47 protein-coding genes and 2 pseudogenes (2 of these 49 running past the window's edge) are annotated in these 57,671 nt (G+C 73.9%); 25 read left to right on the forward strand and 24 right to left on the reverse strand.

The window, feature by feature from the left end:
- Together IH44_RS0103425 and proC are read right to left on the reverse strand one after the other, a co-directional pair.
- Positions 1 to 541: the 5' portion of an HAD family phosphatase gene (locus IH44_RS0103425; protein ID WP_030457867.1), read on the reverse strand. It extends 125 nt beyond the left edge of the window; only the first 541 of its 666 coding nucleotides appear in the window; the start codon lies at positions 539 to 541; its stop codon lies off the left edge, out of view.
- 11 nt (positions 542 to 552) lie between these two features.
- Positions 553 to 1,380: a pyrroline-5-carboxylate reductase gene (proC, locus tag IH44_RS0103430; RefSeq protein WP_030457868.1), complete on the reverse strand. Its 828-nt coding sequence runs from the start codon at positions 1,378 to 1,380 to the stop codon at positions 553 to 555.
- Positions 1,381 to 1,565: 185 nt separating this feature from the next.
- Between proC and IH44_RS40530 the strand changes: the two genes are divergently transcribed.
- Together IH44_RS40530 and IH44_RS0103440 are read left to right on the forward strand one after the other, a co-directional pair.
- Positions 1,566 to 2,009, forward strand: coding sequence for a hypothetical protein (locus IH44_RS40530; RefSeq protein WP_157852069.1), 444 nt, complete (start codon positions 1,566 to 1,568; stop codon positions 2,007 to 2,009).
- A gap of 60 nt (positions 2,010 to 2,069) precedes the next feature.
- Entirely contained in the window at positions 2,070 to 3,302 is a 1,233-nt protein-coding gene (locus IH44_RS0103440) for a hypothetical protein (protein WP_157852071.1), read from the forward strand.
- 7 nt (positions 3,303 to 3,309) lie between these two features.
- On the opposite strand, the gene IH44_RS0103445 is transcribed toward IH44_RS0103440, so the two are convergent.
- The 11 genes from IH44_RS0103445 to IH44_RS42350 all read right to left on the reverse strand — a co-directional run bounded on the left by IH44_RS0103445 (position 3,310) and on the right by IH44_RS42350 (position 17,797).
- Positions 3,310 to 3,831 (reverse strand): hypothetical protein, encoded by a 522-nt coding sequence (locus IH44_RS0103445; RefSeq protein WP_030457871.1) that lies wholly within the window; start codon positions 3,829 to 3,831, stop codon positions 3,310 to 3,312.
- 76 nt (positions 3,832 to 3,907) lie between these two features.
- Positions 3,908 to 5,752, reverse strand: a complete 1,845-nt coding sequence (ilvD, locus tag IH44_RS0103450; RefSeq protein ID WP_030457872.1) for a dihydroxy-acid dehydratase — start codon at positions 5,750 to 5,752, stop codon at positions 3,908 to 3,910.
- Between the two features lie 151 nt (positions 5,753 to 5,903).
- A complete protein-coding gene (locus tag IH44_RS0103455; RefSeq protein ID WP_232794800.1) occupies positions 5,904 to 6,686 on the reverse strand; it encodes a class I SAM-dependent methyltransferase in 783 nt (260 codons plus the stop codon).
- 10 nt (positions 6,687 to 6,696) lie between these two features.
- Complete coding sequence (locus IH44_RS0103460; protein ID WP_030457874.1) at positions 6,697 to 7,095, reverse strand: VOC family protein; 399 nt, start codon at positions 7,093 to 7,095, stop codon at positions 6,697 to 6,699.
- Positions 7,092 to 7,562: a cupin domain-containing protein gene (locus IH44_RS0103465; protein ID WP_030457875.1), complete on the reverse strand. Its 471-nt coding sequence runs from the start codon at positions 7,560 to 7,562 to the stop codon at positions 7,092 to 7,094. Before IH44_RS0103465 ends, IH44_RS0103460 begins: the two co-directional genes overlap by 4 nt.
- A 59-nt stretch (positions 7,563 to 7,621) precedes the next feature.
- Complete coding sequence (locus tag IH44_RS0103470) at positions 7,622 to 8,449, reverse strand: sugar phosphate isomerase/epimerase (RefSeq protein ID WP_030457876.1); 828 nt, start codon at positions 8,447 to 8,449, stop codon at positions 7,622 to 7,624.
- A gap of 199 nt (positions 8,450 to 8,648) precedes the next feature.
- Positions 8,649 to 11,741: a hypothetical protein gene (locus tag IH44_RS49305; protein WP_232794801.1), complete on the reverse strand. Its 3,093-nt coding sequence runs from the start codon at positions 11,739 to 11,741 to the stop codon at positions 8,649 to 8,651.
- 144 nt (positions 11,742 to 11,885) lie between these two features.
- Positions 11,886 to 12,839: an exopolyphosphatase gene (locus IH44_RS0103485; RefSeq protein WP_030457878.1), complete on the reverse strand. Its 954-nt coding sequence runs from the start codon at positions 12,837 to 12,839 to the stop codon at positions 11,886 to 11,888.
- Positions 12,840 to 12,888: 49 nt separating this feature from the next.
- On the reverse strand, positions 12,889 to 14,166 hold the full coding sequence (locus IH44_RS0103490) for an SUKH-4 family immunity protein (protein WP_030457879.1): 1,278 nt from the start codon (positions 14,164 to 14,166) through the stop codon (positions 12,889 to 12,891).
- Complete coding sequence (locus IH44_RS49310; protein ID WP_030457880.1) at positions 14,163 to 17,387, reverse strand: toxin glutamine deamidase domain-containing protein; 3,225 nt, start codon at positions 17,385 to 17,387, stop codon at positions 14,163 to 14,165. Before IH44_RS49310 ends, IH44_RS0103490 begins: the two co-directional genes overlap by 4 nt.
- Before the next feature lie 65 nt (positions 17,388 to 17,452).
- Positions 17,453 to 17,797, reverse strand: coding sequence for a WXG100 family type VII secretion target (locus IH44_RS42350; protein ID WP_051816504.1), 345 nt, complete (start codon positions 17,795 to 17,797; stop codon positions 17,453 to 17,455).
- Between the two features lie 220 nt (positions 17,798 to 18,017).
- On the opposite strand from IH44_RS42350, the gene IH44_RS0103505 reads away from it, so the two are divergent.
- Positions 18,018 to 18,884: a hypothetical protein gene (locus IH44_RS0103505; RefSeq protein WP_030457882.1), complete on the forward strand. Its 867-nt coding sequence runs from the start codon at positions 18,018 to 18,020 to the stop codon at positions 18,882 to 18,884.
- Positions 18,885 to 18,894: 10 nt separating this feature from the next.
- Here the strand turns inward: IH44_RS0103505 and IH44_RS0103510 are convergent, their stop codons facing one another.
- Entirely contained in the window at positions 18,895 to 20,058 is a 1,164-nt protein-coding gene (locus IH44_RS0103510; protein WP_030457883.1) for an NADH-quinone oxidoreductase subunit D, read from the reverse strand.
- A gap of 15 nt (positions 20,059 to 20,073) precedes the next feature.
- Positions 20,074 to 21,078 carry an SAM-dependent methyltransferase gene (locus tag IH44_RS0103515; protein ID WP_030457884.1) on the reverse strand — a complete coding sequence of 335 codons (1,005 nt, stop codon included), beginning with the start codon at positions 21,076 to 21,078 and terminating at the stop codon, positions 20,074 to 20,076.
- Positions 21,079 to 21,183: 105 nt separating this feature from the next.
- Here IH44_RS0103515 and IH44_RS0103520 point away from each other — a divergent pair, with 105 nt between their 5' ends.
- The 15 genes and pseudogenes from IH44_RS0103520 (at position 21,184) to IH44_RS0103595 (ending at position 35,537) form a co-directional block, all read left to right on the forward strand.
- Complete coding sequence (locus IH44_RS0103520; RefSeq protein ID WP_030457885.1) at positions 21,184 to 22,395, forward strand: sensor histidine kinase; 1,212 nt, start codon at positions 21,184 to 21,186, stop codon at positions 22,393 to 22,395.
- A gap of 14 nt (positions 22,396 to 22,409) precedes the next feature.
- Positions 22,410 to 23,099, forward strand: coding sequence for a response regulator transcription factor (locus IH44_RS0103525; RefSeq protein ID WP_030457886.1), 690 nt, complete (start codon positions 22,410 to 22,412; stop codon positions 23,097 to 23,099).
- Positions 23,100 to 23,284: 185 nt separating this feature from the next.
- Positions 23,285 to 24,260, forward strand: a pseudogene (locus IH44_RS0103530) (Rossmann-like and DUF2520 domain-containing protein); the annotation flags it as partial.
- A complete protein-coding gene (gene panC / locus IH44_RS0103535; protein WP_030457888.1) occupies positions 24,196 to 25,101 on the forward strand; it encodes a pantoate--beta-alanine ligase in 906 nt (301 codons plus the stop codon). The pseudogene IH44_RS0103530 and the gene panC, both read left to right, overlap by 65 nt.
- Before the next feature lie 88 nt (positions 25,102 to 25,189).
- Entirely contained in the window at positions 25,190 to 25,639 is a 450-nt protein-coding gene (gene panD / locus IH44_RS0103540; RefSeq protein WP_030457889.1) for an aspartate 1-decarboxylase, read from the forward strand.
- Positions 25,640 to 25,655: 16 nt separating this feature from the next.
- A complete protein-coding gene (locus IH44_RS0103545; protein ID WP_030457890.1) occupies positions 25,656 to 27,269 on the forward strand; it encodes an L-aspartate oxidase in 1,614 nt (537 codons plus the stop codon).
- 51 nt (positions 27,270 to 27,320) lie between these two features.
- On the forward strand, positions 27,321 to 28,292 hold the full coding sequence (gene nadC / locus IH44_RS0103550) for a carboxylating nicotinate-nucleotide diphosphorylase (protein ID WP_030457891.1): 972 nt from the start codon (positions 27,321 to 27,323) through the stop codon (positions 28,290 to 28,292).
- Between the two features lie 23 nt (positions 28,293 to 28,315).
- A complete protein-coding gene (locus tag IH44_RS0103555) occupies positions 28,316 to 29,113 on the forward strand; it encodes a type III pantothenate kinase (protein WP_014136518.1) in 798 nt (265 codons plus the stop codon).
- Positions 29,114 to 29,274: 161 nt separating this feature from the next.
- Positions 29,275 to 29,976, forward strand: a complete 702-nt coding sequence (locus IH44_RS0103560; RefSeq protein ID WP_030457892.1) for a hypothetical protein — start codon at positions 29,275 to 29,277, stop codon at positions 29,974 to 29,976.
- Positions 29,977 to 30,437: 461 nt separating this feature from the next.
- Positions 30,438 to 32,165, forward strand: coding sequence for an LPXTG cell wall anchor domain-containing protein (locus IH44_RS0103570; protein WP_030457893.1), 1,728 nt, complete (start codon positions 30,438 to 30,440; stop codon positions 32,163 to 32,165).
- Between the two features lie 133 nt (positions 32,166 to 32,298).
- Positions 32,299 to 33,885: pseudogene (lysX, locus tag IH44_RS0103575) on the forward strand (bifunctional lysylphosphatidylglycerol synthetase/lysine--tRNA ligase LysX); the annotation flags it as partial.
- 2 nt (positions 33,886 to 33,887) lie between these two features.
- The gene (locus tag IH44_RS47120) at positions 33,888 to 34,040 is read left to right on the forward strand and encodes a hypothetical protein (protein WP_030457895.1); all 153 of its coding nucleotides are present in this window, start codon (positions 33,888 to 33,890) and stop codon (positions 34,038 to 34,040) included.
- Between the two features lie 104 nt (positions 34,041 to 34,144).
- Positions 34,145 to 34,537, forward strand: coding sequence for a BlaI/MecI/CopY family transcriptional regulator (locus IH44_RS0103585; RefSeq protein WP_030457896.1), 393 nt, complete (start codon positions 34,145 to 34,147; stop codon positions 34,535 to 34,537).
- 11 nt (positions 34,538 to 34,548) lie between these two features.
- Entirely contained in the window at positions 34,549 to 35,076 is a 528-nt protein-coding gene (locus IH44_RS0103590) for an amino-acid N-acetyltransferase (protein ID WP_030457897.1), read from the forward strand.
- 104 nt (positions 35,077 to 35,180) lie between these two features.
- Complete coding sequence (locus IH44_RS0103595) at positions 35,181 to 35,537, forward strand: Lsr2 family protein (RefSeq protein ID WP_030457898.1); 357 nt, start codon at positions 35,181 to 35,183, stop codon at positions 35,535 to 35,537.
- A gap of 22 nt (positions 35,538 to 35,559) precedes the next feature.
- Here the strand turns inward: IH44_RS0103595 and IH44_RS0103600 are convergent, their stop codons facing one another.
- Positions 35,560 to 35,991: a hypothetical protein gene (locus IH44_RS0103600; RefSeq protein WP_051816506.1), complete on the reverse strand. Its 432-nt coding sequence runs from the start codon at positions 35,989 to 35,991 to the stop codon at positions 35,560 to 35,562.
- Positions 35,992 to 36,457: 466 nt separating this feature from the next.
- On the opposite strand from IH44_RS0103600, the gene IH44_RS0103605 reads away from it, so the two are divergent.
- A complete protein-coding gene (locus IH44_RS0103605; protein ID WP_030457900.1) occupies positions 36,458 to 38,977 on the forward strand; it encodes an ATP-dependent Clp protease ATP-binding subunit in 2,520 nt (839 codons plus the stop codon).
- Between the two features lie 439 nt (positions 38,978 to 39,416).
- Positions 39,417 to 41,690, forward strand: a complete 2,274-nt coding sequence (locus IH44_RS0103610) for an immune inhibitor A domain-containing protein (protein WP_232794808.1) — start codon at positions 39,417 to 39,419, stop codon at positions 41,688 to 41,690.
- Positions 41,691 to 41,761: 71 nt separating this feature from the next.
- On the opposite strand, the gene IH44_RS0103615 is transcribed toward IH44_RS0103610, so the two are convergent.
- Positions 41,762 to 42,868 (reverse strand): low specificity L-threonine aldolase, encoded by a 1,107-nt coding sequence (locus IH44_RS0103615; RefSeq protein WP_030457902.1) that lies wholly within the window; start codon positions 42,866 to 42,868, stop codon positions 41,762 to 41,764.
- Positions 42,869 to 43,232: 364 nt separating this feature from the next.
- Between IH44_RS0103615 and IH44_RS42355 the strand changes: the two genes are divergently transcribed.
- Positions 43,233 to 44,246 carry a M23 family metallopeptidase gene (locus tag IH44_RS42355; RefSeq protein WP_051816508.1) on the forward strand — a complete coding sequence of 338 codons (1,014 nt, stop codon included), beginning with the start codon at positions 43,233 to 43,235 and terminating at the stop codon, positions 44,244 to 44,246.
- Between the two features lie 52 nt (positions 44,247 to 44,298).
- On the opposite strand, the gene IH44_RS49315 is transcribed toward IH44_RS42355, so the two are convergent.
- Positions 44,299 to 44,895: a TetR/AcrR family transcriptional regulator gene (locus IH44_RS49315; protein WP_030457904.1), complete on the reverse strand. Its 597-nt coding sequence runs from the start codon at positions 44,893 to 44,895 to the stop codon at positions 44,299 to 44,301.
- Between the two features lie 210 nt (positions 44,896 to 45,105).
- Here IH44_RS49315 and IH44_RS0103630 point away from each other — a divergent pair, with 210 nt between their 5' ends.
- Positions 45,106 to 46,698 carry an MDR family MFS transporter gene (locus IH44_RS0103630; RefSeq protein WP_030457905.1) on the forward strand — a complete coding sequence of 531 codons (1,593 nt, stop codon included), beginning with the start codon at positions 45,106 to 45,108 and terminating at the stop codon, positions 46,696 to 46,698.
- Positions 46,699 to 46,774: 76 nt separating this feature from the next.
- On the opposite strand, the gene IH44_RS0103635 is transcribed toward IH44_RS0103630, so the two are convergent.
- Both IH44_RS0103635 and IH44_RS0103640 read right to left on the reverse strand, forming a co-directional pair.
- Entirely contained in the window at positions 46,775 to 47,680 is a 906-nt protein-coding gene (locus IH44_RS0103635) for an A/G-specific adenine glycosylase (RefSeq protein ID WP_030457906.1), read from the reverse strand.
- 35 nt (positions 47,681 to 47,715) lie between these two features.
- A complete protein-coding gene (locus IH44_RS0103640; protein WP_030457907.1) occupies positions 47,716 to 48,495 on the reverse strand; it encodes a rhomboid family intramembrane serine protease in 780 nt (259 codons plus the stop codon).
- A 133-nt stretch (positions 48,496 to 48,628) separates the two neighbouring features.
- Here IH44_RS0103640 and IH44_RS0103645 point away from each other — a divergent pair, with 133 nt between their 5' ends.
- Entirely contained in the window at positions 48,629 to 49,489 is an 861-nt protein-coding gene (locus IH44_RS0103645) for a hypothetical protein (RefSeq protein ID WP_030457908.1), read from the forward strand.
- Positions 49,490 to 49,661: 172 nt separating this feature from the next.
- Here IH44_RS0103645 and IH44_RS0103650 read toward each other — a convergent pair whose 3' ends face one another.
- Positions 49,662 to 50,912: an MFS transporter gene (locus IH44_RS0103650; protein WP_030457909.1), complete on the reverse strand. Its 1,251-nt coding sequence runs from the start codon at positions 50,910 to 50,912 to the stop codon at positions 49,662 to 49,664.
- Positions 50,913 to 51,045: 133 nt separating this feature from the next.
- On the opposite strand from IH44_RS0103650, the gene IH44_RS42360 reads away from it, so the two are divergent.
- On the forward strand, positions 51,046 to 51,633 hold the full coding sequence (locus tag IH44_RS42360) for a helix-turn-helix domain-containing protein (RefSeq protein ID WP_051816511.1): 588 nt from the start codon (positions 51,046 to 51,048) through the stop codon (positions 51,631 to 51,633).
- On the opposite strand, the gene disA is transcribed toward IH44_RS42360, so the two are convergent.
- Together disA and radA are read right to left on the reverse strand one after the other, a co-directional pair.
- Positions 51,630 to 52,736: a DNA integrity scanning diadenylate cyclase DisA gene (gene disA, locus IH44_RS0103660; RefSeq protein WP_014136538.1), complete on the reverse strand. Its 1,107-nt coding sequence runs from the start codon at positions 52,734 to 52,736 to the stop codon at positions 51,630 to 51,632. The genes IH44_RS42360 and disA overlap by 4 nt on opposite strands.
- A gap of 121 nt (positions 52,737 to 52,857) precedes the next feature.
- Positions 52,858 to 54,378 (reverse strand): DNA repair protein RadA, encoded by a 1,521-nt coding sequence (gene radA, locus IH44_RS0103665; protein ID WP_030457912.1) that lies wholly within the window; start codon positions 54,376 to 54,378, stop codon positions 52,858 to 52,860.
- A 151-nt stretch (positions 54,379 to 54,529) separates the two neighbouring features.
- Between radA and IH44_RS0103670 the strand changes: the two genes are divergently transcribed.
- Complete coding sequence (locus IH44_RS0103670) at positions 54,530 to 56,281, forward strand: hypothetical protein (RefSeq protein WP_051816512.1); 1,752 nt, start codon at positions 54,530 to 54,532, stop codon at positions 56,279 to 56,281.
- A 7-nt stretch (positions 56,282 to 56,288) separates the two neighbouring features.
- Here the strand turns inward: IH44_RS0103670 and IH44_RS0103675 are convergent, their stop codons facing one another.
- On the reverse strand, positions 56,289 to 57,671 hold the 3' portion of the coding sequence (locus IH44_RS0103675; RefSeq protein WP_035953771.1) for a SulP family inorganic anion transporter. 306 nt of this gene lie beyond the right edge of the window; 1,383 of the gene's 1,689 nt are visible here — the last part of the coding sequence; its start codon lies beyond the right edge, outside the window; it ends in the stop codon at positions 56,289 to 56,291.

Raw genomic sequence — 57,671 nt, forward strand, 5'->3', positions numbered from 1 at the left:
CGGCCAGCACGCCGTTGCGGCTGTCCTCCAGGACCAGGCAGCGGGCCGGGTCGGCGCCCATGGTGCGGGCGGCGTGCAGGAACAGGTCGGGGGCGGGCTTGCCGACGCCGACGTCCTGGGCGGAGAACAGCAGTTCGTCGGTGAAGTGGCCGGACAGGCCGGTGAGGCGGTGCGCGGTGCGGATCCAGGAGTGGTGGGCGGAGGAGGCCACGCAGTAGCGGACGCCGTGCTCCTGGAGGTGGGTGAGCAGCTTCTCGGCGCCGGCCACCGGCCGCAGCTCGTGCTCGAAGGCGGCGAACACCCGCTCGTGGAACAGGTCGTCGAAGCCCGCCGGGAGCACCGCCCCGTACCGTTCGGCGACCACGTCGTGCACGGTGTGCGCGGCGGTGCCCATGAAGTCGCGGTAGGAGTCCTCGATCGTGGTGGGGAAGCCGAGTTCGGTCAGGTACTCGGCGAGCACCCGGTTCGAGATCGGCTCGCTGTCCACCAGCACGCCGTCGTTGTCCAGGATCAGCAGGTCGTAGCCCGTGTCGTCGCTCACGGGGCCCGAGCCTACTTGCCGCCGCCGGCCAGCTCCCGGGAGCGGTCCCGGGCGGCCTCCAGGGCGCCGAGCAGGGCGGCCCGGACGCCGTGGTTCTCCAGTTCGCGGATGGCGGCGATGGTGGTGCCGGCCGGGGAGGTGACGGCCTCGCGGAGCTTGACCGGGTGCTCGCCGGAGTCGCGGAGCATCACCGAGGCGCCGATCGCGGACTGCACGATCAGCTCGTGCGCGACCTGCCGGGGCAGGCCGAGCAGGATGCCCGCGTCGATCATCGCCTCGACCAGGAAGTAGAAGTAGGCGGGCCCGGAGCCGGAGAGCGCGGTGGCGGCGTCCTGCTGGTTCTCCGGGACGCGCAGCGCCTTGCCGACCGAGCGGAAGATCGCCTCGGCGCGGGCCAGGTGGGCCTCGGTGGCGTGCGAGCCGCCGGAGATGACGCTCATGCCCTCGTCGACCAGGACGGGGGTGTTGGGCATCACCCGGACCACGGGGGTGCCGGGGGCGAGGCGCTCCTCGAACCATGCGGTGGGGATGCCCGCGGCGGCCGAGACGACCAGCTTGTCGGCGGCCACGTGCTCGGCCAGTTCGTCCAGCAGGGCGCCCATGTCCTGCGGCTTGACCGCGAGGATCAGGGTGTCGGCGAGCTTGGCGGCCTCGGCGTTGGTGGCGGTGGTGACGCCGTAGCGGTCGGCGAGTTCGGTGGCGCGCTCGGGGCGGCGGGCGGTGACCAGCACGTCGGCGGGTGCGGTGCCGGCCCGGAGCAGTCCGGAGAGCAGGGCCTCGCCGATCTTGCCCGTCCCGAGGAAGGCGATCTTCTGCCCGGCGGTGGTGCGGTCGCTCATGGGACTCTCCGTGCGCTGCGGTTCCGGTTCCTGCCCGCCATCTTGCCCCGGGAGCGGCCCGCCCCGGCGCAGGTGTCCACCCTGCGGGCGGCCGGGCGGGCCGGGCCGGGCGGGCCGCTCCCGTAGGGGGAATCTCAGGGGCCCGGGCTCTGGATTCCGGCGCGGACCGGGGGCACCGTGGAGGCATGGGACACGGAGAGTTGTCAGGACGTGAGAACCGCCAGGTCGCCGTCGCCGCCGCGACGCTCGGACCGTGGCGGACGGCTGCGGCGGTGGGCACGGTGGTCGGCGGGGCCGCGCTCGCGGTGGACGTGGTCACCCTGCACTGGTCACTGGGCATCCTGTCCGGACCGGTGAGCCTGGGGTTGTTCTTCTTCTTCCTGGTCGGCACGGTCGGCGGGCGGCTGCGCGGCGGCGGTGACCGGCGGCTGCGCCGCTGGGCGGACGAGCACCCGTGGCAGTCGGCGCTGCCGGCCTCCGGGGCGCTGCTGGTGCTGAACACCCTGGCGCTGTGGCTGCTGGGCGACCACGGCCTGTTCGGGGCGCTGTTCACCTCGCTGCTGCCGGCCGGCGCCCTGCTGGCGGTGGCGGGCGTGGTCGGCGCGGTGAAGGCGGCCCGCAAGCGCTGACGCTCCGTCATTCCGCCCCCGGTGTCAGGCGTGCCGGGGGTGGTCGGCATACTTCCGGCCGTGCCGACGATAGACGAGCCGAGGCCGGACGAAGGCCCCGGCAGACCCGACGACCCCTTCGATGGATTGGTGCTGGACGAGGAGTTCGTCCGGTCCGCGACGAACAAGGAGGCGTCCGGGCGGGCCCGGATGCTGGCCGAGCGGTGGAAGAAGGACCCGCCGCCGGAGAGCGGGCCGTGGCGCCCGACGACGGAGGTCCGCCCCGTCACGGAGATCCGCCGCTCCCGGTGGCGCCGCCGGGCCCGCCCGGTGGCGCGCTACCCGCGGGCGCGGTGGCGGCCGGGCCTGGGCAGCGCGCTGGTGCTGCTGCTGGTGCCGGTGCTGGTGCTGATCGGGCTGGCGTCCCTCGGGGACGGCTCGACGCTCCCGCCGAAGTCCTCCGCGCTGCCCACCGTGGGTGCGGAGACCGCCCCGCCGAGCAGTGCGGCGCCCAGCGTGGACCCGGACGTGCCGACCCCGGAGCGCCCGTGGGCGGGTTCGCCCGCCGAGGCGTGGCCGAACGGCGTGGACGGCATCGGGATGCCCGACAGCATGCCCGCGACGGGCGTGTTCAGCGCGAAGCAGGTGGCCGCGAACGTGGAGGCGGTGAAGGCGTACCTGGTCGCCGGCAACCTCGACCCGCAGGTGCTGTCCGGCGGGAGCGTCCGGCCCGTCCTGGCCCTGATGGACGGGCCGGACGCCGAGGACCTGGCCGCGGCGCTGGAACACCCGAGCGCCGAGCACGACCCGACGACCTGGGTGAGCCGGTTCGACCCGGCCCGGGCGGTGCCGGTCACCGACCAGGTGAAGGTGCAGGGCCGGATCAGCTTCGAGGACGACGGCGCGCAGGGCATGCTGGTGCACACCGACGTGACCTACGTGTACGCGCTGCGCCCCGGCCCGGACGCCGGGAAGGCCACCCCGGGCACCGGTGGCACCGCGCTGCCGGCCTCCTGGGCCCAGGTGGACCGCAGCCGGGTGGTGGACCGGGAGATCGTCCGCCGGGTGCAGGACTTCCGGTTCTACGACCCGAAGCACTACAAGGTGACGCCCGGGAAGCCGAGGCTGGGCAAGGGCAGCAGCGACTTCGGCAACAACCGGTGCGACGCCTACTCCGGCTACCTGGAGCCCGAGTTCGAGTTCATGCGGGCGGCCGCGACCGGCCCGGCGCCGAGCGGCCCGGCCACCGACCCGTACGACCGGACCAAGCCGCTGCAGGACAGCGGGGAGTGCGGCACGCTGACCCGCAGCTGACGGGCGCTCAGGGGCGCCGCCGGGCCGCCTTGCGGGCCTCGCGTTCGGCGCGGGCGGCCCGGCGGCGGTGCCAGGTGGCGTTCTCCTGGTCGTAGGCGGCGCGCTGGAGGCCCTCGCCGGGGGCCTCGACCAGGCTGCGGGCGAAGTAGCTGGCCAGGGCGCCGGCGAAGCCGACCAGCCAGACTCCGGCCAGGGACTTCTCCTCGGCCATCCAGCCGGTCAGCGAGTCCTTGCCCTCGGTGAGGATCTTCCAGTTCCGCAGGCCGGCCAGGGCCGAGCAGACGCCGATGGCGAGCATCAGCAGCAGCGAGAGCGGGGCGGCCTCGGAGAGCCGGACGCCGGAGACGCCCAGCCGCAGCGCGAGCGCCCCGGCGGTGGTGGCCGCGAGGGCGCCGAGCGAGACCGCGGCGCGGCGCAGCCAGTAGCCGGTGCCGCGGTGGACCCAGGTGGTGCCGAAGTAGCGGATCGGCCGGGGGGCGGGTGCCCCGTCCGCGGTGCTGGTCGGTCCCGCCGTGCTCGTCGTCGTCACGGTCCGATTATCACCACGAGCGGGGGCCCGCCCCGGGAGCAACGCGCTCCGGAGCGGGCCCCGGGCCCGGAAGGGGTCAGCCGAGCTTGGAGACGTCCCGGACGGCGCCCTTGTCGGCGGAGGTGGCCATCGCCGCGTACGCCTTGAGCGCGGCCGAGACGTGCCGCTCGCGGGTCTTCGGGCGGTAGCCGCCCTCGGACTCCAGCTTGAGCCGGCGCTCGTGCAGTTCCTCGAAGGAGACGTCGAGGTTGATGGTGCGGGCCGGGATGTCGATGGTGATCGAGTCGCCGTCCTCGACCAGCGCGATGGCGCCGCCGGAGGCCGCCTCCGGGGAGATGTGGCCGATCGAGAGGCCGGAGGTGCCGCCGGAGAACCGGCCGTCGGTGATCAGCGCGCAGGCCTTGCCCAGGCCGCGGCCCTTGAGGAAGGAGGTCGGGTAGAGCATCTCCTGCATGCCGGGGCCGCCCTTGGGGCCCTCGTAGCGGATGACCACCACGTCGCCCTCGGTGATCTCCTTGCGGAGGATCTTGTCGACCGCCTCGTCCTGGGACTCGCAGACCACGGCCTTGCCCTGGAAGCGCCAGATCGACTCGTCCACGCCGGCGGTCTTCACCACGCAGCCGTCCTCGGCGATGTTGCCGTAGAGCACGGCGAGGCCGCCCTCGACCGAGTAGGCGTGCTCGACGCTGCGGATGCAGCCCCCGGCGGCGTCGGTGTCCAGGGTGTCCCAGCGCTCGGACTGGCTGAACGCCTCGGCGGAGCGGACGCAGCCGGGGGCCGCGTACCAGAGGTCGACGGCCTCGGCGGAGGCCGAACCGCCGCGGACGTCCCAGGTCTTCATCCACTCGGCGAGCGAGTCGGAGTGCACGGTGTGCACGTCCTCGTGCAGCAGGCCGCCGCGGTACAGCTCGCCGAGGATGGCGGGGATGCCGCCGGCCCGGTGCACGTCCTCCATGTAGTAGGCGCCGTTCGGGGCGACCTTGGACAGGCACGGCACCTTGCGGGAGATCCCGTCGATGACCCGCATGTCGAAGTCGACCCCGGCCTCCTGGGCGGCGGCCAGCAGGTGCAGGATCGTGTTGGTGGAGCCGCCCATCGCGATGTCCAGCGCCATCGCGTTCTCGAACGCGGCGCGGGTGGCGATGTTGCGCGGCAGCACCGACTCGTCGTCGCCGCCGTAGTAGCGGTTGGTGATCTCGACGACGGTGCGGCCGGCCTGCTCGTACAGGGCGCGGCGGCCGGTGTGGGTGGCCAGCAGCGAGCCGTTGCCGGGCAGCGAGAGGCCGATCGCCTCGGTCAGGCAGTTCATCGAGTTCGCGGTGAACATGCCGGAACAGGAGCCGCAGGTCGGGCAGGCGTTCTCCTCGATGATCGAGATGTCCGCGTCGGAGACGTTCTCGTTCACCGCCTGGGAGATCGCGTCGACCAGGTCGAGCTTGCGGACGGTGCCGTCGACCAGGGTGGCCTTGCCGGCCTCCATCGGGCCGCCGGAGACGAAGACCGTCGGGATGTTCAGGCGCAGCGCGGCCATCAGCATGCCGGGGGTGATCTTGTCGCAGTTGGAGATGCAGATCAGCGCGTCGGCGCAGTGCGCGTTGACCATGTACTCGACCGAGTCGGCGATCAGGTCGCGCGAGGGCAGCGAGTACAGCATGCCGTCGTGGCCCATGGCGATGCCGTCGTCGACCGCGATGGTGTTGAACTCGCGCGGGATGCCGCCCGCCTGCTTGATCGCCTCGGAGACGATCCGGCCGACCGGCTGCAGGTGGGTGTGGCCCGGGACGAACTCGGTGAAGGAGTTGGCGACCGCGATGATCGGCTTGCCGAAGTCCTCGCGGGCTACGCCCGCGGCGCGCAGAAGGGCGCGCGCGCCCGCCATGTTGCGACCCTGGGTGACCGTGTTGGACCTCAGCTGGGGCATCGTTGCCGCTCCTTCAGGAGACTTTCGGGATCCGTCGAGCCTACGCCCGCACCGGCCGCTCCCGGACCCGGTGTCCGCGATGCGGTCAGTGCGGGCGCGCCGTCGGACGCCCCGGCCGGACCGGACCACGGCTCCGGACCACGGCTTGGGACTACGGCTTGGGCAGCACGTACACGTCCAGCAGGTAGGGCTCGGTGACCTCGCCGTCCGGGAAGTCGGCGAGCAGCGCCGCCCGTTCCGCGGCCAGGACCGGGGCCCGCTGCTCCGGTTCCAGCACCGCGAAGTACGAGCGGGAGGTGAGGTCGTCGATCACCTGGTCCACCGGGACGCGCCGCTCCCAGCGCAGCCGCGCGGAGCGCACCTCCAGGCCCGAGGCCGTCAACTTCTCGGGCCTGGCGTTCACCCCTCCGTTGTGGTGGTACGTGTCCGGCAGGGCCGCCGTCAGCCGCTCCTGCTGGGCGGCCAGCCAGGGCACCTCGTAGTCCTTGACGTTCCACCACACCGCCAGTGCCCCGCCCGGGCGCAGCACCCGCACCGCCTCCGGGACCGAGCGCTCCGGCTCGGTCCAGTGGAACGCCTGGGCGTACGTCACCAGGTCCACCGAGGCGTCGTGGAACGGGAGTTCGTCGCCCACGGCCTTCACCACCGGGATCTGCGGGCTGACCTCGCGCAGCACCGCGGCCATCCCGGGGCTGGGCTCGACCGCGACCACCCGGGCGCCGCGCCCGGCCAGCAGCCGGGTGGCGATGCCGGTGCCCGCGCCGACGTCCAGCACGTCGGCGCCGGCCAGCGGGCGGCCGGCCAGCCGCTCCAGCTCGTCGAACAGCTCGTCCGGGTAGGACGGCCGGGCGGCCTGGTACTGCGCGGCCACCGGGCCGAAGGAGTTGGCGTGCGCCTTGGCGTCGTACACGAGTGGGTTCCCCTGTTCGGTCACGGTGTCCTCCTCAGGCCCAGCTGCGCGAGCAGAGCACCAGGTGGTAGCCGTCCGGGTCGCGCACGGTGACGCCGTGCTCGTCCCAGTACGGGTTGTGCGCGGCGACCCGGGTACCGCCGGCCTCGACCAGCCGCGCCACCAGCGCCTCGTCCACCGGGCCGCCGAGGTAGAGCACGAACAGGTCGTCGGCGGTCGGGGTGGGCTCCAGCGGGCGCTCCGGGTCGAGCGTCAGCTCGAAGTGCCAGCCGCCGCCCGGGAAGCCGACCATCACCAGGTCGTGCTCGCCGGGCACCCGCTCGGTGGTGCGCCACAGCACCGACAGGCCCAGGCCCTCGGTCCAGAAGCGTTCGGCGGCGGCCAGGTCCCGGGAGGGGCGGGCGTGCCGGACGTGGGTGGCGGGGCCGATCACGCGAGTTCCGCCTGCCACACCGGGCTGTCCACGTAGTGGTTGTCGTAGCGCTCCGCCGAGGCGCGGATCTCCGCCGGGTCGGCCTCGCCGCGCGTCACCCGGCCCAGCAGGCGCAGGTAGTCGAAGCGGCCCAGGCCCGGGGTGAAGGTGAACAGCACGTCCGCGGTGCGGCCCTTCGCGGCGGCGAAGGCGTGCGGGGTGCGCGGCGGCACCGCCAGGAAGTCGCCCTGCTCCAGCAGCACCACCCGGTCGTCGACCAGCACCCGCAGGGCGCCGTCCAGCACGAAGAACAGTTCGGTGGCGCGGGTGTGGAAGTGCGCGGGGGCGCCGACCGCGCCCTCGGCGAAGCTGGAGCGGTAGGTGGTGTGCTCGGCGTTCTCGCCCAGCAGCGCGATCACGCTGCTCGGGTCCGCGCAGGTCTCGGCCTCGTGGGCGCGCACCGGTTCGACCGGGGTTCCGTTGATCATGTGGCCGACCCTAGGCCGAACTCCCCCGCCGCGCACACGCTTTGTGAACAGAGGGCCCGTCAGCTCCCGGGCCGCGCGGTGGCCAGGTGCAGCCGGGTGAAGGCCAGCGCCTCGGCCAGGTCGGCCTCCCGCTCGGCGGGGCCGCCGGACTTGCGGGTGTTGACCTCCAGCACCACGTGCCCGTCGAAGCCGGTGCGGGCCAGCCGCTCCAGCAGTTCCGCGCACGGCTGCTTGCCGCGCCCCGGGATCAGGTGCTCGTCCTTGCCCGAGCCCGAGCCGTCCGCCAGGTGCACGTGCGCCAGCCGGTCGCCCATCCGGTCGACCAGTCCGAGCGCGTCGGTGCGGGAGGTCGCCGCGTGCGACAGGTCGACGGTGAAGTGCCGGTACGCCTCGTCCGTGACGTCCCAGCCCGGCGCGTACGCCAGCACCTCGCGGTCCCGGTAGCGCCACGGGTACATGTTCTCCACCGCGAACCGGACGTCGGTCTCCCCGGCCATCCGGTCCACCCCGGTCACGAAGTCCCGCGCGTACTGCCGCTGCCAGCGGAACGGCGGGTGCACCACCACGGTGTCCGCGCCGAGCCGCTCGGCCGCCCGCCGGGCCCGCACCAGCTTGGTCCACGGGTCGGTGGTCCACACCCGCTGGGTGATCAGCAGGCAGGGCGCGTGCACCGCCAGGATCGGCACCGCGTACCGGTCGGAGAGCCGGCGCAGCGCCTCCACGTCCTGGCTCACCGGGTCGTTCCAGACCATCACCTCGACGCCGTCGTACCCCAGCCGGGCGGCCAGCTCGAACGCCGTTTCGGTGGTCGACGGGTACACCGACGCGGTCGACAGCGCGACCTTGGTGTCCGGCACGTGCAGCGCCGGGTGCGGCGGCAGCACCAGCCGGTCCGTGGTGCGCAGCAGCGGCGCCCGCTCCAGCTTGCGCCGCGCCGCCCGGGCGGCCCGGGCCGCCTTCGACGGCAGAGGGCCGCGCCCCGTCCTCCGCCCGCCCGCTGAATCCGCCACGTCCACCAGGTTAAACGCACCGCACCGCACCGCCGGATATCCGGTGGTGCGGTGCGGGGTGCGGCGGTGCGGGCGGTCACTTCGCGGCGGCGGGCTCCAGGACGGTGAACGCCTTGGGGATGTAGCCGGGCGAGGGGACGCCGTACTCGTAGCCGGTGACGCCGTCGACCAGCAGGTCGTAGACGCCCGGGGAGACGCCCTCGGAGTCGATCCGGACCTTCAGGGTGGTGCCGTCCGGGCCGGCCGAGAGCGGGGTGATCCTGAGCGGGGTGACCCGCTCGCTGGGCATCAGGAAGTGGAAGCGGCTGCTCATGCTGAGCCCGGTGCCCTGGATGGTCACCTCGGTCTGCGTGTCCATCGGGGCCGAGTTCGGGGTCAGCGTCCGCGGGACGCCGGAGCGCTCGGTGCCCGTCCCGGCCCGGGTGCCGCCGATGGTGTAGGCCAGCGGGGTCCTGGCGGTGCCGGGGCCGAACAGCAGCACCGCGTGGCCGGTGCCCGCGCCGCTGTAGGCGCAGGTGTAGGACTCGACGCCGGAGGACACGCACTTGTAGGGGTTGGTCTGGTCGGACCAGTTCTCCCGGCCCGCCATGCCCAGCATCAGCTGGTCGTCCGGGTTGCCGGTGTCGGCGTGCAGGTCGATCTTCAGGTCCTGCCCGGCCTTCATGTCGAGCACCGCGCAGTAGACGGTGTCCGTGTCGGTGAGCGTCCCGGTCCGCTGCGGGAAGGCGTCGACGGAGACCGGGTGGGCGGCGCACTCCGGCGCCCAGCCGGCCGCGGTGGCCAGCTTCCAGATGTCCACCGTGGGCCTGGGCATCGCGCTGACCTGGCTGTACGGGGTCAGCACCACCAGGTGGCGGCCGGCGCCGGCGACCCGGCAGTCGGGGCCCCAGCCGTGGCAGAGCAGCCCGCCCGCGGCGTCCACCACGTTCACCATGGTGGCCTGGCCGCCGACGGCGTGCCGGGCCTCGACCTGGAACAGGTCGCCGGCGGCGGAGGTGAACGGGACGCAGTGCGCGTCGGTGGACGTCTCGAAGCCGACCTCGGTGGCCCGGCCACCGACCTGGCCGGACGGCTCGGCCAGGTCGCAGACCGCGGACGCGGTGGCGTCCCGGCGGGCGACCGTGAAGTCCGAGAAGTCCTGGTCGGAGAAGAGCACCGCGGTGTAGGCGCCGACCGGCGTGGTGCACACGCCCGCCGCGCCGGAGAAGATCCGGCAGGTCTCCCGGCCGGTGGCGTCGACCAGCCGCAGGCTGGAGTTCACCAGGCTGGTGCTCCCCAGCCGGTAGCCCACCAGCTCGCGGGCGGGGTGGTCGGCCGGGACGGTCAGGCAGGCCATCCGGCCCACCGCCGACACCGTGCCCGCCTGGCTCTTGCCGTTGCCGTAGGCCGAGGCGGCCCACGGGGCGCAGGTGGAGGTGTCGCCGAGCCGCTGGACCACCAGCCGGAAGTCGGCCGCCCGGTTGGAGACCATCACGACCCGGAACGGGCCGGTGCCGGACAGCCGGCACAGCTGGTCGGCGTAACTGGCCGCGCACTTCACCGCACCGGTGGCGTCCAGCACCGCGGGGGCGACGCTGGTGCCGTCCTCGGGCGTCCGGTTCATCAGGTAGACGGCCTCGCCGGCCGCGGTCGGCAGGGTCAGGCAGCGGTCCTGCCCGATCGCGCCGAAGGAGTCCACGGCCGAGCCGGAGGTCAGCTGGTCGTCCCGGACGGGGGTGCAGCCCCGGGTCTCGGTGGCCGAGCGGAGCACCACCCCGTTCGCCTGCTGGGGGATGTCCGGCCGCACCGTGTAGGTGTAGTCGCCGGCCGTCAGGTCGCAGTCCCCGGTCTTGCAGACCTCGGTGCCGTCGGCCGTGTACACGTGGCCGAACGCCACCCCGTTCGGGTAGAGCCCGCGGTAGGAGTAGTGGCCGTCGGCGGGGACCCGCAGGATCCGGCAGCGCGCGGTGTCGGCCAGCGCGACGTCCTCGCCGTAGGCCTGCGGCTGCACCACCGGGCAGCCCTGCGGCTGCGAGAGCCGGGACAGCGCCAGCTGGTAGGTGCCCTCCACGCCATCGCCGCGCTGGACGACCGCCCGGTACGGGCCGGTGCCGGTGAGCGCGCAGTCCAGGTAGGCGTTGCCGTCGGTGCGGCAGACCGCCTTGCCGGTGCCGTCGAACAGGGTCGCGTCGACGTAGCGGCCGTCGTCGGGGCGCAGCAGCCGGACCCGCTCGCCCGGGGCGAAGTCGGCGGCGTAGCAGTTGCCCGCCAGGCCGGCCGGCACGGCGCCGCTGTAGACGGTGGGGGCGCCCAGCGTGCGGTCGGCGGCGGTGACCGTCACGCAGTCGTCGCCGGAGAGCACCGCCAGGTAGGACAGCGAGATCTTGACCGGGTCCGCGCTGTGGCTGTTGATCCGCAGCGTGTAGTCACCGGCCGGGCCGCTGGTGCACCGGGCCGGGCCGCCGAACTCGTAGGTGCTCGGCGAGACGTCGCACGGCATCTGAGTGCCGTCCGGGGCGTACAGCCGGGGCGGCGTCCCGTACAGCGGGGTGACCAGCTGGACGATCACCAGGTCGTCGGCCTTCGGCAGCCGCAGCGTGAAGGAGGTGTCGGTGTTCGGGGCGATGCGGCAGGACACCACGGTGTGCGGCGCCAGCGCGGCCGGGCAGGCGCCCGAGGCGGACGGGCTCGGCGTCGGGGTCGGCGTCGTGGTGGGGGTGGGCGTCGGCGTCGGGCCCGGCGTCGGCGTCGGGGTCGGGGTCGGGGTCGGGGTCGGCGTGCTGCCGGAGTTGCCCGAGTTACCGGAGTCGCCCGAGTTGCCGATCTGGACGGCGCTGTTCCCCCCGCTGCGGCCACCGGACGGACCGGACGAACCGGTGGACCCGGTCCAGCCGGTCCACCCGGTCCAGCCGGTGCCGTCGTCGGAGCCCTCGTCCGTGCCGTCGTCGGCGCCGGTGGAGCCGGTGCCCGTGCCGTCGGTCGGGGTGGCCGTCGGCTCCGGCGTGGCGGGGGCGGTCGGGGACGGCGTGGCGGTCGCGGGCGGCAGGGCCGACGGCGACGCGCTCGCGGAGTCGGTGGCGGACGGGCTCGGCGCACCGGCCGCCGCGGTGGGCGAGGTGTCCTTCCCGGGAAGCAGGACGGCCAGCGCCACCAGGACGGCGAGCACCAGCGCCCCGGCGGTGCTCAGCACCACCGCTCTGTAGCGGCGGTCGGACGGCAGAACGGACAACGACATTCCCCCCACGAGCAAAACCCCGGCAAAACAAGCGGAGTGTAGCGATACGCGCCCGAACGAGGGGAGGGTTATTTCGTACTTGTTCGAACTGATACCCGGTCAGGCTTCGATCGCCACCCGGCCCTCGTGCCCGTCCATCGCGTCCAGCCGCCGCAGGATGATGCCCTCGCGCAGCGCCCACGGGCAGATGTCCAGCTCCTCCAGGCCGAACAGGTCCATCGCGGCGTCCGCGACCAGTGCCCCGGCCAGCAGTTGGCGGGCCCGGCCGAACGAGACGCCGGGGATCTGGGCGCGCTCGGCGGGCGTCATCGCGGCGAGCCGGGGCAGCCACGCGGAGAGGCCGGAGCGGGTGAGCCGGCGCGGGACGCGCACGCCCGCGCCCTCGGGGGCGGCGCCGGTCATCCGGGCCAGCTGCTTGAAGGTCTTGGAGGTGGCCACCGAGTGGTCCGGCGCCCCGAGCCGGGCGAAGTCGCCGACCGCGCCGGCGATCTCGGCCCGGATGTGCCGCCGCAGTTCGCGCAGGTCGCCCGGGTCGGCGATCTCGCCGGGCAGCCGGGAGGTGAGCCGGCCGGCGCCGAGCGGCAGCGAGGTGGCGACGTCGGGCTGCTCGTCGAGGCCGCAGGCGATCTCCAGCGAGCCGCCGCCGATGTCCAGGTTGAGCAGCCGGCCCGAGGACCAGCCGAACCAGCGGCGGACGGCCAGGAAGGTCAGCCGGGCCTCGTCCTGCCCGGACAGCACGGTGAGCGCGACGCCGGTCTCCTCCTCGACCCGGCGCAGCACCTCCTCGCCGTTGCTGGCCTCGCGGACCGCGGAGGTGGCGAACGGCAGCAGGTCCACGACGCCCTTGTCCTCGGCGACCCGGAGCGAGGAGGCGACCATCGAGACCAGCCGCTCGATCCCGGCCCCGCTGATCACCCCGTCGTCCTCCAGCAGCTCGGCGAGGCGCAGTTCGGCCTTGTGGGAGTAGGCGGGCAGCGGGGCCGCGCCGGGGTGGGCGTCCACCACGAGGAAGTGGACGGTGTTGGAGCCTACGTCGAGCACACCGAGTCGCATGACCGTCCAACCTAGCCCACCCCGGTGACCGCCGGGGATACGGACGGGGTCAGAGCATCCCGTCCCAGAGCTGCTCGACGATCACGGCCCACCAGTTCTCCGGGCCGCGCAGCGCGGTGCGGTCCAGCGCGGCCAGCGCCCACTGGAACTCGGCGACCGCCGGGCCGGCCTGCTCGGGCGGCAGGTCGCGCAGCCGGGGGCGGCGTTCGGCGAGCAGCGCCAGGCAGCGGAGGAAGGCGGTCAGGTCGGCGTTGCAGTAGCGGGCCTCGCAGGTGTCCGGGTCGACCGCCCGGACCCGGCCCTGCGCGGTGTCGACGGTGAGCAGCGCCCAGCCGTCGGTGCCGATCAGGCGCTGGCCGAGCAGCGCGGCCCGGGCGGCGGCGGTGGCCCGGCGGCCCCGGCCGAGCGCGGCCAGGTGCTCGGTGAGGTCGGGCAGCGGCGGGGCGGCCTGCTCGGCGATGCCGTCGGCCTCCGGCAGGTACAGGGTGAAGAAGCCGGGGGCCTCGCGCGGCAGGCCGGTGCGGCACAGCGGGCGGCCGACGGCCTCGGGCAGGTCGGCGGCGAGCACCTCGGCCTGCTCGAAGCGGCGCACCCCGTCCTCGCCGAACAGCGCGGCCAGCCGCTTGCCGAGGCCGGTCTCGTCCTCGGGCTGGGCGGGCGGCACCGCGGGCGGGAACGGCACCCGGTTGTAGGCGCTGCGGGAGCGGGCCGCCAGGGCCCGCACGGCGGCCGCCCGGTGGTCGTGGCGCGGCCCGTACGGCTGCTCGAACTCCAGCCGCACGCCCGGGAGTTGCTCGGCGACGGCCTGCTCGGAGTAGCTGCCGGGGAGCATCGACAGCCGCAGGTCGGTGCGGAGCGCGACCAGCCTCTCGGCCGGGACGCCCTGCGCGGCGAGCTGCTGCCGGGCGCGCAGCGCGGGGTGCGGGTGGCCGTGCGCGGAGCGGACGGTCAGCGACTGCGGCCGGTCCTTGTCGTCCAGGTAGCTCAGGGTGGCCCGGGTGCCCGGGCCGGTGACCGGCGGCAGCGCCGGGTTGTGGCTGCCCGCGCCGAGCCGGTCGCGGTGCAGCTGCTCCACCACCGGCACCGGGACGGACGGGTAGACCACGAGTTCGCCGGTGACCCGGTCGACCACGGCGCAGGCCGCGCCGATCTCCTCGGGGGCCCGGCGGGCGCCGGTCAGCGGGTCGGTGAGGACCGGCGCGGGCTCGGGCCAGAGCACCCAGCCGAGGTCGAACTCGTGGCACCTGACAGGCCGCGCCCCCTCCTGCGGGAGGTCGCCGTTGACCCAGCGGTGGGCGGTGGCGAGGGCCTGCTCGCGGGTGATCATCGGCTGGTGCTCCCGGTGGTGGTGCGGTGGATGGTGAGCCGGGAGCGCGGCGGCGCGGGCCGGTCGGCGGGGGCGGCCTCCTCGGCGGCCCCGTCCGTTCCGGCCTCCGGCCCGGCCGCGCCGACCAGGGCGGGCTCCCGCTCGGGGGCGTGCTCCGGGACGGCGACGGTGGCGGGCAGCGGCGCGGTCAGGTCGATCGGCCGGTCGGCGGCGTCCACCGCGATCGCCCACAGGCCGTGGTCGGCCGGGTAGAGCGGGGTGGGCGCGGCGTAGCCGGTCTGGTGGTCCAGGTAGCTGAGCACGCCCTTGTGGTTGACGGCGTTCCAGGTGTGCGAGCGGCCGAACGCGTCGACGGTGAGCAGCACCGCGCGGGTGCCGGTGCCGTGGGCGAGCAGGGCCTGGCCGAGCCTGCCGTGGGCGTCGGTGCCGTCGCCGAGGTCCAGGAAGCGGGTGCCGAGCTCCAGTTCGGCGCGGTCGCGGCCGCCGCGCTCGCCGGCCGGGCCGTCGGGCAGCCGGGGCGCGGCGCAGGTCGGGACGCCGCCGAGGGTGTCCACGGCGGACAGCGACACGTCCACGCAGTTGTTGGCGCGGCCGCTCTCGGCGGGGCCGCCGCCGTTGAGCACCTCGATCCACTCGCCGACCATCGGGTCCGGCGCGGGCACCGGGGTGCGGCGCACCGCCTCGGCCTGGTGCGCCGGGTCGACCGGGCCCAGACCGCCGGGCAGGCCGTACGGGCGGCTGTCGGCCAGGGTCCGCTCGCGCTCGCCGGTCGGCAGCGGGCCCGCGACGCCGGAGCGCCGCCCGCCCGCGATCACCAGCCAGGCCGCGGACGCCTGCCCGGGGTGCACCGGCAGGCCCTGGTCGTCCTGGCCCGCCTGGCGCCGGACGTCCGGCAGCGGCTCGTAGCCGCGCGCCGGGGTGCCGGGCGCGTGCTGGCCGATCCCGCCGCCGCCCGCGGGCGGCACCGGGACGCCCGCCACCGGCCGGCCGCCGACCGGGGTCTGGCCGACCCCGATCACCGCGGCCGAACCGCCGGACGCACCGGCCGTGCCGGGGGTGCCGACCACACCGACCGCCCCGGGGGCGCCGGCCGCACCGGCCGCGCCGCCCACCGGGCCCGCCACCGCGCCGGGCGCACCGGGAGCCCCCGGGGCGCCGGGCACCGCCGCCGCGCCGCCGGGAGCGGCGCCGACCGGCCCGCCCACCGGGCCCGCCCCGGCCACCGGGGCGCCCGGTACCGGCGTGCCCGCCGGGATGCCGCCGCCGACCGGGGCGGACCCGCCGCCGCCGACCGGGCCGAGCTGGAACGAGGAGCCGCCCGAGGAGCCCGAGCCGCCGAAGGACGAGCCGGGGTCCGCGGCGTGGTGACCGCCGCCGCCCCCGTACGAGCCGCCGCCGGTCGACCAGACGTCGCCGCCGACCACCGGCGGGGCGCTCGGCGCGGGCGGCGCCAGCACCGAGTCGACGTGCACCGACAGCGGCCCGCGGTCCGGCGCGCTGTGGCCGCCGCCCCCGCCGCCGCCGTAGGAGCCGCCACCGTCGTAGGAGCCGCCGCCGTCGTACGAACCGCCGCCGCCCCCGTACGAACCGCCGCCGGACGGGCCGTTGTACGCGGGCCCCGAGGAGCCGCCGTAGGAGACGCCGTGCGAGCCGCCGCCCTGGTAGCCGCCGCCGCGGTGCCCGCCGGTGTCGGACTGGCCGTACTGCGGGCGGTCGCCCAGCGCGCTCTGGGTCACCCCGGACACCGTGTCGGTGACGCCGGTGACGCCGTCGGTGACGCTGCCGGTCAGGTCGGTGAGCAGGCCGCCGGGGCCCTGGGCGCCGTGGCCGCCGCCCGTCCCGTTGCCGTTGCCCGTGCCGTTCGGGCCGCCGTGGCCGTGGCCGTGCTGCGGGCCGTCCTGGAACGGGCCGCCGTTCTGCTGCTGGCCGTCCAGCACGGTGACCGGCTTGCCGTCGGCGCCGAGCAGTTCCTGCGGGCGGCCGTCCGCGCCGAACTGGACCACCTGCCCGCCCGGGCCGGTGGCCCGGCCCGAGGCGTCCACGGTGACCGGCTGGCCGTCCTGGCCCGCCAGCAGGTGGCCCTTCTGGTCGGCGACCAGGCCGGAGACCTGGGTGCCGTCGGCCGCCATCATCACCGGGTGGCCGTCGTCGCCGAGTTCGGGCTTGCCGTTGAGGCCGAGCGCCAGCGTGATGCCGGTGCCGAGGATCGCGCCGCCCAGGCCGACCAGCAGCGGCTTGCCGTTCGAGCCGAGCAGCGGCTTGCCGTCCTCGCCCATCGCCACGCCGCTGACCGGGGTGCCGTCGGGGCCGACCAACTGCTGCTTGCCGTCCGGGCCCTGGGTGACGGTCAGGCCGTCGACGCCCTTGACCCGCTGCCCGTCCTCGCCGACCAGCACCGGGTTGCCGTGCCGGTCGGTGCGGATCGTGCCGTCGGCCTTGACGTCCGCGTGCAGGCCGGCGACCGAGGCCACCTCCACCGAGCGGGCCACGCCGGCCTTCGCCAGCGCCCCGGTGACCTGCCCCGAGCGGGCCGCCATCGAGGACTCGCGCTGCTCGCCGTGCAGGCCCCGCCCGTCGGCCTGGGCGATCCGCTCCAGCGCGACCAGCGGCGGCTCCTTGGCCAGCGACTTGGCGGCCTCGCCCATGTCCCGGCCGAGCTGGTCCAGCAGCTGGCCGATCTTCACCTTGGCGTGCTCGACCGCGGCCAGTTCCTCGGCCTCGGCGGCGACCTCCTTCACCGCGCCGACCACCGCGCCGACCGCGCCGGTGACCAGCCCGCCCAGTCCGGTGGCGGCCTCCTTGCCGGCCTGCGCGATGTCCGCCTTGGCCTTGGCCTCGGCCGCGTCCGCCGCCCGGATCTTCTCGGTCAGCTCGGTCAGCACCGCGATGATGTCGGCCTTGGCCTGGTCGGCCGCCCCGGCCGCCTTGTCCAGGGCCGCGGCCACCAGCGCGGCCGCCGCGGCGGCGTCGTCCAGCTGGCCGCGCCCGCCGCCGCTGAACTGCCGCCAGTGGTCGGCGAACGCCTCCACCGCGGGGCCCTTGTTCTCGCCCGCCACCCGCTGCGCGGAGGCCGCGCCGCGGGCCACCAGGGCGTCCGCCTCCGACCCGAACTCGCGCCACAGGCCCGCCGCCCGGCGCAGCCCGTCCTCGTCCGCCTGCGGCCACGCGTGGCCGGTCCGCGCCAGCGCGGGGGCGAGTTCCTCCGGCAGGTTCCTGGACACGTGCTCCCCCTTCGGGTGGTACGGCTCGGCGCGCGCAGCGGCCCGCCAGGTGGTCTGACTCCGGTTCAGGCCCGACCGGTTGCGGTCGGGTGGTTCAGCGAGGGCGCGTTGAAGTCCGCGCTGATGTCCTGGTCGGTGCGCTCGCTGCGGTCCGCCATCGTGTGCAGCCCCTGACCGATCCGGCCCAGCCGCTCCGACAGCCCCTGCAACCCGGCCAGCACGCCCTCCCGGGCCTCGCCGTACGCCGTACCGAACGGCTGTCCCGGCTGGTCCGAGCCCCACGGCGCGCCCAGCGCCGCCAACCCGCTCTCCAACTGCTTCGCCGCACTACCGAACTCGTCCGAGATCTTCTCGAACTCCCGTCCCTCGCCGTGGAGTTCCCACGACCGGATGACGACCTCGTCGCCCATCTGCACTCCCCCGTGCAAGGGCGCTCGTGCGCCCGACCTACCGGCTGGGCCATCCTAGGACCACTCCCCGGCCCCCGCCGACCGGCCGACGGCGCTTTTCACAGGCGTTTCACCTTCGCACCCGCCCGAACCGGGACGAATCCCCCCGAGTCGGACGAACCACCGGCAAAGCCGCGCCGCCGCACCCCGGACCGGCCCGTCCAGGCCCTACCCTTACCGGGTGGCACCAGCTGACAGCACCAAGCGCAAGAAGACCGAGAAGCCCGCCAAGGCCGCCAAGGCCGCCAAGGCCAAGGGCTCCGTCGTCGACCTGGCGATGCCCACCGTCCGCGAAGTCGCCCTCGACTTCCCGCGCGCCTGGGTCGAGTTCACCGACCCCGCCGACGAGGACCAGGTGTTCCGCTGCGACCTCACCTGGCTCACCTCCCGCTGGGGCTGCATCTTCGGCAAGGGCTGCCACGGCATCCAGCCCGGCCGCGGCGCCTCCGACGGCTGCTGCACCCTCGGCGCCCACTACTCCGACGAGGACGACGAGCAGCGCGTCGCCGGGCACGCCGCCCGGCTCACCCCCGACATCTGGGAGCACCACGCCGAGGGCACCGACGCCAGGGGCCGGATCCGCCGCGACGGCGGCATCACCATGTTCGACGAGGACGGCGACCGCCAGACCCGCCGGGTGAACGGCGCCTGCCTGTTCCTCAACAGCCCCGGCTTCCCCGGCGGCGCCGGCTGCGCCCTGCACGTCCTCGCCCTGCGCGAGGGCCTGGAGCCGCTGGAGACCAAGCCCGACGTCTGCTGGCAGCTCCCGGTCCGCCGCACCTACGACTGGATCGACCGCCCCGACGACACCCGCTACCTCCAGGTCTCCATCGGCGAGTACGACCGCCGCGGCTGGGGCCCCGGCGGCCACGACCTGCACTGGTGGTGCACCGGCTCCCCCGAGGCGCACAACGCCCCCGACCCGGTCTACGTCTCCTACCGCCCCGAGCTCACCGAACTCATGGGCCCCGCCGCGTACGACCAGCTGGTCGCCCTCTGCAAGGCCCACGACACCCGCCTCGCCCCGCACCCGGCGGACAACGCCTAGCGGGGGCCGGTCACTTGTCGATGTCGCCGACCACGAAGAACATCGACCCCAGGATCGCCACCATGTCCGCGACCAGCGTCCCCGGCAGCAGTTCGGTCAGGGCCTGGATGTTGTTGAAGGACGCCGAGCGCAGCTTGAGCCGCCACGGCGTCTTCTCGCCGCGCGACACCAGGTAGTACCCGTTCAGCCCGAGCGGGTTCTCGGTCCAGGCGTACGTCTCGCCCTCGGGGGCCTTGAGCACCTTGGGCAGCCGCAGGTTGACCGGCCCGGCGGGCAGTTCCGCCAGCCGGTCCAGGCAGGCGTCGGCGAGGTCGAGCGCGTTGGCGGTCTGCTCCAGCAGGCACTCGAACCGGGCCAGGCAGTCGCCCTCCTCCCGGACGGCGACCTTCAGCACGTCCCGCAGCTCCCCGTACGCGAGGTAGGGCTCGTCGCGGCGCAGGTCGAAGTCGACGCCGCTGGCCCTGGCGATCGGCCCGCTGACGCCGTACGCGTGCACGTGCTCGCGGGAGAGCACGCCGACGCCCGCGGTGCGGCCGCGGAAGATCTCGTTGCCGAGGACGAGGTCCTCGAAGACCGGCAGCTGGCCGCGGACCACGCCGACCGCGCGGCGGACCCGGCCGAGCCAGCCGGCCGGCAGGTCCTCCTTGAGGCCGCCGACCCGGTTGAACATGTAGTGCATCCGGCCGCCGGAGGCCTCCTCCAGCACGTGCTGGAGCTCCTCGCGGCCGTTGAAGGAGTGGAAGATCGGCGTGATGCCGCCCAGTTCCAGCGGGTAGGAGCCGAGGAACATCAGGTGGTTGAGGACCCGGTTGAGCTCGGCCAGCAGGGTGCGCAGCCACACCGCCCGCTCGGGCACCTCCATGCCGAGCATCCGCTCGACGGCCAGCACCACGCCCAGCTCGTTGGCGAACGCGGACAGCCAGTCGTGCCGGTTGGCCAGCATGATGATCTGCCGGTAGTCGCGGGCCTCGAAGAGCTTCTCCGCGCCGCGGTGCATGTAGCCGATCACCGGCTCGGCGCTGGTGATCCGCTCGCCGTCGAGCACCAGCTTCAGACGGAGCACGCCGTGCGTGGACGGGTGCTGGGGGCCGATGTTGAGCACCATGTCGGTGCTGCCGCCGTCGCCGGGGAGCGTCTGCGCGCCCGGGCCGATGCCGACCGTGGTCTCCGTCATGGCCGTCGCCTCCTTCTACGAGGGGAGAGTCTGCCATCCCGGCAGGCCCGCGAGGTCGTCCGGTACCGGCATGCGGACGGCCTGGACCAGCCAGTGGAACGCCCCCAGCCCGCCCGGGTCGGTCAGCTCGGCCGCCTCCCCGGCGCCGGACAGCGCCCGCAGGTACGCCGCCGGGTCGCTGCTCGCCAGCGCCAGCGGCGGCCGGGCGCCGCTGACGCCCAGCGCGCGCAGCGCCTCGCGCTGGGTGGTGAGCAGCGCCGGGTGCCCGGGCACGGCGGCCGCGTCGAGCGCGACGTGCGCGGTCAGGTCGCACGAGCCGTCCGGGACGGGCGGGCACTCGCGGCCGTCCCGGAACCCGGTCAGGGTGCCGAACGGCGGCCGGGCGGCCCGCAGGTGCGCGTAGTCGGCGGCCACCGCGAGGCCCTGCTCCAGGGCGCCGACCGCCCCGGCCCAGGCGGCGTCCCGCGGCCCGCCCAGCTCGACCCGCTCCCCGTCCGGCCACCAGCGCCCGGCCCAGGCGGCGTCCGCCTCCGCCAGCGGCCCGCCGGCCCGCTCGGTCCCGTCCGGCGCGACCTCCAGGTACCGCAGCCGCCCGTCCGGGCCGGGCTCGGCGACGTCCAGCGGGACGTTGTCCAGCCACTCGTTGGCGAACAGCAGGCCCCGGACGCCGGCCGGCGGTTCGGCCCGCCAGTCGACGTCCGCGGGCAGTCCGGCCGGGCGGTCGGCCAGCTCGACGGCCCGGAAGTCCACCCGTCCGCGCAGCCCGGCGGGCAGCAGCGCCCGCACCGCCAGGGTGAGTTCGCCCCGCCCGGCGCCCACGTCGACGAAGGCCAGCCGCTCCGGCCGGCCGAGCGCCGCGTCGACCCCCGCCAGCAGGCGGGCGATGGCGGCGGCGAACCGCGCGGAGGCGTGCACGGAGGTGCGGAAGTGCCCGGCGGGGCCCTCCGGCCTGCGGTAGAAGCCGCCGTCGGGCCGGTACAGGGCGTGTTCGATCGCGGGCCGCCACCGCTTCCATGTCATAGCGGGCGACGTTACCGGCCCGGCCCCGCCTCCACCCTGGGGAGTAGCCCCGGATCGACCTCGCGGCGGAGCAGAACGCCCTCCCGGACTCCCTACGCTGGAACCGTGCATCGACTCAACGCCTGGCTCCGCCGACATCCCATGGTCGTCGACTCGGCCTGGGCGCTGCTGGTGCTGATGCTCGGCGTGCTCGCCGCGGCCGAGTCGACCGGCCTGCCGGACGCCCCGATGCCGTCCTGGAAGCACTACACCGGCATCGCGGTCGCCTGCCTGCTGCCCGCCCTGATGGTGGTGCGCCGCCGCTGGCCGGACGCCACCACGGCGGCGGCCGTGGCGATCGGCCTCGGCCAGGTCGCGCTCCGCGTCGACCCCGGCGCCTCCAGCATCGCCTTCCTGGTCTTCGGCTACACCGGCGCCGCGTTCGGCCGCGCCTGGACGTCCCGGCTGGCGCTGGCCGCGAGCCTGGCGGCCGGCCCGCTGACGCTGTGGCGGCTGACGCCCGCCGAGCAGCGCGGGGACGGCTACAAGGCGGTGTTCCTGGCCGTCCTGATGACCACCCCGTTCGTGCTCTGCTGGGCCTGGGGCCGGCTCACCCGGGTCCGCCGCGCCTACCTGGTCGAGCTGGAGGACCGGGCCGCCCGGCTGGAGCGCGAGCGCGACGCCCAGGCCCAGGTCGCGGTCGCCGCCGAGCGCGCCCGGATCGCCCGCGAACTGCACGACGTGGTCGCGCACAACGTCTCGGTGATGATCGTCCAGGCCGACGGCGCCGCCTACGTGCTGGACTCCTCCCCGCAGCAGGCCAAGGAGGCGCTGGGCACCATCGCCTCCACCGGCCGCCAGGCGCTCGCCGAGATGCGCCGCCTGCTCGGCGTGCTGCGCACCGCCGACACGGCCGGCGAGTACGTGCCGCAGCCCGGCGTCGAGGAGCTCCCCGAGCTGCTGGAGCAGGTCCGCACGGCCGGTCTGCCGGTCGAGTTCACCGCCACCGGCGAGGTCCGCGAACTGCCCCGCGGCCTCGAACTGACGGTCTACCGGATCGTCCAGGAGGCCCTCACCAACGTCCGCAAGCACGGCGGCCCGAACGCCCGGGCCAAGGTCGCCGTCGACTTCCGCGACGGCGACCTGGAGGTCCTGGTCGAGGACGACGGCCGCGGCTCCACCAGCGAACAGCTCGCCGGCGGCACCGACGGCCTCGGCCACGGCCTGATCGGCATGCGCGAGCGCGTCGGTATGGTCAGCGGCAGCCTGGACGTCGGGCCCCGGCCCGGCGGCGGTTTCCGGATCCGGGCCGTCCTGCCCCTCAAAGCATCCAAATGAATGGAGACCGACCGATGCCGATCCGCGTGATGCTGGTCGACGACCAGGAACTGCTGCGCACCGGCTTCCGGATGGTCCTGCAGTCGCAGGGCGACATCGAGATCGCCGCCGAGGCGGGCGACGGCCAGCAGGCCCTCGACGTGCTGCGCACCGCCGAGGTCGACGTGATCCTGATGGACGTCCGGATGCCCCGCCTCGACGGCGTCCAGGCCACCCGCCGGATCTGCCTCGACGACCACGGCTCCCCGATCGAGCACGCCCCCCGGGTCCTCATCCTCACCACCTTCGACCTGGACGAGTACGCCTTCGCCGCGCTCAAGGCCGGCGCCTCCGGCTTCCTGCTCAAGGACGTCCCGCCGGTCGAACTGGTCGCCGCGATCCGCTCCGTGCACGGCGGCGACGCGGTGGTCGCCCCCACCACCACCCGCCGCATGATCGACCGCTTCGCCGAGGTCCTCCCCACCCCCGCCAGCACCCCCGGCTCCCCCGTCCTCGGCCCCCTCACCGACCGCGAGCGCGAGGTCTTCCTGCTCGTCGCCCAGGGCCTGTCCAACGGCGAGATCGCCGCCCGCCTGGTCCTCTCCGAAGCCACCGTCAAGACCCACGTCGGCCGCATCCTCGCCAAACTCGGCCTCCGCGACCGGGTCCAGGCCGTCGTCCTCGCCTACGAGAACGGCCTCGTCCGGGCCGGCGAGACCCCCTGACGGGGGCGGCGCTCCCCGGCTCCCGCACCCCGCCCGCCCACCCGTGCACCTCTCGCCCAGGTGCACCCGCGCCCGCCGCACCGGGCCTCCGAACCGAGCCCGCCCTCGGCGTCCGCACGGGCCGGAAACCCCCGTACCATTGACCGGTACGTCTGGTACCCCTAGAGGACTGGAACGGAAGAGTGCTGCCCGACTTCGGAGACCCCTCCGACCCCGGTAACCGCCCCGCCCGGCTCGCCGTCGGCGTCGTCGGCGCCGGCCGCGTCGGCCCCGCCCTGGGCGCCGCCCTGCAGCTCGCGGGCCACCGCGTCGTCGCCGCGTCCGGCGTCTCCACCGCGTCCCGCCGCCGCGCCGAGGCCCTGCTGCCGGGGGTGCGCCTGGTGACGCCCCCGCAGGTGATGGCGGCGGCGGACCTGGTGCTGCTGACCGTCCCGGACGACGCCCTGCCCGACCTGGTGCAGGGCCTGGCCTCGACCGGCGCCGTCCGCCCCGGCCAGCTGCTCGTGCACACCTCGGGCGCGCACGGCGTGGCCGTCCTGGAGCCGGCCACCCGCGCGGGCGCGCTGCCGCTGGCGCTGCACCCGGCGATGACCTTCACCGGCACCTCGGTGGACGTGGCCCGGCTGGCCGGCTGCCCGTTCGGGGTGACGGCCCCGGAGGAGCTCCGCCCGGTCGCCGAGGCGCTGGTGGTGGAGATGGGCGGCGAGCCGGCCTGGATCCCCGAGGAGGTCCGGCCGCTCTACCACACGGCCCTCGCGCACGGCGCGAACCACCTGGTCACCCTGGTCGCGCAGGCGATGGAGCTGCTCCGCACGGCGGGCGTCGCCGAGCCCGGCCAGCTGCTCGGCCCGCTGCTGGGCGCGGCCCTGGACAACGCGCTGCGCTCCGGCGACCTGGCGCTGACCGGCCCGGTGGCCCGCGGTGACGTCGGGACGGTGCGCACGCACCTGGGCCGACTCGCTACGGTGACCCCGGACATCGGCCAGGCGTACCGGGCGATGGCGCGGGCCACCGCCCAGCGCGCGGTGGCCAACGGCACGTTGAAGCCGGAGCCGGCGGCGGCGCTGCTGGACGTACTGAACGAGGAGAAGCACTGATGGCACGCGACAGGCGCCCGGCGAAGGCCCCGAAGGCGGCGAAGGTCCGCAAGGCGGTGCTGACCCGCACCGTGGACGAGTTCGAGGCCGCGTTCTGGCCGGACGAGCAGCCGGTGGACAACGCCGTGGTGATGACCATGGGCGCGCTGCACGCGGGCCACGCGGCGCTGGTGCGCGAGGCCCGCCGCCGGGTCGGCAAGGACGGCCGGGTCGCGGTGACGGTCTTCGTGAACCCGCTGCAGTTCGGCGCCGGCGAGGACCTGGACCGCTACCCGCGCACCCTGGACGAGGACGTCGCGCTGGCCGAGGAGATGGGCGCGGACGTGGTGTTCGCCCCGACCGTCGAGGAGATGTACCCGAACGGCGAGCCGCTGGTGCGGCTCTCCGCGGGCCCGATGGGCGAGGGCTTCGAGGGCGCCTCCCGGCCGGGCCACTTCGACGGGATGCTGACCGTGGTCGCCAAGCTGCTGCACATCACCGACCCGGACTTCGCGGTGTTCGGCGAGAAGGACGCCCAGCAGCTGGCGATCGTCCGCCGGATGGTCGCCGACCTGGACTTCGACGTGGAGGTGGTCGGCGTCCCGACCGTCCGCGAGGAGGACGGCCTGGCGCTGTCCTCCCGCAACCGCTTCCTCTCCGGGGCCGAGCGCGTCCAGGCGCTCGCCCTCTCCCGCGCCCTGTTCGCCGGCCGGGACGCCGGCGCGCAGGGCCCGAAGGCCGTCCGCGAGGCGGCCGCCGCCGTGCTCGACGGCGCGGACGGCGTCTCCCCCGACTACCTGGCCCTGGTCGACCCGCTGTCCTTCACCGAGGCGCCGGACGACTTCCAGGGCGAGGCGGTGCTCGCCGTCGCGGCCCGGGTCGGCTCGACCCGGCTGATCGACAACGTGAGCGTCATCGTCCGCTAACCCGGACACCAGGGCGGCCGGGCCCCCGGCCGCCCGCCCCTTCCCGGTACCAGCACCCTCAGGCATGCACTCACAGGAGGCGTGACCCATGCTCCGCACCATGCTCAAGTCCAAGATCCACCGTGCCACCGTCACCCAGGCCGACCTGCACTACGTCGGGTCGGTCACGGTCGACGAGGACCTGCTCGACGCCGCGGACCTGCTCCCCGGAGAGCTGGTCCACATCGTCGACATCAACAACGGAGCCCGGCTGGAGACCTACACCATCGCCGGCCCGCGCGGCTCGGGCGTCATAGGCATCAACGGCGCCGCCGCCCGCCTGGTCCACCCCGGCGACCTGGTGATCCTGATCGCCTACGGGCAGATGGACACCGCCGAGGCCAAGTCCTACCTCCCGAAGGTGGTCTTCGTCGACGGGCACAACCGGGTCACCGGCCTCGGCGGCGACCCCGCGGACGCCCCCGAGGGCAGCGGACTGCTGCGCGGCGACGCCGCGTACGGTGGTCCGAACGGCGCGGCCGACGCCGCCGCGCGCTGAAGGAGCAGCTGAACCCATGTCGCACCGCCTGACCGCCCCCGCCCCCGGCTGGACCACGAGCACCGACGTGGTCGTGATCGGCTCCGGCGTGGCCGGGCTCACCGTCGCGCTCAACGCCCGCAAGGCCGGCCTGCGGGCCATGGTGGTCACCAAGGCGGTGCTGGACGAGGGCTCCACCCGCTGGGCCCAGGGCGGCATCGCCGCCGCCCTGGGCGAGGGCGACACCCCCGAGCAGCACCTGCAGGACACCCTGGTCGCCGGCGCCGGCCTGTGCGACGAGGAGGCGGTGCGCGCCCTGGTCACCGAGGGCCCGGACGCGGTGCGCCGGCTCATCGAGACCGGCGCCGAGTTCGACCTCGACGCGGACGGCGAGATCGTGCTGACCCGCGAGGGCGGCCACCACCGCCGCCGGATCGCGCACGCCGGCGGCGACGCCACCGGCGCCGAGATCGAGCGCGCCCTGGTCGCCGCCGTCGAGGCCGACCCGGGCCTCGAACTGATCGAGCACGCCCTGGTCCTGGACCTGCTCACCGACGCCGACGGCCACGCCTCCGGCGTCACCCTGCACGTGATGGGCGAGGGCCAGCGCGACGGCGTCGGCGCGATCCTGGCCCGCGCCGTGGTGCTGGCCACCGGCGGCATGGGCCAGATCTTCTCGGCCACCACCAACCCGGCGGTCTCCACCGGCGACGGCATCGCGCTCGCCCTGCGGGCCGGCGCCGAGGTCACCGACCTGGAGTTCGTCCAGTTCCACCCGACCGTGCTGTTCCTCGGCCCGGACGCGCAGGGCCAGCAGCCGCTGGTCTCCGAGGCGGTCCGCGGCGAGGGCGCCCACCTGGTCGACGCCGACGGCGTCCGCTTCATGGTCGGCCAGCACGAACTGGCCGAGCTCGCCCCGCGCGACATCGTCGCCAAGGCGATCATCCGCCGGATGCACGCCCAGGGGACCCGGCACATGTACCTGGACGGCCGGCACTTCGGCGCCGAGATGTGGGAGCACCGCTTCCCCACCATCCTGGCCGCCTGCCGGGCGCACGGCATCGACCCGGTCACCGAGCCGATCCCGGTCTCCCCCGCCGCCCACCACGCCTCCGGCGGCGTCCGCACCGACCTGCACGGCCGCACCACCGTCCCGGGCCTGTACGCCTGCGGCGAGGTGGCCTGCACCGGCGTGCACGGCGCCAACCGGCTGGCCTCCAACTCGCTGCTGGAGGGCCTGGTCTTCGCCGAGCGGATCGCCGCCGACCTGGCCGCGCTGAACGCCGCCGGCAAGCTCCCGGCCCGCACCGTCACCACCGACGCGGCGCACGCCGCGACCCCGGTGCCGCTGCTGCCCGACACGGCCCGCGGCGGGATCCAGCACCTGATGACGTCCGGCGCGGGCGTGATCCGCTCCGCGGACTCGCTGGCCGCCACCGCCAAGGGCCTGGCCGCCCTGGCCGACCCGGACCACCCCGCCGACCCCTCCGTGGAGACCTGGGAGGCCACCAACCTCCACCAGGTCGCCACCGCCCTCACCACCGCCGCCGCCCTCCGCCAGGAGACCCGCGGCTGCCACTGGCGCGAGGACTTCCCCGACCGCGACGACGTCCACTGGCACCGCCACGTCGTCCACCCCCTCGCCGACTGACACCCTCCTCCCCCGCCCTCCCGTCCCGCCGAAACCTGGAGCCCCGCCACCATGTCCCACTCCGAACTCCCCCTCCTGTCCACCGAGTCCGGCGGCTGCGGCGACGGCTGCGCGTGCGGCGAGGGCGAGGAGTACGAGACCGGGCTCGACCCGGCGCTCGCCGCGCTGCTGGAGGACGCCGGGCTGGACCCGGTCGAGGTGGAGGACGTGGCGATGATGGCCCTGTCCGAGGACCTGGCCGGCGGCGAGGACGTCACCTCGGTGGCGACCGTCCCGGCCGAGGCCGTCGCCACCGCGGACTTCACCGCCCGGCAGGCCGGCGTGGTGGCCGGCCTGCGGGTCGCGGAGGCCGTCGTCTCGCTGGTCTGCGAGGAGGAGTTCGAGGTCGAGCGGCACGTCGAGGACGGCGAACTCGTCGCCCCCGGCCAGGTGCTGCTCTCGGTGCGCAGCCGCACCCGGGACCTGCTCACCGCCGAGCGCTCCGCGCTGAACCTGCTCTGCCACCTGTCCGGCATCGCCACCGCCACCCGGGCCTGGGCGGACGCCCTGGAGGGCACCGGCGCGGTGGTCCGCGACACCCGCAAGACCACGCCGGGCCTGCGCGCGCTGGAGAAGTTCGCGGTGCGGGCCGGCGGCGGCGCCAACCACCGGATGGCGCTGTCCGACGCGGCGCTGGTGAAGGACAACCACGTGGTCGCCGCGGGCGGCGTCGCCGAGGCGTTCACCGCCGTCCGGGAGGCGTTCCCGGAGCTGCCGATCGAGATCGAGGTCGACACGGTCGAGCAGATCGAGCCCGTCCTGGCGGCCGGCGCGGACCTGATCCTGCTGGACAACTTCTCCACCGAGCAGCTGCGCGAGGCCGTCGCCCTGGTCGCGGGCCGGGCGAAGCTGGAGGCTTCCGGCGGCCTGACCCTGGCCACCGCGCGCGAGGTCGCCGAGACTGGTGTCGACTACCTGGCCGTCGGCGCCCTGACGCACTCCGCGCCGATCCTCGACATCGGCCTGGACCTCCGCAGCTCCTGACCCTTCGAAGCAGAAAGCGCCCCATGCTCCTCACCATCGACGTCGGCAACACCCAGACCACGCTCGGCCTGTTCGACGGCGAGGAGATCGTCGAGCACTGGCGGATCTCCACCGACCCGCGCCGCACCGCGGACGAACTCGCGGTCCTGCTCCAGGGGTTGATGGGCGCCCACCCGATCGTCTCGGCGGACGACCGGGTGGCCGGCCTGGCGATCTGCTCCTCCGTCCCGGCGGTCCTGCACGAGCTGCGCGAGGTGACCCGCCGTTACTACGGGGACGTCCCGGCGGTGATCGTCGAGCCGGGCGTGAAGACCGGCGTGCACGTGCTGATGGACAACCCGAAGGAGGTCGGCGCGGACCGGATCGTCAACGCGCTGGCCGCCAACCACCTGTACGGCGGCCCGTGCATCGTGGTCGACTTCGGCACCGCGACGACCTTCGACGCGATCAACGCGCGCGGCGACTACGTGGGCGGCGCGATCGCCCCGGGCATCGAGATCTCGGTGGACGCCCTGGGCGGCCGCACCGCGATGCTCCGCAAGATCGAGCTGGCCCGCCCGCGCAACGTGATCGGCAAGAACACCGTCGAGGGCATGCAGTCGGGCATCCTGTACGGCTTCGCCGGGCAGGTGGACGGCCTGGTCAACCGGATGGCCAAGGAGCTCGCCAAGGACCCGAACGACGTCCAGGTGATCGCCACCGGCGGCCTGGCCCCGCTGGTCCTCGGCGAGGCCGACTCGATCGACGTGCACGAGCCCTGGCTGACCCTGATCGGCCTGCGCCTGATCTTCGAGCGCAACCGCCCGGCCACCGCGGCCTGACGCCCCGCCGGCCCTGCCCGCCCCGGGCCCCGGACCCCGCCGCGAGGTCCGGGGCCCGCCGCGATCCCGGGCCCGCCCCGGATGCACCATCTCATAGGCCAATCGGGACAAACACGTCATCAATCGCCATAAGTCGGACGTACGACACGTACTGTCGACCCATGCCAACGCCACACGGATCGCGCGGCGGCATGGCCTTCAGCGCCGATGAAGTCCGGGTGCTGCGCCGTGTCCTCGCCCAAGCCCTCTACCCGGCCGCGCCCGACCGGCTCCCGGTGCCCACCGCGACCGGCGAGCTGTGGGCCGAGGACGTCCAGGACGCGCTCCGGCTGACCGAGTCCATCGACGAGGCGGTCCAGGAGGGCGGGCGGCTGCGCGCCTTCATGCTCACCGACCTGGCCCGCTACCGCGCCGCCCTGCCGGGCAGCGCCGCGGGCTACCTGGACCGCCTGGAGGAGGCCGTCACCGACGGCTACCTGCCCACCGCCGAGGACCTCTCGGCGCTGCGCTCGCTCTCCCGCCAGCCCTGCGGCCCGCCCGAGCAGGCCCGCCGCTCCCGGCTCGCCGGGCGCTGCCACGCGCTCGCCGAGGCCGAGGTCCGCGAGCGGCTCTCCCTGGGCTCCGGACAGCGGCACCTCGCGGCAGTGCCGAGCCCGGCGTCCGAACCCCAGCCCGCCACCCCCGTTGGAGGACGGTTCCCGATGAGCGACCAGCAGCAGCCCCCGCACCCGGCCGACCGGCCCCGCCCGCGCCGGATGCCCACCCCCGCCGAACTGTTCGGCCGCCGCACCCGCACCGCCCCGCACCAGGACCCCCCGGCCGACGAGGACCGCCCGGAACTCGCCACCGGCACCGACGGCTGACCCCCCGTCAGGACACCGAAGCCCCCTCCCCGGAGGGGGCTTTTCCGCGCCCCCGGGAGATGTGTCGACAATGTGAGGCGTTCGCGGAGAATCCTTCAGTAAAGATCTGGCAAAACCTTCGGACAATAGGTCGAACACATCCCGAACTGTCCGATTTATCAGCCCGCCCGACGTCACCCCACCCCCCTATGGTCTGGCTCGATCGCATTCGAAAGATCGAAGGGTCAACGTGGGGAATTCGCGTGTCCCGCGCGTGGCGGCCACCGGCGTTCCGCCGGCCGCCGACCTCCTGACGCACGCCGGCGGGCCCCGACCGGAGGCCACCGACGGGCCGGTGCCGACCGGACGCCGCCGCCGCAAGGCCGGGGCGCACCGCTGAGGCACCCGCACACCTCCGGCGCCCCGCCCACCCGGCCGGGCCGACAGGGGCGCCGCCCACCTCACCAGTACCGAGGAAGCCCATGCAGCACCCCCGTTCCCGGACGCTCGCCGCGTCCGCCGCACTCACCGTCCTCGCGCTCGGCGCCTTCGCCGTCCCGGCCCAGGCCGCCGAGCAGATCACCCTGGACGCCGTCCCCGCGATCTCGCTGCCCACCGACCAGGCCGACGGCACGACGCTGTTCATCGACGCCCGCGGCACCGCCACCACCGAGGGCGACCTGGTCGTCACCTACGACACGACCGGCCTGGCCGGCATCGCGTCGCTCACCCCCGAGAGCGGCACCAGCCACGACTGCACCACCGCCGGGCAGCTCGTCACCTGCACCTACCGGCACTACTCCGTACCCGGCCACCCCGAGTTCGGCATGCAGTTCCAGCCGCGGCTGACCGCGCTCAAGGGCGCCCCGGCGAACACCGCCGGGCACCTGAAGGTCTCCCAGTCCTGGAAGGGCGCCGCGCCGCAGAGCATCGACGTCGCGGTCTACGCCGGCGGCCCCAGGCTGGCGTTCGCCAAGGACTTCGACAGCTCCCCGCGGCCCGCCGGCAAGCCCGGCACGGTCCTCAAGCAGTCCCTGGAGATCACCAACAAGGGCCCGTTGGAGAGCGGCCGGCTGGTGGTGGCGGCCGAGCTCTCGCCCGGCCTGACCTTCGAGAAGAAGTTCGCCAACTGCTCGTACGGCACCTCCCGCAACACCGACCCCCGGTACAGCGCGGGCAGCGCCGCCATCTGCACCATCAACACCTCGGTGCGGCCGGGCCAGCAGGTCACCGTCAACCCGCTGGAGTTCAAGGTCGGAGCCGACGCGCTCTACCCGGACATCCAGTTCTACGCCGTGCCCGAGACCGACACCCTGGTCTACCTGAACCGGGGCTTCACCTTCACCCCGGCCTCCGGCACCGGTGAGCGGCTGACCGTCCAGGGCGTGCCGGAGACCGACGGCACCAAGCCCGGCCCGCCGAACCTGCCCGGCGGCGAGAACGACGGACGCGACAGCGTGATCGTCCAGTACCGGGTCGACAGCACCGCGGACTTCGCCGTGCTCGGCACCTGGACCCCGTCCGACGGCGGCCGGAAGGGCGTTCTGAGGACCGGCGTGCACAACAACGGCCCGGCCTCGGTCGCCTACGCGCGCAGCGGCAACGCGGTCGCCGCCGAGCTGGTGACGCTGCCCGCCGGGGTCACCGTCGACGGGCAGCTGCCGGACGGCTGCTTCGTCCGCGAGGAGCTCCCGAACGTGGTGACCTGCCACACCACGGCGTACGTCGGCAACGGCACCGAGCAGACCTTCGACCTGCCGCTCGCGGTCGCCGACCCGACCTCCGCCCCGAAGGTCCTCCTCGGCATCACCCCCGAGGACGGCGGCTACAACAACCGCGTCGAGCCGCTGGCGTTCGACAGCGAGAACGCCAACAACACCGCCGTGGTGGCCCTCGGCACCACCGGCTCCACCGCCGCGCCGACCACCAAGCCCGGCGGCGGCACCGGCTCCACCGGCTCCACCACCGGCGGCGGCTCGACCACCGGCGGGAACGGCGGCTCCTCCGCCTCCGCCTCCGCCACCGCCACGTCGAGCGCCACGGCCACCGGCTCGACCGGCTCGACCGGCTCGACCGCCGGCGGCAACCTGGCCTCCACTGGCGGCGGCCAGGGCACCGGCACCATGCTCGGCCTGGGCATCGGCGCCGTGGTGCTCGGCGGCGGCGTGCTCGTCGCCGCCCGCCGCCGCAAGGCCGGCGCGCGCGGCTGAACCGCCGCCGGGGCACCGGTCCGCCGCTCCGGCGGGCCGGTGCCCCGGCGCGTCCGGGGCCCCCGGCGCGCGCCGCCCGATATCCCGTGGCGGAGCGGCCCGTGAGCCTGGCTACCCTGGTGGGGTGAGCGATCAGAGCACTCTCCCCGCGACCGACGACCTTCCCGAGCAGATGCGCGTCCGGCGCGAGAAGCTGGACCGGCTCCGGGCGGCCGGCATCGACCCGTACCCGGTCGGTTTCCCCCGCACCTCCACCATCGCCGACCTGCGCGCCAAGCACCCCGACCTGGCCCCGGACACCGCCACCGGCGAGCGGGTCGGCATCACCGGCCGGGTGGTCCTGGCCCGCACCGGCGGCAAGCTCTGCTTCGCCACCCTGCGCGACGGCTCCGGCGACCTCCAGGTGATGCTGTCCCTGGACAAGCTCGGCGCCGAGCGGCTGGCCGCCTGGAAGGGCGACATCGACCTCGGCGACCAGGTCGGCGTCGAGGGCGAGGTGATCACCTCCAAGCGCGGCGAGCTCAGCGTGATGGTCGACCGCTGGGAGCTGACCGCCAAGTGCCTGCGCCCGCTGCCGGACAAGCACAAGGGCCTGAGCGACCCGGAGGCCCGGGTCCGCCAGCGCTACGTCGACCTGATCGTGAACCCCGAGGCGCGCGAGATGCTGCAGCTGCGCACCAAGGTGATCCGCTCGATCCGCCGCACCTACGAGGACCGCGGCTACCTCGAGGTCGAGACCCCGATGCTGCAGCCGATCCACGGCGGCGCCAACGCCCGCCCGTTCGTGACGCACATCAACGCGTACGACATCGACCTGTACCTGCGCATCGCCACCGAGCTGTACCTCAAGCGCCTGGTGGTCGGCGGCGCCGAGAAGGTCTTCGAGATCAACCGGAACTTCCGCAACGAGGGCGCGGACGCCACCCACAACCCGGAGTTCACCGCCCTGGAGTCGTACGAGGCGTACGGCGACTACGACACCCAGGCCGAGCTGATCCGGGCGATCGTCGTCAACGCCGCCCGGGACGCGCTGGGCACCACCGTGGTCAGGGGCGTCGGCCCGGACGGCACCGAGCACGAGATCGACCTGGCCGAGCCCTGGCAGGAGGTCTCGGTCTACCCGGGCATCTCCGCGCACCTGGGCACCGAGGTCACCCCCGCCACCTCCGTGGAGGAGCTGCGGAAGCTGGCCGTGGAGCACGACCTCGACCAGTACCTGGACCCGAACTGGGACCACGGCCAGATCGTGCTGGAGCTGATCGAGCGCCTGCTGGAGCACCACGCGATCAAGCCGACCTTCATCAGGGACTACCCGACCTCGGTCTCCCCGCTGACCCGGCAGCACCGCTCGATCGAGGGCGTCGCCGAGAAGTGGGACCTGGTGATCTTCGGCACCGAGCTGGGCACCGCCTACTCGGAGCTGATCGACCCGGTCGAGCAGCGCGCCCGGCTCACCGCGCAGTCCCTGCTGGCGGCCGGCGGCGACGTCGAGGCGATGCAGGTGGACGAGGACTTCCTGCGCGCCCTGGAGTACGCGATGCCGCCCACCGGCGGCCTCGGCCTGGGCGTGGACCGCCTGATCATGCTGCTCACCGGCAAGAACATCCGCGAGACGGTGCTCTTCCCGCTGGTGAAGCCCGAGAAGGCGGAGCGGGCCGAAAAGGCCGCGAAGAGCGAGAAGGCCGCCGACGCGGCCGAGTCCGACACCACCGAGGAGTGACCGTGGAGTACGTCAGCGCGATCGTCCCGCCGCTGGTCATGGCGGTCGGTTTCGCCTTCCTGGTGCGGGCCATCATCCGCAGCCAGGGCGGCGCCCAGAAGTCGAAGGAGGACGCCGTGGCCGAGGCCATGGCGGCGCGTTCCTCCGCCGAATAGCGGTATCCGCGGCGGCGCGCCGTTCCCCCCTCCGGGGAACGGCGCGCCGCCGCGTTTGCCGTTTGCCGCCTTTTGTCCGCATCGGTCCTATCCTTGGCGGCACTATGGTGCGGCAACTCGGAGAACTCGAGAACGACATCATGACCCGGGTGTGGCAGTGGAACCGCCCGGTCACGGTTCGGGAGGTTCTGCAGGATCTGCGGGCGGAACGCGAAATCGCGTACACCACCGTGATGACGGTGCTCGACAAGCTCTACCGAAAGGGCTGGGTGCGCCGGGAGCGCGCGGGGCGCGCATACCGATATGAGCCGGTCTCCTCGCGCGAGGCGTACACCGCCGCGCTGATGAACGACGCCTGGGCGACGAGCGACAATCCGGCGGCCGCCCTGGTGCACTTCTTCGGGATGATGTCGCCGGAACAGCGCGAGTGGTTGCGCGACGCGCTGCGGGTGGCGGGCGTCGATACCGAGGAGACCGGGCCCCCCGCGGCACGATAACGTTCCCCGCCATGGAGGTCACCATCCGCCGTGCGCGGACCACCGACGTGCGCGCCATCCGTCGGCTCATCGACGCGTACTCCCGCGACGGCATTCTGCTCGACAAGCCCACCGTCACCCTGTTCGAATCCGTCCAGGAGTTCTGGGTCGCCGAACGCGACCAGGACGGCGGGGTGGTGGCCTGCGGCGCGCTCCACGTGATGTGGGAGGACCTCGCCGAGGTCCGCACCCTCGCGGTGGACCCGGTCTGCAAGGGCCTCGGTATCGGGCACCGGCTGCTGGACAAGCTGCTGGAGACCGCGCGCTGGCTCGGCGTCCGTCGGATTTTCTGCCTGACGTTCGAGGTTCCGTTCTTCTCGAAACACGGGTTCGTCGAGATCGGCGAAAACGACGATCGTACGGCAGACCCGGCGGCCGTGGCCACAGAAGTCTATGAAGAACTCCTGCGCTCGTACGACGAAGGCGTCGCCGAGTTCCTCGACCTGGAGCGGGTGAAGCCGAACACGCTGGGCAACTCGCGCATGCTGCTGCACCTCTGAGTCATGCCCCGCGGCGCGACCGGCGACACAGGGGTTTGTGTTTTCCGGGAAAAGACGCTTTCCTTTCTCTAGGCAATGGACCGTTATCGCGGAAAGGGAAGCCCGTGGCACAGAGGGTTCAGGTCATTCTGGAAGACGATCTCGACGGCGGATCCGCGGACGAGACGGTGACGTTCGCCCTGGACGGTGTGGCCTACGAGATCGACCTGAAGAGCGACAACGCGGAGAAGCTCCGCGTCCTGCTCGCCCCGTACGTCGAGAAGGGCCGCAAGCAGAGCGGCCGGCTCACCGCCCCGCGTCGCGGCGGCAGCGGCCGGAGCGCCGGGCGGTCCGCGGCGGCCGGCCAGGCCGACACCGCCAAGATCCGCACCTGGGCGAAGGAGAACGGCCTCCCGGTCAACGACCGCGGCCGCGTCCCGAGCAACGTGCGCGAGGCGTACGAGAAGGCCAACGCGTCCTGACGCACGGGCCCCGGCGGGGCCCTCAGCGGGCGGGCGGCAGGCCCAGCCGCTCCCGCGCGCAGGCGTCCGCCAGGGCGTCCAGCAGGCGGAGCAGGTCGGGCGAGCGCAGGTCCAGGGCGGGGCGCGGCGCCCCGGCCCGCAGCCAGTCGGCGGTCCGCGGCTCGGGCACCCGGGGGTCGCCCGGGTGCGCCGCGCGGGCCTCGATCGGCAGCCGCAGCTCCGGGCCCCAGCCGAGCCAGCGGAGCAGGTCGGGCACCGGCTCGGCGGCCCCGGGGGCGAGCAGGAAGACGGCCCGGTCGGCCTGCCGCAGCACCGGCCCGGTGGCGCGGCCCAGCCGCTCCAGGCGGCCCAGCGCGGCCCGCGCGGGCCCCAGCGGCACCAGCACCCGGTCCGAGCCGCGCCAGCCGGCGGCCGCACGGGGTGCGGCGGGGGCGACGGGCAGCGGACGGGTCACGACCTGTGCAACGCTGGAGGGGCCGGGCGGTCACGCGACCGCCACCGGGACGGCGGTACGCCCCCCGCGGCCGACCTGATGGTCCGTCACCTCCGGAGCCGGGTCGGCCGACTTCTCGCCAGGCGAACACGCACCCCGCGGAAACCGCGCGAAACCCGCCGGATTACCGGGTATGAATGCTGGTGGACGGGGTCGCAGGAGCCCGGCCGCAGCACGCCGCGGGGCCGGTGAACCGGTTCCACCGAACCGTGTTCGCCGTTGGCGTAGCGGGATCCGGTGCATCGGGCCCGCCGCTGGGAACACCGTCTCCCAGCATCAGGTTGGGAAAGGTGTCGGCTGGTCGCGCAGCATGTTGCTCCCGCTCCGTGGGAGTTCCGTAGCCGCGCTGCTGAGCGGGACTAGCATGCGGAAGGACAGGGCGGGGACGGCCCCCGAACTGACCGACCGCTCTGAGGAGCGATTAACGATGTTCGAGAGGTTCACCGACCGCGCGCGGCGGGTTGTCGTCCTGGCACAGGAAGAAGCCCGGATGCTCAACCACAACTACATCGGCACCGAGCACATCCTCCTGGGCCTGATCCACGAGGGCGAGGGTGTCGCCGCAAAGGCGCTGGAGAGCCTCGGCATCTCGCTCGAGGCGGTCCGCCAGCAGGTGGAGGAGATCATCGGCCAGGGCCAGCAGGCCCCGTCCGGCCACATCCCCTTCACCCCCCGGGCGAAGAAGGTCCTGGAGCTGTCGCTCCGCGAGGCCCTCCAGCTCGGCCACAACTACATCGGCACCGAGCACATCCTGCTCGGCCTGATCCGCGAGGGCGAGGGCGTCGCCGCCCAGGTCCTGGTGAAGCTCGGCGCCGACCTGAACCGGGTGCGCCAGCAGGTGATCCAGCTGCTGTCGGGCTACCAGGCCGGCAGCGGCAAGGAGTCGGCCACGGCCGGCGGCCCGGCCGAGGGCACCCCGTCCACCTCCCTGGTGCTCGACCAGTTCGGCCGCAACCTGACGCAGGCCGCCCGCGAGGCCAAGCTCGACCCGGTGATCGGGCGCGAGAAGGAGATCGAGCGGGTCATGCAGGTGCTGTCCCGCCGCACCAAGAACAACCCGGTGCTGATCGGCGAGCCCGGCGTCGGCAAGACCGCCGTGGTCGAGGGCCTGGCCCAGGCGATCGTCAAGGGCGAGGTCCCGGAGACGCTGAAGGACAAGCAGCTCTACACGCTGGACCTCGGCGCCCTGGTGGCCGGTTCGCGCTACCGCGGTGACTTCGAGGAGCGCCTGAAGAAGGTGCTCAAGGAGATCCGCACCCGCGGCGACATCATCCTGTTCATCGACGAGCTGCACACCCTGGTCGGCGCGGGCGCCGCCGAGGGCGCGATCGACGCCGCCTCCATCCTGAAGCCGATGCTGGCCCGCGGTGAGCTGCAGACCATCGGCGCCACCACGCTGGACGAGTACCGCAAGCACCTGGAGAAGGACGCCGCGCTGGAGCGCCGCTTCCAGCCGATCCAGGTCGCCGAGCCCTCGCTCCCGCACACCATCGAGATCCTCAAGGGCCTGCGCGACCGGTACGAGGCGCACCACCGCGTCTCGATCACCGACGCCGCCCTGGTCGCCGCCGCCACCCTGGCCGACCGGTACATCTCGGACCGCTTCCTGCCGGACAAGGCGATCGACCTGATCGACGAGGCCGGTTCCCGGATGCGCATCCGCCGGATGACCGCGCCGCCGGACCTGCGCGAGTTCGACGAGAAGATCGCCGAGGTCCGCCGGGAGAAGGAGTCCGCGATCGACGCGCAGGACTTCGAGAAGGCCGCGTCGCTGCGCGACAACGAGAAGCAGCTGCTCCAGGCGAAGGCCAAGCGGGAGAAGGAGTGGAAGGCCGGCGACATGGACGTCGTGGCCGAGGTGGACGAGGAGCTCATCGCCGAGGTCCTGGCCACCGCCACCGGCATCCCGGTCTTCAAGCTGACCGAGGAGGAGTCCTCGCGCCTGCTGCGCATGGAGGACGAGCTGCACAAGCGGGTCATCGGCCAGGAGGACGCCATCAAGGCGCTCTCCCAGGCGATCCGCCGCACCCGTGCCGGCCTGAAGGACCCGAAGCGCCCCGGCGGTTCGTTCATCTTCGCCGGCCCGTCCGGTGTCGGTAAGACCGAGCTGTCCAAGACCCTGGCGGAGTTCCTGTTCGGGGACGAGGACGCGCTGATCGCGCTCGACATGTCCGAGTTCTCCGAGAAGCACACCGTCTCGCGGCTGTTCGGCTCCCCGCCCGGGTACGTGGGCTACGAGGAGGGCGGCCAGCTCACCGAGAAGGTGCGCCGCAAGCCGTTCTCGGTCGTCCTCTTCGACGAGGTCGAGAAGGCCCACCCGGACATCTTCAACTCGCTGCTGCAGATCCTGGAGGACGGTCGCCTGACCGACTCCCAGGGCCGGGTCGTGGACTTCAAGAACACGGTCATCATCATGACCACCAACCTCGGCACCCGGGACATCTCCAAGGGCTTCAACCTGGGCTTCGCGGCCACGGGTGACGTCCAGGCCGGCTACGAGCGGATGAAGGCGAAGGTCGGCGAGGAGCTCAAGCAGCACTTCCGCCCCGAGTTCCTCAACCGCGTCGACGACATCGTGGTCTTCCACCAGCTGTCCGAGGCGAACATCATCGAGATCGTCGACCTGATGATCGCCCGGGTCGACCAGCGGATGAAGGACCGGGACATGGGCATCGAGCTCAGCCCGGAGGCCAAGAGCCTGCTGGCCAAGCGCGGCTACGACCCGATCCTGGGCGCGCGTCCGCTGCGCCGCACGATCCAGCGGGAGATCGAGGACCACCTGTCCGAGAAGATCCTGTTCGGTGAGCTGCGGTCCGGCCACATCGTGGTCGTCGGCGTGGAGGGCGAGGGCAAGGAAGCCAAGTTCACCTTCCGCGGCGAGGAGAAGTCCCCGGTGGCGGACACTCCGGCGGCGGTCTCGGCGGCCGGCCCGGATCTGACGAAGTAATAGCACCGCAAAGCACTCGGCAAGCCTCCGCCCCCGACCTGTCCAGGTCGGGGGCGGAGGCTTTTCGGTGCGCCGCTTTTCAGTTGAAAAACTGTTTAGGTTTCCGTGTGCTGTGAATACGGGCCCGGCGGGCCGCCGAACGGGTGGACCGCGGCACGGTGCGGGCACGATCGGCCCTTGGCGGCCCGGCCCCGCAGGTAGGTTGACGGTCCGTCAGGCGAACCGGGTTGCGGGAGCATAGCGGCGTGGCCATGGCCCGGTCAAGGTCTTTCTTTTTTACCGGACCTTGGGTCAAATGTCGTCCACCTGTCTTGCATTGGTTCACCGGTCAGGCCATCAGCCCCACCGGTAAGGGGAGGACGTCACCACGTTGAAAATAACCAAGAGGGCTGTCGCGGCTTCCGCCGCCGTCGCGGTGACCGCCGCGCTCGGCGCCGGAATGCTCCCGGGGACGGCCACCGCCGCCCCGGCGGCCACGACGATCACTGACCCGGCCGACGCCGTCCAGAACGACAGCGTTCCGCGCGAGCTGCAGAGCCCGCTGGCGGACAAGCAGCAGGCCGAGCAGACCGCTGCGGTGGAGCAACTGGTCAACGGGACCGCGAAGGTCGAGCAGCACGGCAACGGCTCCTCGATCAAGCTGGGCCGCGACAAGTACGTCGAGCTGTCCCGCGAGCGCACCGACAAGATCTTCACGATCCTCGTCGACTTCGGCGACCAGGTGGACACCACCACCAAGACCGCCGACGGCAAGGTCAAGTACGGCGGCACCCCCGGCCCGGCGCACAACCAGATCGCCGCCCCGGACCGCAAGAACGACAACTCGACGGCCTGGCAGGCGGACTACAACCAGGCGCACTACCAGGACATCTACTTCGCGAAGGACAAGCCTTCGCTGAAGACGTACTACGAGCGCCAGTCCTCCGGCCGGTACTCGGTCGACGGCCTGGTCACCGACTGGGTGCGGGTGCCGTGGAACGAGGCCCGCTACGGCTCGGACTACTGCGGCCAGCACGTCTGCGCCAACGCGCAGGACCTGATCCGCGACGGCATCGACGCCTGGGTCGCCGACCAGAAGGCCAAGGGCCGCACCGACGCCCAGATCAAGGCCGACCTGGCGCAGTACGACCAGTGGGACCGTTACGACTACAACGGCAACGGCAACTTCAACGAGCCGGACGGCTACCTGGACCACTTCCAGATCGTCCACGCCGGTGAGGACCAGTCGGCCGGCGGCGGCGTGCAGGGCACGGACGCGCTGTGGGCGCACCGCTCGTACGCGTACGCCAACCAGGCCGGCAAGACCGGCCCGGACAACAACAAGCTCGGCGGCACCCAGATCGGCGCCACCGGCCTGTGGGTCGGCGACTACACCATGCAGCCGGAGAACGGCGGCCTGGGCGTGTTCGCCCACGAGTACGGCCACGACCTGGGCCTGCCGGACCTGTACGACACCACCGGCCAGGGCATCGACAACTCGGTCGGCTTCTGGTCGCTGATGTCCTCCGGCTCCTGGCTGGGCGAGGGCAAGAACGAGATCGGCGACATGCCGAACGACCTCGACGTCTGGTCGAAGCTCAAGCTGGGCTGGCTGAACTACGACACCGCCAAGGCGGGCCAGACCTCGCTGTCGCTGCTCGGCCCGGTCGAGTACAACACCAAGCGCAAGCAGGGCCTGGTCGTCAACCTGCCGCCGAAGACCGTCACCACCGAGATCAACACCCCGTTCGAGGGTGGCAACGAGTGGTGGAGCGGCAGCGCCGACAACCTGAACGTCACGCTGACCCGCACCGTGGACCTGACCGGCAAGACCTCGGCCAAGCTGACCGCGAAGGCCTGGATCGACCTGGAGCAGGACTACGACTTCGCGTACGCCGAGGTCTCCACCGACGGCGGCAAGAACTGGTCCTCGCTGGCCGGCACCCTGAACGGCGCCGCCATCGCGGACAACGCCCTCACCGGCAGCACCAACGGCTGGGCCGACCTGGCCTTCCCGCTGGACGCCTACGCCGGCAAGTCGGTGCAGGTCCGCTTCCACAACACCACCGACCCGGGCGTCCACAACAAGGGCATCGCCCTGGACAACATCTCGGTGACCGCGGACGGCGCGGCCCTGTTCACCGACGGCGCCGAGAACGGCGACAACGGCTGGACCGCGGCGGGCTTCTCCCGGATCTCCGGCAAGTTCTCCAAGGACTACGACCAGCACTACCTGGTCGAGAACCGCCAGTACGTCTCGTTCGACACCACGCTGAAGACCGGCCCGTACAACTTCGGTTCGGCCGCCCGTCCGGACTGGGTGGAGCACTACGCCAACCAGAACGGCATCCTGATCTGGCTGTGGGACTCCTCGCAGTCCGACAACAACGTGTTCAACCACCCGGGCCAGGGCCTGATCCTGCCGGTCGACGCCCACCCGGCGCCGCTGAAGTGGAACGACGGCACGCTGATGCGTCCGCGCTTCCAGTCCTACGACGCGACCTTCGGCTCCGACCGCACCGACGGCCTGCAGCTGCACAAGGCCGACGCGCTCACCAAGATCCCGAGCTCGCGCGGCGTCACGGTCTTCAACGACCACACCACCAAGTACTGGTTCCCGGAGAACCAGTACAGCAGCGTCCAGGTCCCGGACACCGGCACCCAGATCGAGGTGCTGTGGCAGTCCCACAACGACCTGGAAGCCATGATCAAGGTGAAGCCCGTCAAGAAGTGACACCTGGTCGGTAGCACAGCGAGGGCCCCGGCGGTTTCCGAACCGCCGGGGCCCTTCGCGTGCCCGGCCGGTCAGAGCAGGGCGAGGAAGTCCTGCAGCGCCGCGGTGACCTCCTTGGCGCTCCACCCGGCGGCGTCGGCGGCCACCGTCACCTCGGTCATCGACAGGCCGGGCTGCGGGCCCGGCTCGCGCCAGCCGCCGAACAGCGCGACGCCCTGCTCCTCGGCCTGCCGCAGGCCGGCCTCGTTGAGGAGCTCGGCGGGGTGCGGCAGCCAGAACTGGAACTGGTGGGTGTGCGGCGGCGCGGGGTGCACCCGGGCGCCCGGGGCCTCGGCGAGCGCGGCGGCGACCACCTTGGCGTGCGCCACGTACCCGGGCAGCCGGGGCAGCTCGCGCTCCAGCCCGGCCAGCGCGGAGAGCACCGCCGGCCACTGCTGCCAGAGGCTGCCGCCGTAGCGGTGCCGCCAGACCTTGAGCCGGCGGACGAACTCCTCCTCGCCGGCCACCAGGGCGCCGCTGTGGCCGCCGAGCGACTTGTAGCAGGAGACGTACACCGAGCCGGCCCGGGCGCAGACCTCCGGCAGGGTGCGGCCCAGGTGCGGGGCGGACTCCCAGAGCCGGGCGCCGTCCAGGTGGACCGGGCGGCCCTGCCGTTCGGCCAGCTCGTACAGCGCCTCCAGCTCGGCCCAGTCGGGCAGCAGGAAGCCGGCGTCGCGCAGCGGCAGCTCCAGCATCAGCACGTCGTACGGCTCGTCCAGGTCGGCCAGTTCGGCGGCGGTGGGGAGCCGGGGCGCGCCGGTGAGCGGGACGCTGCGCAGCCCGGACAGCACCTGGTGGGCGCGGCGCTCGTGGCGCTCGGGGTGGGCGAGCGGGTGCATGCCGACCACCGGGCCGTGGGTGTCGGCCCAGGTCTTCAGGGCGGCCTGCTGGGCCATCGTCCCGGTGGGGAAGTAGGCGGCGTCGGGCTTGCCGAGCAGCTCGGCGGTGCGGCGCTCCAGGGTGCGGACGATGCCGTTGCCGTACATGTCGACCGGCTCGTCCGGGGTGAGCGGGCCGTCGGCCAGGCCGGCCAGGTCGGCGAGCGCTTCGCGGACGGTCTGCGGGCGGCCGCCGGAGAGCAGCCGGCCGGCCTGGCGGCGGGCCCGGAAGCGGCGGTCCTGAACAGGGGTGTCGTTCATCAGCTGATCATCTCCGACGGGGATTCCCCGACCGGGTGGCGGGGGCGGGTGGATCGGATGGTGCAGCTGGTTCGAAGCGCTGTTCTACCCGGGGCGGTTCGGGCCCAAACCGGGCGGTTCCCGGTGGCGCTGCTCACAGCACATTTCCGACATACGACCCGGGATAGGAGGTTTGGGGCGCGAAAAGCCGTTCGGGCCGACGCCTCGCGGGGGTATTCCGGCCGCCTTCCGCACTACCGGCCGTCGTAGGTCACACGCTTGGGCCTTCGCATCCGGGTCGTTTACACCGGAGTCGTTCCACCAGTTCGGCGAGCCGCACCGGCTCGGCCCCGCGCTGGCCCCGTCCCGTGAGGTACCGACCCCGATGCGTTCCCTCCCCGCCACCGGCCGCCGGCTTCTCCAGGCGATCAGCACCAAGCACGTCCGCTCGGTGCTCTCCTCCGCCCCGCTCACCACGGCCCGGCTGGCCCCCGCCAAGGCGCTCGCCTCCGGCGCCGCCGTGGTCGCCGCCGGCGCGCTGCTGATCCCCACCGGGCAGGCCGTCGCGCAGGGCGCGCACCCGGCCGACCAGGCCGCCGCCGGTGCCGCCACCGTGCGGGCGCAGGACTTCCGGCTGCCCGTCCAGGCCGCGCCGCAGAGCGAGCAGGCCAAGGCGGCCAAGGCCGCGGTCGTCGCCTCGCTGGACGGCGGCGCCGGAACGGACGCCCAGGCCCGGCCGCAGGACGAGCAGGCCTCCCGCAGCGAGCAGCGCACCGAGCTGCAGGCCGCCGGGCAGGGCGCCGAGCAGGAGCAGGCCGCTGCCGCCGCCGCCCAGCAGCAGGCCGCCGCGGACCAGGCCGCCGCCGAGCAGGCCGCGCAGGCCGCCGCCCAGCAGCAGGCGGCCGAGCAGCAGGCCGCCGCCGAGAAGGCGGCCGCGGACCAGGCCGCCGCGGAGCAGGCCGCTGCCGCGCAGGCCGCCGCCGCCAAGCCGTCCTGGTCCTCCCCCGCGCCGGGCGCGGCGATCAGCAACCCGTACCACAAGACCAACGCGGCGTACGCGGCCGGCTACCACACCGGCACCGACTTCGCGGTCTCGGTCGGCACCCCGGTGCTGGCCGTCGGCGACGCCACCGTGGTGTCGGCCGGCTACGCGGGCGCCTACGGCAACCAGATCGTGCTGAAGCTCTCCGACGGCCGCTTCGCGCAGTACGCGCACCTGTCGCAGCTGGGCGTGAAGGCCGGGCAGCACGTGGGCGCGGGCGACCAGGTCGGCAAGTCCGGAAACACCGGCAACTCGCACGGCCCGCACCTGCACTTCGAGATCCGCACCGCCAACCAGTACGCGAAGGTGATCGACCCGGTCGCCTACCTGAAGCAGCACGGCGCGACCAACTTCTGATCCGCCGCCCGCCGCTCCCCCGTACCGCCGCTCAGCCCCGAGCCGTCCGCGCCTACCGCGCGGGCGGCTCGATGCGTGCCGCGACCTCCAGGGCGACCTCCAGGGCCGCTTCCATCGCCTCCTCCACCGAGGGGGCGGGCCGGTCGGGCTCGCACAGGTCCGCCTTGAGCAGGAACATCGCCGAGTGCATGGAGGTCAGCGCGACGGTGGCGCGCAGCTTGTCGCGGAAGGTCGGCTCCGGGCCGTGCAGCAGGTTGATCATCCGGATCATCCGGTCCTTGAACGCGAGCCCGGCCGCGGACTCCCGCAGCGCGGGCTGGTTCTCGTGGAAGAACCGCAGCAGCGGGGCCCGCTCGCCCATCCCGGCCGCGAAGCGGCGCAGCAGCTCGTCGCGCAGCTGGGGCGACCAGGGCTTGCCCTCGCCGTAGGCGATGGCGTCGTCGAGCGGGGCGGCCATCTTCTCCACGATGCCGCGGACGATGTCGTCCTTGGTCTTGAAGTGGTAGTAGAGGGCGGCCTTGGTGACCCCCAGGCGGTCGGCGATCTCCCGCAGCGAGGTCTTCTCGTAGCCGTGCTCGGCGAACAACTCCAGGGCCACGTCGATGATCCGCGCTCTGGTGTCGCTGCGGGGGCTCTGGGTGGTGGTCATCGCTGGCGGCCTGCCTCGTGAAGCGGGTGCGGGACCGGCGTCAAGGTCCCGTTCGGTTGGCATTCTCCCTGCCCAGAGGGGCTGCTCCGAAACTGGCTTGACGACCGGCTAGGGAACAACCTACCGTGCCGGACGGCGATTAACTAGCCGGTCGTCAAGTAAGTACCGCCGCGGCACCCCGCGGCACCTGTGCCCCGGGAGAGACGCACCATGACAACCCAGCAGTCCGAGGCGGTTCCGGGGGAGCCGCCCGTCGAACTCGGGAAGCCCGACGAGTTCGAGCAGCGCCCGCACCGCGAGATCCGCCTGGTGATGGTCGGCCTGGTCATCACCATGCTGCTCGCCATGCTGGACAACCTGATCGTCGGCACCGCGATGCCCACCATCGTCGGCGAGCTGCACGGCGCCGAGCACATGTCCTGGGTGGTGACGTCCTACACCCTGGCCACCGCCGCCTCCACCCCGATCTGGGGCAAGGTCGGCGACCTGTACGGCCGCAAGGGCTCGTTCATGGTCTCGATCGTGATCTTCCTGCTCGGCTCGGCGCTGTCCGGCCTGTCGCAGAGCATGACCCAGCTGATCGCCTTCCGCGCCGTCCAGGGCCTCGGCGCCGGCGGCCTGATGGTCGGCGTGATGTCGATCATGGGCGCGCTGGTGCTGCCCCGCGACCGCGGCAAGTACCAGGGCATGTTCGCCGCCGTGATGGCGCTGGCCACCGTCGGCGGCCCGCTGATCGGCGGCTTCATCACCGACCACCTGAACTGGCGCTGGACGTTCTACGTCAACCTGCCGCTGGGCGCGATCGCGCTGGTCTTCATCCTCGTGGTGCTGAAGCTGCCCAAGATCCGCTCCAACGCGAAGATCGACTACTTCGGCGCGATCCTGCTCACCGTCGGCATCGTCTCGGCCGTGCTGGTCACCACCTGGGGCGGCCACGAGTACGCCTGGGGCTCGAAGCAGATCCTCGGCCTGGGCGCGCTCGGCCTGGCCTCGCTGATCGGCTTCTGCTACGTCGAGCAGCGGGTCGCCGAGCCGATCATCCCGCTCAAGCTGTTCCGCAACCGGAACTTCACCATGGTCTCGATCATCGGCTTCATCGTCGGTTTCGCGATGTTCGGCGCGGTGACCTTCCTGCCCACCTACCAGCAGATCGTCCAGGGCGCCTCGGCGACCAACTCCGGCCTGCTGCTGATGCCGATGATGTTCGGCATGCTGGTGGTCTCCCTGGTGGTCGGCCAGGCCATCACCAAGACCGGCAAGTACCGGATCTTCCCGATCATCGGCACCACCGTGATGGCCGGCGGCTCGCTGCTGCTGTCCACCCTCGCCGTGGACACCAAGAGCTTCACCTCCTCCTGCTACATGGTGGTGCTCGGCGCCGGCATGGGCTTCCTGATGCAGGTCACCATGCTGGTCGCGCAGAACAGCGTGGAGATGAAGGACATGGGCGTCGCCTCGTCCTCCGCCACCCTGTTCCGCACCATCGGCGGCTCCTTCGGCGTGGCGCTGTTCGGCACCCTGTACGTCAACCGCCTCAACGACACCCTGAAGGCCGCCGGGATGCCGGCCGGCGGCGAGTCCACCGGCTCGATGAGCCCGGAGACGCTGAAGAGCATGCCGCCCGAGGCGGTCTCGGTGCTCCAGCACGGCATCGCCAACGGCATGCACACCGTCTTCCTGTGGGGCACGGTGATCAGCGTGGTCGCCATCGCCGCCTCGCTGTTCATCCGCGAGGTCAAGCTCCGCGGTGGCGCGGACGCCGCCGAGGCCAAGGCCGAGGCCGCCCTGGAGGGCGCGCTCTGAGGCCCGCCGCGGCCTGAGGAACGCCGAACGGCCCGGGACCGCACGGTCCCGGGCCGTTCGCGCGCTCCGCGCGGGGTCACTGCGGCAGGCGGTAGGTGCCCGGCCCGACCGGCTCGACCAGCCCGTCGGCGACCAGCCCGTCCAGTGCCCGGGCGCGTTGCACCGCGTCCGGCCACACCGCGTCCAACTGCCCCTGGGCGACCGTCCCGCGGGCGTCCCGCAGCACCGCCAGCAGCTTGCCGCGCACCTGCCGGTCGGTGCCCTCGTACGTCTGCCCGCGGCGGGCCGGGCCCTGGTGCGGGGGGCGGCCGGCCCGCTGCCAGGCGCAGTCCGCCCGCAGCGGGCAGGTGCCGCACTCCGGGCCGCGCGCGGTGCACACCAGGGCGCCCAGCTCCATCACCGCGACCGCCCAGGTCGCGGCCCGCTCGTCGGTCGCGGGCAGCAGCTCGACGGCGGTGCGGCGCTCGGCGGCCGTGGTGGCGTTCGCCGGGTACTCGACGCCGGTCACCGCCCGGGCGAACACCCGGCGCACGTTGGTGTCCAGCACCGCGTGCCGCTGCCGGAACGCGAACGAGGCGACCGCCGCCGCCGTGTACTCCCCCACCCCGGGCAGGGCCAGCAGCGCCGCGTGGTCCTCCGGCACCGCGCCGCCGTGCCGCTCGGTGATGGCGACGGCCGCGCCGTGCAGCCGCAGCGCGCGGCGCGGGTAGCCGAGCCGGCCCCACATCCGCACCGCCTCGCCGGGCGCGTCGGCGGCCAGCGCGGCGGGCGTGGGCCAGCGCTCCAGCCAGGCCGCGTAGGCGGGCAGCACCCGCTTGACGGGCGTCTGCTGGAGCATGAACTCGCTGACCATCACGGCCCACGGCGAGGCGTCCGGGGTGCGCCAGGGCAGGTCGCGGGCGTGGGTCTCGTACCAGCCGATGACGGTCGAGTGCAGCGCCTGGACGGCGCCCGGGGAGAGAGTCGAAGCTGTGGCAACCATGGTTTTTCGATCCTGCCACGACCGGTGCCGCAGGCTTAAAGCCCCAGGTCGTCGAGCTCCTTCAGCAGGTCCGCACGCGGGCTGGCCGGGCCGGCCGGGCCGGCCGCGATCTGGCCGGACTTCTTCCCGGGCTTGCGGCCGGACCCGCCGCCCGGGCCGGGCAGCGACAGGGGGTCGCCCCCGTCGGACAGCGCGGCCGCCTGCTTCGGGCTGCGGTCCCGGAAGATCCACGCCCCCAGCAGACCGCCGACCAGGCCGCCGATGTGGGCCAGCCAGGACACCCCGGGGGTGCCCGGGACGGCCGTGCTCAGCAGGTAGGCGAAGGAGGCGCCCATCACCAGGCCGATCAGCGAGTCGATGAGGTTGCGGTCGAACAGGCCGCGCAGCACCACGTAGCCGAAGTAGCCGAAGACCACGCCGCTCGCGCCGACGGTCACCGTGTCACCCGACTGGAACAGCCACACCGCCATCCCGCTGGTCACCACCAGCAGCACCGTCAGCCCGAGGAACTTGCGCACCCCGCGGTACGCGGCGAGGAACCCGAAGACGAACAGCGGGCCCGAATTGCCTTCCAGGTGCTGCCAGTTCAGGTGCAGGAAGGGGGCGGTCAGCAGGTACCCGAGGGTGTCCGCGTCGTGCGGGCGGATGCCGTGCATCACGGCCATCCGCCCGTCCAGCAGCCAGTTGACCAGCTGCGTCGCCCACACCAGGCAGAGGAACCCGAACATGACGAAGAACGCCTTGCGCGCCTCGGCGATCATCTGCGCCGGGTCGAGGGGCGTACCGGTGGGGGCGGGGGCGTGCGGGGAGGCCATGAGGGCGACTATAGGGCGACGCGCCGACGTGTCGAGTCCCTCTTCCGGACCAAATGGCGGATGATGTGAAAGAAGTGGTCCCGGTGCGGTGTTGATGCGTCAACAGGTGCACACGGTCTCGTAGAGTTTGCGCGTGCCCTCTCTGCGCCAGCCCGTCGGACCACTGCCCGCCTCGATCTACTGGCGGCGCCGTGTCGTGGTCCTCGCCGCCCTCGCCGTCGTCCTGCTCCTGGTCGGCTGGCTGGCGTTCGGCGGCAGTGGCGGCGACCAGCAGAAGAAGGCCGCCCAGGGCAGCCCGCTGCCCGCCCCCGCCCAGTCCATCACCCCCGGCGCCTCCCCGACCGGCCCCGCCATCACCACCCGCCCCGGCGGCACCGGCGGCGGCACCGGCGGGACGGGCTCCGGCGGGACGGGCTCCGGCGCGGGCGGCGAGATCAGCGTCACCGGCGGCAACAGCACCTCCGGCGGCGGCAGTTCCTCCAGCGGGACGGGCGGCACCGGCGGGACGGGCTCCGGCACCGGCGGCACCCCCCGGGCCGGCGGCGGGGCCTCGCCCGCCGTCAACACCACCGAGGTGATGGCCCTGCCGGTCTGCACCACCGCGCAGCTCACCCTCGAACTCGCCTCGGCGCAGAACTCGTACGCGGCGAAGGACAAGCCGAAGCTGGCGCTGACCGTCCGCAACTCCTCCGGCGCGGGCTGCCGGATCAACCTCTCCCACGAGTACTCGTTCCTGACCGTCACCTCCAGCGCCAACGAGCGGATCTGGTCCTCCGCCGACTGCGTCACCGAACGCGTCGACGCCTGGGCCCAGATCGCCGGCAACAGCGGCGTCACCGAGACCTTCACCTGGGACCGCACCCGCTCCAAGCCGCAGTGCGCCACCCCCGACCCGGCGCCCGCCCAGCCCGGCAACTACCTCGTCCAGGCCGACCTCACCGGCCCGGCCGGCGGCCCGCTCTCGGCCCGCGCCTCGATCCGCCTGGAGAGCTGAGAAGAGCCCCGCCAGGGGCTCGGGGAACGGCGAGCCCGGGTCTGCTGGACGTTCACTGCCGGAGCGCGCATCGGCTTCCGGTTCTGTCACTACACGCAGCAGCACGAACCTCCGATGGGCTCCGACCGTCAGCAGCACGGACCCGCCGTTCCCCGGGCCCCTGAAGGGGCTCTCATGCCGTCCAGCTGGTGCCGCGCAGGCTGCGCCCGAGGGTGAGCGGCAGCAGCGCGGCGGCCAGGGCCGCGGCGAGCAGGACCAGGACGGTGGCCGCGGGGAGGCGGTCGAGCAGGAGGCCCGCGGTCATGGTGCCGAGCGGCAGACCGGCCATCAGCAGGGTCATCGTCCCGGCCATCGCGCGGCCGCGCACCTCCTCGGGGACGCGCTGGAAGACCAGCACGTCGAGCATCACGCGCAGGGCCGGCACGCCGAGCGAGGTGAGCGCGAGGGCCGCGAACACCACCACCGGGCCGGCCGCCACCGCGGGGACGGCGAAGGCGGCCGCGCCGCTCCAGGCGACGGCCAGCAGCAGGGCGCCGGGGCTGAGCAGCCGGTGCAGCCGGGAGACCAGCAGGGCGCCGAGCAGGCCGCCGACGGCCTCGCCGGTGAGGGCCAGGCCGATGCCCGCCTGGGAGGTGCCGTGGTCGCGCAGCAGCACCATGACGGCCAGCAGCATCGCCGAGCCGGTGAGGTTGAGCGCGGCGGCAACCAGCACGGTGCCGCGCAGCACCCGGTGGGCGAACAGGTAGCGCAGCCCGGCGAACGCGGCGCCCTCCTCCCGCCCGCCCTCCTCCCGCCCGTCCGTCGGCGCCTGCGTGCCCGGGCGGGAGTCGAACCGGACGGCGACGCTCGCGCCGAGGGCGAGGCCGGAGGTGAGGACGGTGGTCAGGAAGGGCACGGCGGTGCCGAGGCCGAGCAGGAACCCGGCCAGCGGCGGACCGGCCAACGCGGCCCCGTTGACCCGGAGTTCGTCCTGCGAGAGGGCCTGGCGGAGCTGCTCGGGCGGGACGACGGCGCGCAGCGCGAGCATCCGGGAGGGGCCGCCGTAGGCCATGGTCGCGCCGATGACGGCGGCGGCGAGCAGCGCGTGCGGGACGGTCAGCCGGTCGGCGGCCAGGGCGAGCGCGACGCTGAGCGCGGTGAGCAGCCGGGCGGTGTCGGCGAGGATCAGGATCCGGCGCCGGTCGTGCCGGTCGGCGACCGCGCCGCCGTGCAGGCCGAACAGCACGGAGGCGCCGAACTGGACGGCGCCGAACGCCCCGGCCACCGTCGGGGAGCCGGTCATGGCGAGCAGCAGCAGCGGGTACGCGGTGTCGGCGACGCAGGTGCCGAGCATCGCGGCCGCGGAGCCGGCCCAGAGGGTCTGGAAGCGGCGGTTGCGGCGCAGCGGCACCGCGGTGGATCCCGGTTCGAGTGTCGCGGTCATCTCCCGCACTCCGTTCATGTTCCCGCCCATGTTCATGATTCAGAGACCATTCACGTGCACGTGAATGGTTGCACGGCCGAGAACGATTGCACAAGCGTTGACGCCATGGCTGAATGTGAACGTGGTGGATCGGATGAAGGAGCGCGAGGTCACGGACGTCGCGACGCTGAAGGCCCTGGCGGACCCGTTGCGGCTGGCCGTCCTCGGGGTGCTGATGAAGCGCGACCCGGAGCCGGTGTCGGTGAAGGAGGTCGCCGCCGAGCTCGACGAGGCGCCGACCAAGCTGTACCGGCACGTCAAGCAGCTGGAGCAGACCGGGCTGGTGTACGTGGCGGAGACCCGGCTGGTCTCCGGGATCGTGGAGAGCCGCTACCGCTCGGCGCAGCACTCACTGCGGCTGTCGCCGCAGGTGTTCGCCGAGGGCGGCGAGCAGCCGGCCGTGCTGGAGGCGGTGCTGGCCGCGATGGACCTGGTGCGCTCCGACTTCCAGCGGTACTTCCTGGCCGGGCGGGTCGACATGTCCCCGGAGAAGCGGGCCGGCAAGTTCGCGCACGCCACCTTCCGGCTCAGCCCGCAGCAGCTGCGGCGGCTGCGCGAGCGGATCGACCAGGCGCTGGACGAGGTGTTCGCGGAGGGCGACTACACCGGCCCGGACGCCGTCGACGCGACGCTGTTCTCGCTGCTCTACACGGTGGACCCGCCGAAGGCGGAGCAGGACTAGACGTACCGCTCCAGGATGGAGGACTCGGCGAGCCGGGACAGCCCCTCGCGCACCGAGCGGGCCCGGGTCTCGCCGACGCCCTCCACGGTCTGCAGGTCGTCGATGGACGCGGCGAGCAGCTTCTGCAGGCCGCCGAAGTGGTCGACCAGGCGCTCGATGACGGTGTTCGGCAGCCGCGGCACCTTGGCCAGCAGCCGGTAGCCGCGCGGGGAGACCGCGGAGTCCAGCGACTCGGGGGTGCCGGTGTAGCCGAGCGCCTTGGCGACGGTCTGCAGGTCCAGCAGCTCGGCGTGGGTGAGCGCCTCCAGGTCGGCGAGCACCTCGGTGACCGTGCGGCCCTTCTTGGCGGCGCGGTCCGGGAAGTAGTCGCGCACCACGAGTTCGCGCTCCGGCTCGACGCCGGCGATCAGCTCGTCCAGTTGCAGCGACAGCAGCCGGCCGTCGGTGCCCAGCTCCAGCACGTACCCGGCGATCTCGCCGGCGATCAGTCGGACCATCTCCAGGCGTTGCACCACCGCCGAGACGTCCCGGACGGTGACCAGGTCCTCGATCTCCAGCGCGGACAGCGTGCCCGCCACCTCGTCCAGGCGGAGCTTGTAGCGCTCCAGGGTGGCCAGCGCCTGGTTGGCCCGGGACAGCACGGTGGTGGAGTCCTCCAGCACCCGGCGGGCGCCGTTGACGTAGATGGCGATCAGCCGCATCGAGTGCGAGACCGCGACCACCGGGAAGCCGGTCTGCCGGTTGACCCGCTCCGCGGTGCGATGGCGGGTGCCGGTCTCGTCGGTGGGGATGTTCGCGTCCGGCATCAGGTGGACGCCCGCGCGCAGGATCTTGGCGTGGTCCTTGTCGAGGATCACCGCGCCGTCCAGCTTGCACAGCTCGCGCAGCCGGGTGGCGGTGAACTCGACGTCCAGCACGAAACCGCCGGTGCACAGGGCGTCCACGCTCTTGTCGAAGCCGAGGACGATCAGGCCGCCGGTGTTGGCCCGGAGCACCCGCTCCAGGCCGTCCCGCAGCGCCGTGCCCGGCGCGATCGCACTGAGGGAGGCCCGCAGCAGGGCCTCCTCGCGGGAGGACTTGTCCGCCCGGTCGATGGCTGCCACGTGACTCCTTGGGCCGACCCGGACCGTGTGCCGCGGCGGCCGACGGTCTGTCTGTTGTTGCTGCGAATGATGCCGATGAGCAGGTGAAGTCTAACTGCGTACGGCCGCGGCGGGGCGTGGGTCAGCCCAGTTCGTCCGAGTCGACCGGCTCCCAGCCCGCCATCAGCTCCTCCGGGTGGGCCGCGACGGGGGCCTGGGCGCGGGCCTGGGCGAGCGCCTGGGCGCCCTGCTGGGCGGGCGTCACGGCCTCCTGACGGGGCTTCGAGCGGGGGCGGCGGCCCGGGATCGCCCGCAGCGCCTCGCCGATGTCGGAGACCTCCACCACCTGCATGCCGCGCGGGACCTTGCCCGGGTCCGGCGGGACCAGGGCGTGCGTGAAGCCGAGCCGGTGCGCCTCGGCGAGCCGGCGCTGCACGCCCGTCACCCGCCGCACCTCGCCCGCCAGGCCGACCTCGCCGATCGCCACCAGGTTGCTGGGCAGCGGCGTGTCGGTCGAGGAGGAGGCCACCGCGAGGGCGATCGCCAGGTCCGCCGAGGGCTCGGTGAGCTTCACGCCGCCGACCGTGGCGGTGTAGATGTCCTGCTTGCCGAGCTTCACGCCGCCGTGCCGCTCGACCACCGCCAGGATCATGGCGATCCGCGGCGACTCCAGGCCCGAGGTGGTGCGCCGCGGCGAGGGGATCTGCGAGTCCACCATCAGCGCCTGCACCTCGGCCACCAGCGGGCGCTTGCCCTCCAGCGTCACCGTCAGGCAGGTGCCCGGAACGGGCTTGTCGCGGCGGGTCAGGAACAGGCCGGACGGGTCGGCCAGGCCGACGATGCCCTCGTCGTGCAGCTCGAAGCAGCCGACCTCGTCGGTCGCCCCGTAGCGGTTCTTGACGCCGCGGATCAGCCGCAGCCGGGCGTGCCGGTCGCCCTCGAAGGAGAGCACCACGTCCACCAGGTGCTCCAGCAGGCGGGGGCCGGCGATCTGGCCGTCCTTGGTGACGTGGCCGACCAGCAGGGTGGCCATGCCGCGCTCCTTGGACGCCCGGATCAGCGCGCCCGCCACCTCGCGGACCTGCGCCGGGCCGCCGGGGGCGCCGTCCAGCTCGGCGGAGGCGATGGTCTGCACCGAGTCGAGGATCAGCAGCGAGGGGTTGACCGCGTCGATGTGGCCGAGCACCGCGCCCAGGTCCTGCTCGGCGGCCAGGTAGAGGTGGTCGGAGAGCGCGTTGATCCGGTCCGCGCGCAGCCGGACCTGGCCGGCCGACTCCTCGCCGGTGACGTACAGCGTGCGGTGCCGGTCGGAGGCGGCCTTCGCCGCCACGTCCAGCAGCAGGGTGGACTTGCCGACGCCGGGCTCGCCCGCCAGCAGCACCACGGCGCCCGGCACCAGGCCGCCGCCGAGCACCCGGTCCAGCTCCGGGACGCCGGTGGAGCGGGCGGTGGCGACCTGCCCGTCCACCTGCCCGATCGGCTTGGCGGGCGCGGAGACCGGCCCGGCCGCCGTCGTCCGGATCGGCACCGCGCCGTACTCCTCCACCGTGCCCCAGGCGTTGCACTCGGAGCAGCGGCCGACCCACTTCAGCAGTTGGGCGCCGCACTCGGTGCAGCGGTACGAGGGGCGCGGCTTCGCGGTGGTCTTGGTACGGGCAGCCATGCGGGCCACGGTAGCGCCTGGCACCGACACCGCCCGGACGTCACCCGGACGGCGTCAACCAAACGAACAAGGAATCGGTCCTGTTACCCGAAAGAAGGACAAACGGCCGAAACCCCCCGGGCGGCGGGTTTCGGCTGCCTACCGTCGAACCGTGACCACCGGCCAGCCCCACCCCGTCGACCCGTCCCCGGCCCTGCGGGCCTACGGCGCGTGCGTCGACGGGCTGTTCACCTACTGCCTGTCCGTGCTCTGCGAGCACGAAGCCGCCAGCGCGGCCGTCCTGGAGGTCCGCGACCTGGCCCGGCGCCACGGCGGCCGGATCGACGACCCGGCGCTGCTGCGCGCCTGGCTGTACGCGCTGGCCCGGCACCGCTGCCTGGCCCGGCTCGACGGGACCGCCGACGAGGGCGGCCCCGTCCCGAGCGGGCCGCCCGGGCGCGAGCGGCGCCGCGAACTCGCCTCGCTGGCCTGGCCGGAGGCGGCCGGCACCGACCCGGAGCAGCGCGAGGCGCTGGAGCTGGCGGTGCGGCACCGGCTGGACGGCGCCGAGGTCGCGGCGGTGCTCGGTCTGAGCCCCGAGGCCGCGGCGGCGCTGCTGGACGCGGCGGGCGCCGAGGTCGGCCGGACCAGGACGGCGCTGCTGGTGCTCGGCGTCGGCTCCTGCCCGGAGCTGGCCCAGCTCGGCGGGGTCGGCGCGGAGTCCTGGCGGGGCTGGGTGCTCGGCCCGGCGCTGCGCCGGGAGCTGGTGGCGCACCTGGTGGAGTGCCCGACCTGCCGGGGCACCGCCGAGCGGGTCGCCGGGCAGCTCGGGCACGGCCTGGCCGGACTGCCGGGGCTGCCGCTGCTGGCCGCGCCCGGCCCGCTGCGCCCGGCGTCCGCGCCGGTCGGCGGGACGGCCTTCCTGGCCGGTGCGGCGGCGGGCCGGCGGGCCGCGCAGGGACCGGCGGAGCCCCGGTTCGACCAGCGCGGCTTCCCCCGGCACCGGATGCCCTCGGCGGCGCGCGGCGCGGCGGTGCGCCAACGGGTGGTCACCACGGGCGTGCTGGCGGCGGTGCTGGCCGCGCCGGTGGTGGCGCTGTGGAGCGCGCACCGGGACGGCGGGGAGGACCGCACCGCGGTGTCCTCGGTCCGGGTGGACCCCGCCGGGCCCGGGCACCGGGTGCCGGTGCCGGAGCCCACCGCGATCGCGGCGGCGCTGCCGCCGACCGCCTCGGTCGGGTCGCTGGAGCTGGCGGGCGCGATTGCCGCAGAAACGTCCCTGCCGGTGGTTCAGGGTCCGGCGGTCGCGGTGCCCTCGCCCGGGGCCGCCCCGCTCTCCAGCCCCGCGCTGACCGCCGAACCCTCCCCGCCGCCGTCCGCCACCGCCGCCCGGCTGACCGTGGAGGCCGGCGAGTACGGCAACCGCACGGTGCTGACCCTGACCAACTCCGGTGACGGCCCGCTGTCCTGGCACGCCGTGCTGGACGTGGACTGGCTGCGGCTGAGCCGGGACGCCGGCACCCTGGCCCCCGGTCAGCGGATCACCGTGACCGTCACGGTCGACGAGTCGCGCGCCCCGCAGTCCCGCTGGACGGCGCACCTGGCGCTGCCGCCCTCCACCGCGGTGGTCACCCTGGAGGGCGGCACCGACCACCGCGGCCTGCCCACCCCCGGCGGCCCGTCGCCGTCCGCGAGCCCCTCCGGCGGCCCCGGCTCCCCGGGCCCGGCCGACCCGTCCGGCTCGCCGAGCCCGTCGGGCCCCGCCCCGTCGGCCTCCGCGTCCGCCTCGCCGTCGCCCTCCGCCCCGGCGTCCCCCTCGCCGTCCGCGCCCCCGTCCTCCACCGGCCCGTCGGCGTCCCCGTCACCGTCGTCGTCGCCGTCCGGGTCCGGGTCCGCCGCGCCGTCCGGGTCGCCCTCGCCCTGACGGGGCGTCAGTCCGCCGCGGTGCGCCGGCCCGTCAGCCAGCGCTCACCGCGGGCCACCGCCTCCTCCAGTGCGGCGTCCAGGACGGGGTCGGCGGGAACGACTCCGTCCGGGCCGAGCACCCCGGCCAGCCCGGTGTGCCCGGCGAGCCGGACGAAGGAGGGCTGCGCCCCGGCGACGATCAGCCGTCCGCCGCGGGCGCCCAGCTCGTCCTGTTTGCGCCGCAGCAGTTTGACCATGCTGGACGAGGGCACGTCGGGGACGGTGCGCACCACCAGCACCAGCACGGCGGGCCCGTCCGGGGCGCGGGGCCAGTCGGCCTCGATCAGCGGGAGTTCGGCGAACAGGCTGACCCCGCTGTAGGCGAGCACGGTGACCCGGCCCGCGGGCAGTTCGGCCGGGACGTCGGCGAGTTCCCAGCGCCCGTCCGGGGTGCGGTCGAGCGCCGTGAGCTTCGCCTGCCGGGACGCCTGCACGCAGTAGAGCAGCAGCGAGAGCACCGCGCCGAGGATGATCGCCTGCTGCAGCGGCAGCTGGGTGGTGCCCAGGAAGGTGACCGCCATCGCGGCGGCGGACAGCTTCGAGGTGCGCAGCACCAGCCCGATGTCGGGGACCTTGCCGACGATCAGCTCGCCGCCGACCACGATGATCAGCCCGCCGATCACCGGCATCGGGATGTGCTCGGCGAGCGGGGCCAGGGTCAGCACGATCAGCGCCAGCCAGACGCCGGAGAACACGCCCGCCCAGCGGGTGCGGGCCCCGGCGGAGACCGCGACGCCGGTGCGCGAGAGCGAGCCGCCGACCGGCAGCGACTGGAACAGCGCGCCGGCGGCGTTGGCCAGGCCCTGCGCGGTGAAGTCGCCGTTGACGCCGGGCTTCGAGCCGTCCGGGTTGGGCACCGAGGGGCTGATCCCGGCGGCCTGGGCGAGCGCCACCAGCGCGATCGACAGCGCCCCGCCGAGCAGGTGCCGGGTCGCCGACCAGTCGGGGGCGGTGAAGTGCGGCAGCGCGGCGGGGATGTCGGCGATGCCGCCGACCAGTTCGACGCCGGTGCCGAGCACCGCCACGCCCGCGCTGACCAGCACCATCGCCACCAGCAGCGCCACCGTCCGCAGCCGCTTCACCGCGTGCGCCAGCGCCCACACCGCGACGGTGGCCGCCGCCACCAGCGTCGCGGCGAGCTCCCAGGAGCCGGGGTGCGCCAGCCAGTCGCCGAGTTGCACCAGCTTGTTGTGGCCCTGCGGCTGGTAGCCGGTGGCGTCCTTGAGGACGCCGACCACGATCTGCAGCGCGATGCCGGTGGAGAAGCCGACCATCACCGCGTTGGAGACGAAGCTGAGCACCACGCCCAGCCGCAGCACGCCCATCAGCAGCATCACCGCGCCGGACAG

The sequence above is a fragment of the Kitasatospora sp. NRRL B-11411 genome (genome assembly GCF_000721345.1).
GTDB lineage: Bacteria > Actinomycetota > Actinomycetes > Streptomycetales > Streptomycetaceae > Kitasatospora > Kitasatospora cineracea.

Bases quoted from the DNA above. Each gene is read 5' to 3' on its own strand.
- proC (WP_030457868.1), bottom strand. From the start codon at position 1,380: ATGAGCGACCGCACCACCGCCGGGCAGAAGATCGCCTTCCTCGGGACG.
- IH44_RS40530 (WP_157852069.1), top strand. From the start codon at position 1,566: ATGGGACACGGAGAGTTGTCAGGACGTGAGAACCGCCAGGTCGCCGTC.
- ilvD (WP_030457872.1), bottom strand. From the start codon at position 5,752: ATGCCCCAGCTGAGGTCCAACACGGTCACCCAGGGTCGCAACATGGCG.
- IH44_RS0103465 (WP_030457875.1), bottom strand. From the start codon at position 7,562: ATGATCAACGGAACCCCGGTCGAACCGGTGCGCGCCCACGAGGCCGAG.
- IH44_RS0103485 (WP_030457878.1), bottom strand. From the start codon at position 12,839: ATGCGACTCGGTGTGCTCGACGTAGGCTCCAACACCGTCCACTTCCTC.
- IH44_RS0103490 (WP_030457879.1), bottom strand. From the start codon at position 14,166: ATGATCACCCGCGAGCAGGCCCTCGCCACCGCCCACCGCTGGGTCAAC.
- IH44_RS42350 (WP_051816504.1), bottom strand. From the start codon at position 17,797: ATGGGCGACGAGGTCGTCATCCGGTCGTGGGAACTCCACGGCGAGGGA.
- IH44_RS0103510 (WP_030457883.1), bottom strand. From the start codon at position 20,058: ATGACGGAGACCACGGTCGGCATCGGCCCGGGCGCGCAGACGCTCCCC.
- IH44_RS0103515 (WP_030457884.1), bottom strand. From the start codon at position 21,078: ATGACATGGAAGCGGTGGCGGCCCGCGATCGAACACGCCCTGTACCGG.
- IH44_RS0103525 (WP_030457886.1), top strand. From the start codon at position 22,410: ATGCCGATCCGCGTGATGCTGGTCGACGACCAGGAACTGCTGCGCACC.
- panC (WP_030457888.1), top strand. From the start codon at position 24,196: ATGGCACGCGACAGGCGCCCGGCGAAGGCCCCGAAGGCGGCGAAGGTC.
- panD (WP_030457889.1), top strand. From the start codon at position 25,190: ATGCTCCGCACCATGCTCAAGTCCAAGATCCACCGTGCCACCGTCACC.
- IH44_RS0103545 (WP_030457890.1), top strand. From the start codon at position 25,656: ATGTCGCACCGCCTGACCGCCCCCGCCCCCGGCTGGACCACGAGCACC.
- nadC (WP_030457891.1), top strand. From the start codon at position 27,321: ATGTCCCACTCCGAACTCCCCCTCCTGTCCACCGAGTCCGGCGGCTGC.
- IH44_RS0103555 (WP_014136518.1), top strand. From the start codon at position 28,316: ATGCTCCTCACCATCGACGTCGGCAACACCCAGACCACGCTCGGCCTG.
- IH44_RS0103560 (WP_030457892.1), top strand. From the start codon at position 29,275: ATGCCAACGCCACACGGATCGCGCGGCGGCATGGCCTTCAGCGCCGAT.
- IH44_RS0103570 (WP_030457893.1), top strand. From the start codon at position 30,438: ATGCAGCACCCCCGTTCCCGGACGCTCGCCGCGTCCGCCGCACTCACC.
- IH44_RS0103585 (WP_030457896.1), top strand. From the start codon at position 34,145: ATGGTGCGGCAACTCGGAGAACTCGAGAACGACATCATGACCCGGGTG.
- IH44_RS0103590 (WP_030457897.1), top strand. From the start codon at position 34,549: ATGGAGGTCACCATCCGCCGTGCGCGGACCACCGACGTGCGCGCCATC.
- IH44_RS0103605 (WP_030457900.1), top strand. From the start codon at position 36,458: ATGTTCGAGAGGTTCACCGACCGCGCGCGGCGGGTTGTCGTCCTGGCA.
- IH44_RS0103610 (WP_232794808.1), top strand. From the start codon at position 39,417: ATGCTCCCGGGGACGGCCACCGCCGCCCCGGCGGCCACGACGATCACT.
- IH44_RS0103615 (WP_030457902.1), bottom strand. From the start codon at position 42,868: ATGAACGACACCCCTGTTCAGGACCGCCGCTTCCGGGCCCGCCGCCAG.
- IH44_RS42355 (WP_051816508.1), top strand. From the start codon at position 43,233: ATGCGTTCCCTCCCCGCCACCGGCCGCCGGCTTCTCCAGGCGATCAGC.
- IH44_RS49315 (WP_030457904.1), bottom strand. From the start codon at position 44,895: ATGACCACCACCCAGAGCCCCCGCAGCGACACCAGAGCGCGGATCATC.
- IH44_RS0103630 (WP_030457905.1), top strand. From the start codon at position 45,106: ATGACAACCCAGCAGTCCGAGGCGGTTCCGGGGGAGCCGCCCGTCGAA.
- IH44_RS0103635 (WP_030457906.1), bottom strand. From the start codon at position 47,680: ATGGTTGCCACAGCTTCGACTCTCTCCCCGGGCGCCGTCCAGGCGCTG.
- IH44_RS0103640 (WP_030457907.1), bottom strand. From the start codon at position 48,495: ATGGCCTCCCCGCACGCCCCCGCCCCCACCGGTACGCCCCTCGACCCG.
- IH44_RS0103650 (WP_030457909.1), bottom strand. From the start codon at position 50,912: ATGACCGCGACACTCGAACCGGGATCCACCGCGGTGCCGCTGCGCCGC.
- IH44_RS42360 (WP_051816511.1), top strand. From the start codon at position 51,046: ATGAAGGAGCGCGAGGTCACGGACGTCGCGACGCTGAAGGCCCTGGCG.
- radA (WP_030457912.1), bottom strand. From the start codon at position 54,378: ATGGCTGCCCGTACCAAGACCACCGCGAAGCCGCGCCCCTCGTACCGC.